This window comes from Streptomyces sp. NPDC087845, assembly GCF_044742755.1.
Classification (GTDB): Bacteria; Actinomycetota; Actinomycetes; order Streptomycetales; family Streptomycetaceae; genus Streptomyces.
Map to the genome: position 1 here is coordinate 57,672 of NZ_JBIUVC010000020.1, position 56,107 is coordinate 113,778.

The 56,107-nt window shown below is 68.5% G+C and carries 55 protein-coding genes and 2 pseudogenes (2 of these 57 only partly in view); 22 read left to right on the top strand and 35 right to left on the bottom strand.

From position 1 onward, the window contains the following. The 19 genes from ACIOMQ_RS34995 to ACIOMQ_RS35085 form a co-directional block, all read right to left on the bottom strand. A protein-coding gene (locus ACIOMQ_RS34995) for a type I-E CRISPR-associated protein Cse1/CasA (RefSeq protein WP_402191827.1) crosses the window boundary here: on the bottom strand, positions 1-1,886 show its 5' portion. The gene continues 73 nt to the left of window position 1, outside the view; only the first 1,886 of its 1,959 coding nucleotides appear in the window; its start codon is at positions 1,884-1,886; the stop codon falls past the left edge of the window. Further along, positions 1,883-3,481, bottom strand: a complete 1,599-nt coding sequence (locus tag ACIOMQ_RS35000; RefSeq protein WP_402191829.1) for a DEAD/DEAH box helicase family protein — start codon at positions 3,479-3,481, stop codon at positions 1,883-1,885. Before ACIOMQ_RS35000 ends, ACIOMQ_RS34995 begins: the two co-directional genes overlap by 4 nt. 303 nt (positions 3,482-3,784) lie before the next feature. Beyond that, positions 3,785-5,704: a glycoside hydrolase family 15 protein gene (locus ACIOMQ_RS35005; RefSeq protein ID WP_362207723.1), complete on the bottom strand. Its 1,920-nt coding sequence runs from the start codon at positions 5,702-5,704 to the stop codon at positions 3,785-3,787. A 179-nt stretch (positions 5,705-5,883) separates the two neighbouring features. Then, on the bottom strand, positions 5,884-7,152 hold the full coding sequence (locus ACIOMQ_RS35010) for a hypothetical protein (RefSeq protein ID WP_402191831.1): 1,269 nt from the start codon (positions 7,150-7,152) through the stop codon (positions 5,884-5,886). 138 nt (positions 7,153-7,290) lie between these two features. Further along, complete coding sequence (locus ACIOMQ_RS35015) at positions 7,291-8,088, bottom strand: hypothetical protein (protein WP_402191833.1); 798 nt, start codon at positions 8,086-8,088, stop codon at positions 7,291-7,293. A gap of 283 nt (positions 8,089-8,371) precedes the next feature. Then, entirely contained in the window at positions 8,372-9,472 is a 1,101-nt protein-coding gene (locus tag ACIOMQ_RS35020) for a hypothetical protein (protein ID WP_362207715.1), read from the bottom strand. A 214-nt stretch (positions 9,473-9,686) separates the two neighbouring features. Further along, on the bottom strand, positions 9,687-10,373 hold the full coding sequence (locus ACIOMQ_RS35025) for a hypothetical protein (RefSeq protein WP_351072909.1): 687 nt from the start codon (positions 10,371-10,373) through the stop codon (positions 9,687-9,689). 103 nt (positions 10,374-10,476) lie between these two features. Further along, complete coding sequence (locus ACIOMQ_RS35030; protein ID WP_362207711.1) at positions 10,477-11,319, bottom strand: Scr1 family TA system antitoxin-like transcriptional regulator; 843 nt, start codon at positions 11,317-11,319, stop codon at positions 10,477-10,479. Further along, positions 11,316-11,558 (bottom strand): DUF5999 family protein, encoded by a 243-nt coding sequence (locus tag ACIOMQ_RS35035; RefSeq protein WP_362207708.1) that lies wholly within the window; start codon positions 11,556-11,558, stop codon positions 11,316-11,318. The genes ACIOMQ_RS35030 and ACIOMQ_RS35035 overlap by 4 nt, the downstream gene beginning before the upstream one ends. A 23-nt stretch (positions 11,559-11,581) precedes the next feature. Then, on the bottom strand, positions 11,582-11,803 hold the full coding sequence (locus tag ACIOMQ_RS35040; protein ID WP_362207705.1) for a hypothetical protein: 222 nt from the start codon (positions 11,801-11,803) through the stop codon (positions 11,582-11,584). A 313-nt stretch (positions 11,804-12,116) separates the two neighbouring features. Further along, complete coding sequence (locus ACIOMQ_RS35045) at positions 12,117-13,091, bottom strand: SAM-dependent methyltransferase (protein WP_402191837.1); 975 nt, start codon at positions 13,089-13,091, stop codon at positions 12,117-12,119. Beyond that, positions 13,034-14,245, bottom strand: coding sequence for an acyl-CoA dehydrogenase family protein (locus ACIOMQ_RS35050; protein ID WP_402191839.1), 1,212 nt, complete (start codon positions 14,243-14,245; stop codon positions 13,034-13,036). Before ACIOMQ_RS35050 ends, ACIOMQ_RS35045 begins: the two co-directional genes overlap by 58 nt. A 55-nt stretch (positions 14,246-14,300) precedes the next feature. Beyond that, entirely contained in the window at positions 14,301-14,834 is a 534-nt protein-coding gene (locus ACIOMQ_RS35055) for a GAF domain-containing protein (protein WP_362207697.1), read from the bottom strand. Next, entirely contained in the window at positions 14,831-15,409 is a 579-nt protein-coding gene (locus tag ACIOMQ_RS35060; RefSeq protein ID WP_362207695.1) for an ATP/GTP-binding protein, read from the bottom strand. The genes ACIOMQ_RS35055 and ACIOMQ_RS35060 overlap by 4 nt, the downstream gene beginning before the upstream one ends. Before the next feature lie 28 nt (positions 15,410-15,437). Next, positions 15,438-15,806 (bottom strand): DUF742 domain-containing protein, encoded by a 369-nt coding sequence (locus ACIOMQ_RS35065; RefSeq protein WP_362207692.1) that lies wholly within the window; start codon positions 15,804-15,806, stop codon positions 15,438-15,440. 1 nt (position 15,807) lies between these two features. After that, a complete protein-coding gene (locus tag ACIOMQ_RS35070; RefSeq protein ID WP_362207688.1) occupies positions 15,808-16,236 on the bottom strand; it encodes a roadblock/LC7 domain-containing protein in 429 nt (142 codons plus the stop codon). A 47-nt stretch (positions 16,237-16,283) separates the two neighbouring features. Beyond that, positions 16,284-17,726, bottom strand: a complete 1,443-nt coding sequence (locus tag ACIOMQ_RS35075; RefSeq protein ID WP_362207685.1) for an ATP-binding protein — start codon at positions 17,724-17,726, stop codon at positions 16,284-16,286. A gap of 783 nt (positions 17,727-18,509) precedes the next feature. Then, a complete protein-coding gene (locus tag ACIOMQ_RS35080) occupies positions 18,510-19,022 on the bottom strand; it encodes a hypothetical protein (protein WP_402191843.1) in 513 nt (170 codons plus the stop codon). Beyond that, positions 19,019-19,915, bottom strand: a complete 897-nt coding sequence (locus tag ACIOMQ_RS35085; protein WP_362207681.1) for a TauD/TfdA family dioxygenase — start codon at positions 19,913-19,915, stop codon at positions 19,019-19,021. Before ACIOMQ_RS35085 ends, ACIOMQ_RS35080 begins: the two co-directional genes overlap by 4 nt. A gap of 170 nt (positions 19,916-20,085) precedes the next feature. Here ACIOMQ_RS35085 and ACIOMQ_RS35090 point away from each other — a divergent pair, with 170 nt between their 5' ends. The 5 genes from ACIOMQ_RS35090 (at position 20,086) to ACIOMQ_RS35110 (ending at position 25,164) form a co-directional block, all read left to right on the top strand. Beyond that, positions 20,086-20,526, top strand: a complete 441-nt coding sequence (locus ACIOMQ_RS35090) for an NUDIX hydrolase (RefSeq protein ID WP_351072889.1) — start codon at positions 20,086-20,088, stop codon at positions 20,524-20,526. Between the two features lie 6 nt (positions 20,527-20,532). Next, positions 20,533-21,714, top strand: coding sequence for a helix-turn-helix domain-containing protein (locus tag ACIOMQ_RS35095; RefSeq protein WP_351072887.1), 1,182 nt, complete (start codon positions 20,533-20,535; stop codon positions 21,712-21,714). A gap of 241 nt (positions 21,715-21,955) precedes the next feature. After that, positions 21,956-23,449: a helix-turn-helix transcriptional regulator gene (locus tag ACIOMQ_RS35100; protein ID WP_362207677.1), complete on the top strand. Its 1,494-nt coding sequence runs from the start codon at positions 21,956-21,958 to the stop codon at positions 23,447-23,449. Then, the gene (locus tag ACIOMQ_RS35105) at positions 23,446-24,153 is read left to right on the top strand and encodes an HAD hydrolase-like protein (protein ID WP_362207674.1); all 708 of its coding nucleotides are present in this window, start codon (positions 23,446-23,448) and stop codon (positions 24,151-24,153) included. The genes ACIOMQ_RS35100 and ACIOMQ_RS35105 overlap by 4 nt, the downstream gene beginning before the upstream one ends. A 135-nt stretch (positions 24,154-24,288) precedes the next feature. Beyond that, positions 24,289-25,164, top strand: a complete 876-nt coding sequence (locus ACIOMQ_RS35110) for an aminoglycoside phosphotransferase family protein (protein WP_402191847.1) — start codon at positions 24,289-24,291, stop codon at positions 25,162-25,164. Positions 25,165-25,330: 166 nt separating this feature from the next. Here the strand turns inward: ACIOMQ_RS35110 and ACIOMQ_RS35115 are convergent, their stop codons facing one another. The 3 genes and pseudogenes from ACIOMQ_RS35115 to cutA form a co-directional block, all read right to left on the bottom strand. Beyond that, positions 25,331-26,506, bottom strand: coding sequence for a damage-control phosphatase ARMT1 family protein (locus tag ACIOMQ_RS35115; RefSeq protein WP_362207668.1), 1,176 nt, complete (start codon positions 26,504-26,506; stop codon positions 25,331-25,333). Positions 26,507-26,531: 25 nt separating this feature from the next. After that, a complete protein-coding gene (locus ACIOMQ_RS35120) occupies positions 26,532-26,792 on the bottom strand; it encodes a hypothetical protein (RefSeq protein ID WP_093900460.1) in 261 nt (86 codons plus the stop codon). A 48-nt stretch (positions 26,793-26,840) separates the two neighbouring features. Next, a pseudogene (gene cutA, locus ACIOMQ_RS35125) lies at positions 26,841-27,161 on the bottom strand (divalent-cation tolerance protein CutA). 613 nt (positions 27,162-27,774) lie between these two features. Between cutA and ACIOMQ_RS35130 the strand changes: the two are divergent. The 10 genes from ACIOMQ_RS35130 to ACIOMQ_RS35175 all read left to right on the top strand — a co-directional run bounded on the left by ACIOMQ_RS35130 (position 27,775) and on the right by ACIOMQ_RS35175 (position 36,047). Further along, complete coding sequence (locus ACIOMQ_RS35130; RefSeq protein WP_362207664.1) at positions 27,775-28,017, top strand: MarR family transcriptional regulator; 243 nt, start codon at positions 27,775-27,777, stop codon at positions 28,015-28,017. Between the two features lie 212 nt (positions 28,018-28,229). Next, a complete protein-coding gene (locus ACIOMQ_RS35135; RefSeq protein ID WP_093900462.1) occupies positions 28,230-28,544 on the top strand; it encodes an AlpA family transcriptional regulator in 315 nt (104 codons plus the stop codon). Positions 28,545-28,589: 45 nt separating this feature from the next. Beyond that, on the top strand, positions 28,590-29,852 hold the full coding sequence (locus ACIOMQ_RS35140) for a site-specific integrase (RefSeq protein WP_176740515.1): 1,263 nt from the start codon (positions 28,590-28,592) through the stop codon (positions 29,850-29,852). Between the two features lie 79 nt (positions 29,853-29,931). After that, the gene (locus ACIOMQ_RS35145; RefSeq protein WP_362207653.1) at positions 29,932-30,789 is read left to right on the top strand and encodes a HipA family kinase; all 858 of its coding nucleotides are present in this window, start codon (positions 29,932-29,934) and stop codon (positions 30,787-30,789) included. Beyond that, positions 30,786-31,169: a DUF3037 domain-containing protein gene (locus tag ACIOMQ_RS35150; RefSeq protein ID WP_362207650.1), complete on the top strand. Its 384-nt coding sequence runs from the start codon at positions 30,786-30,788 to the stop codon at positions 31,167-31,169. The genes ACIOMQ_RS35145 and ACIOMQ_RS35150 overlap by 4 nt, the downstream gene beginning before the upstream one ends. 235 nt (positions 31,170-31,404) lie before the next feature. Further along, positions 31,405-32,166, top strand: a complete 762-nt coding sequence (gene fabG / locus ACIOMQ_RS35155) for a 3-oxoacyl-ACP reductase FabG (protein WP_362207647.1) — start codon at positions 31,405-31,407, stop codon at positions 32,164-32,166. Between the two features lie 20 nt (positions 32,167-32,186). Beyond that, positions 32,187-32,942, top strand: a complete 756-nt coding sequence (locus ACIOMQ_RS35160; protein ID WP_362207644.1) for an SDR family oxidoreductase — start codon at positions 32,187-32,189, stop codon at positions 32,940-32,942. 118 nt (positions 32,943-33,060) lie between these two features. Next, entirely contained in the window at positions 33,061-34,641 is a 1,581-nt protein-coding gene (locus ACIOMQ_RS35165; RefSeq protein WP_362207642.1) for an ABC transporter substrate-binding protein, read from the top strand. An 86-nt stretch (positions 34,642-34,727) separates the two neighbouring features. Beyond that, entirely contained in the window at positions 34,728-35,411 is a 684-nt protein-coding gene (locus ACIOMQ_RS35170) for a uracil-DNA glycosylase (protein ID WP_402191851.1), read from the top strand. Between the two features lie 150 nt (positions 35,412-35,561). Next, complete coding sequence (locus ACIOMQ_RS35175; protein WP_362207636.1) at positions 35,562-36,047, top strand: hypothetical protein; 486 nt, start codon at positions 35,562-35,564, stop codon at positions 36,045-36,047. Positions 36,048-36,171: 124 nt separating this feature from the next. Here the strand turns inward: ACIOMQ_RS35175 and ACIOMQ_RS35180 are convergent, their stop codons facing one another. Both ACIOMQ_RS35180 and ACIOMQ_RS35185 read right to left on the bottom strand, forming a co-directional pair. Continuing rightward, entirely contained in the window at positions 36,172-36,624 is a 453-nt protein-coding gene (locus ACIOMQ_RS35180; RefSeq protein ID WP_362207633.1) for a hypothetical protein, read from the bottom strand. A gap of 75 nt (positions 36,625-36,699) precedes the next feature. Further along, entirely contained in the window at positions 36,700-37,365 is a 666-nt protein-coding gene (locus tag ACIOMQ_RS35185) for a TetR family transcriptional regulator (RefSeq protein ID WP_362207630.1), read from the bottom strand. Between the two features lie 76 nt (positions 37,366-37,441). Here ACIOMQ_RS35185 and ACIOMQ_RS35190 point away from each other — a divergent pair, with 76 nt between their 5' ends. Further along, positions 37,442-38,653 (top strand): FAD-dependent monooxygenase, encoded by a 1,212-nt coding sequence (locus ACIOMQ_RS35190; protein WP_401266675.1) that lies wholly within the window; start codon positions 37,442-37,444, stop codon positions 38,651-38,653. A gap of 83 nt (positions 38,654-38,736) precedes the next feature. Further along, positions 38,737-39,636 (top strand): Gfo/Idh/MocA family oxidoreductase, encoded by a 900-nt coding sequence (locus ACIOMQ_RS35195; RefSeq protein ID WP_362207624.1) that lies wholly within the window; start codon positions 38,737-38,739, stop codon positions 39,634-39,636. Positions 39,637-40,029: 393 nt separating this feature from the next. On the opposite strand, the gene ACIOMQ_RS35200 is transcribed toward ACIOMQ_RS35195, so the two are convergent. The 7 genes and pseudogenes from ACIOMQ_RS35200 to ACIOMQ_RS35230 all read right to left on the bottom strand — a co-directional run bounded on the left by ACIOMQ_RS35200 (position 40,030) and on the right by ACIOMQ_RS35230 (position 47,178). Further along, complete coding sequence (locus ACIOMQ_RS35200) at positions 40,030-40,371, bottom strand: hypothetical protein (RefSeq protein WP_402191853.1); 342 nt, start codon at positions 40,369-40,371, stop codon at positions 40,030-40,032. A 397-nt stretch (positions 40,372-40,768) separates the two neighbouring features. Beyond that, positions 40,769-42,391, bottom strand: a complete 1,623-nt coding sequence (lnt, locus tag ACIOMQ_RS35205; RefSeq protein WP_401944747.1) for an apolipoprotein N-acyltransferase — start codon at positions 42,389-42,391, stop codon at positions 40,769-40,771. Positions 42,392-42,493: 102 nt separating this feature from the next. Then, positions 42,494-42,982, bottom strand: a complete 489-nt coding sequence (locus tag ACIOMQ_RS35210; RefSeq protein WP_401266681.1) for a nuclear transport factor 2 family protein — start codon at positions 42,980-42,982, stop codon at positions 42,494-42,496. Positions 42,983-43,052: 70 nt separating this feature from the next. After that, complete coding sequence (locus ACIOMQ_RS35215; RefSeq protein ID WP_362207614.1) at positions 43,053-43,913, bottom strand: universal stress protein; 861 nt, start codon at positions 43,911-43,913, stop codon at positions 43,053-43,055. A 310-nt stretch (positions 43,914-44,223) separates the two neighbouring features. After that, positions 44,224-44,658 (bottom strand): annotated as a pseudogene (locus tag ACIOMQ_RS35220) (TetR family transcriptional regulator); the annotation flags it as partial. A gap of 142 nt (positions 44,659-44,800) precedes the next feature. After that, positions 44,801-45,367, bottom strand: coding sequence for a GNAT family protein (locus ACIOMQ_RS35225; protein ID WP_362207611.1), 567 nt, complete (start codon positions 45,365-45,367; stop codon positions 44,801-44,803). A gap of 602 nt (positions 45,368-45,969) precedes the next feature. After that, positions 45,970-47,178, bottom strand: coding sequence for an MFS transporter (locus ACIOMQ_RS35230; protein WP_362207608.1), 1,209 nt, complete (start codon positions 47,176-47,178; stop codon positions 45,970-45,972). Positions 47,179-47,549: 371 nt separating this feature from the next. Here ACIOMQ_RS35230 and ACIOMQ_RS35235 point away from each other — a divergent pair, with 371 nt between their 5' ends. After that, entirely contained in the window at positions 47,550-47,867 is a 318-nt protein-coding gene (locus ACIOMQ_RS35235; protein WP_362207605.1) for a MazG-like family protein, read from the top strand. 203 nt (positions 47,868-48,070) lie between these two features. Here ACIOMQ_RS35235 and ACIOMQ_RS35240 read toward each other — a convergent pair whose 3' ends face one another. Both ACIOMQ_RS35240 and ACIOMQ_RS35245 read right to left on the bottom strand, forming a co-directional pair. Further along, positions 48,071-48,943 carry an undecaprenyl-diphosphate phosphatase gene (locus ACIOMQ_RS35240; RefSeq protein ID WP_362207602.1) on the bottom strand — a complete coding sequence of 291 codons (873 nt, stop codon included), beginning with the start codon at positions 48,941-48,943 and terminating at the stop codon, positions 48,071-48,073. Between the two features lie 214 nt (positions 48,944-49,157). Beyond that, the gene (locus ACIOMQ_RS35245; RefSeq protein ID WP_362207600.1) at positions 49,158-49,868 is read right to left on the bottom strand and encodes a TVP38/TMEM64 family protein; all 711 of its coding nucleotides are present in this window, start codon (positions 49,866-49,868) and stop codon (positions 49,158-49,160) included. Positions 49,869-50,309: 441 nt separating this feature from the next. Here ACIOMQ_RS35245 and tuf point away from each other — a divergent pair, with 441 nt between their 5' ends. The 3 genes from tuf to ACIOMQ_RS35260 all read left to right on the top strand — a co-directional run bounded on the left by tuf (position 50,310) and on the right by ACIOMQ_RS35260 (position 53,279). Beyond that, the gene (gene tuf / locus ACIOMQ_RS35250; protein WP_401266689.1) at positions 50,310-51,491 is read left to right on the top strand and encodes an elongation factor Tu; all 1,182 of its coding nucleotides are present in this window, start codon (positions 50,310-50,312) and stop codon (positions 51,489-51,491) included. 74 nt (positions 51,492-51,565) lie between these two features. After that, the gene (locus ACIOMQ_RS35255) at positions 51,566-52,411 is read left to right on the top strand and encodes a patatin-like phospholipase family protein (protein ID WP_401944753.1); all 846 of its coding nucleotides are present in this window, start codon (positions 51,566-51,568) and stop codon (positions 52,409-52,411) included. A gap of 22 nt (positions 52,412-52,433) precedes the next feature. Beyond that, entirely contained in the window at positions 52,434-53,279 is an 846-nt protein-coding gene (locus ACIOMQ_RS35260; RefSeq protein WP_401266692.1) for a spermidine synthase, read from the top strand. Here the strand turns inward: ACIOMQ_RS35260 and ACIOMQ_RS35265 are convergent. Then, the gene (locus tag ACIOMQ_RS35265; RefSeq protein WP_401758973.1) at positions 53,241-54,539 is read right to left on the bottom strand and encodes an MFS transporter; all 1,299 of its coding nucleotides are present in this window, start codon (positions 54,537-54,539) and stop codon (positions 53,241-53,243) included. The two genes, ACIOMQ_RS35260 and ACIOMQ_RS35265, sit on opposite strands and share 39 nt — an antisense overlap. Positions 54,540-54,602: 63 nt before the next feature. Next, on the bottom strand, positions 54,603-55,670 hold the full coding sequence (locus ACIOMQ_RS35270) for a hypothetical protein (RefSeq protein WP_362207588.1): 1,068 nt from the start codon (positions 55,668-55,670) through the stop codon (positions 54,603-54,605). A gap of 153 nt (positions 55,671-55,823) precedes the next feature. Between ACIOMQ_RS35270 and ACIOMQ_RS35275 the strand changes: the two genes are divergently transcribed. Then, a protein-coding gene (locus tag ACIOMQ_RS35275; RefSeq protein ID WP_362207792.1) for a DUF4442 domain-containing protein crosses the window boundary here: on the top strand, positions 55,824-56,107 show its 5' portion. 154 nt of this gene lie beyond the right edge of the window; the window shows 284 of its 438 coding nt (coding positions 1-284); its start codon is at positions 55,824-55,826; its stop codon lies beyond the right edge, outside the window.

The window sequence follows — 56,107 nt, forward strand, 5'->3', positions numbered from 1 at the left end:
TGCGTCTGCCAGCGTTCCTGGATGTCCGGGCCCCAGTTCGCGAGGTCGTGCATGAGGCTGGTCCAGTCCGGGGTCATCCGCCGGGCCGCAGCGAACTGGATCTGGTGCAGGAGCAGGGGTCTCAGGTCCTCGAGGCACGGGGCGTCGAGTATCAGCGTCATGGCGGCGCGTGTGGGCTGGTGCCGTGGCCCGCGGCGGTGCCCGGTACCGAAGGCGCGCATCAGCCGGGCCAGTGGCGCGTTCCCGTACGGGTTCTCGGCACGGGACGCCCGCCGGTGGACAGCGAACAGAGCCGCGGTCAGCATGCCCGCCTGGTGCATGTCGTCGGGAACGATCCGGGTCACGGATGAGTAGGCCGGGTTGGTCACCGACGGCTGAACGGCCCAGGCGGCGAGGTGCGCGATGAGACCACGGGTATGGCGGCTGCGGGCCCAGCTGCCCAGTTTCCGGGTCAGTACGTCGACAGGGTCGCAGGACTCGGATTCCTCAGGGCGGTACGGCGTGTCGGCGGTGGTGAAGAGACTGTCGTCGAGGTCGAGGTCGAGGTCGAGGTCGAGGTCGAGGTCGAGGTCGAGGTCGAGGTCGCCGTGCAGTGCACGCGCCCGTTCCTCGTCGGACGCGAGCATGAAGGTCTCCTTGAACAGGTGTGCGGAGCCGAAGCCGGGAGTGGTGTCTGTGGCCTGGTGGCGGGCTCTCATGACGCAGGCGGCGGCTTTCTTCCCTCTGGCATCGCCGAGCAACGAGCCGGGCAGAAAGACGTGGCGCGTGTTGACGATCTTCTTGTTGCGGATCACGGTCAGGCCGGTGACGCGGACGTCCGGAGGCTGACAGCTGGCGGCTTCGGCGGCCCGGCGTGCAGTCTGGGCCCAGCTGTCTTCGGGCGCTGTCCACCAGCTGTGCAGCAGGGGCGCCGCGTCTTCTTCGCTGGTCACCGCTTCTGCGGACAATCGGGCTCCGGCCGCGGTCGTCAGGAGGTCACGACAACCGGGGCGCGCGGTGAGCGGGTCCGTCTGTGTGCTGGCTGCCCACCCTTGGGCGAACATGGTGCGGGCCACAGTGCCGTCGGCACGTGGCAACAGCAGAATCCGGCGGGGATGCCAGGTCAACGCGTCCGCCTCCCCATCGGGAACCAGGCCGCCCTCGCCGGCCGTCCCCTGGGCGGCGGAGGCCTGGCGTGGGGTGTAGGTCCAGTGGGCTGTACCGAGCCCTGGGTCGGGCAGAGGCGTCAGCCGCCAGGCGAGCATTTGTGCCACGGTGCCGTCCGGCTGGATGACCAGTCCACCGCACGCGTCCGACCGGCGGCCGAAGTTGGACCCCTTCCCGTAGACAGCGTCACTCGCGGATATCCGTCCGCCCAGACACCACATCTGCTGGACCAGAAGCAGTCCGGCCGCACGGGCGGCAGACACCGGTGTGGAGGCGTACAGATGGCGGTGGTCGGACAGCAGCGGCCGCCGGATGGCCGCGGTCAGGTCGAGGTACAGCACCTCAATTCCGGCGTCGGGCCGGTCGTCGGCTGCCGCGTGCAGCGAGCCGTCCTGGAACAGCGGCCTGTTCGGATGGAACAGGTCCAGGTCTGCCGCATGGTCACCTACCCAGCACACCGCCGGCTCCAGGTCGATGCCGCAGCGGACCTGGTGCCGGTACTCCCGCTGCCCCGACGGGCCGCATCCTGCTGCATACGCGACTGCGGCGAGCAGTCGTGCTGTCGCCGCCCACAGCAGAGGATCAGTGGCAGCCAGACGAACCCGGCCCGCCTGCTCCAGTACCTGTGTGAGCGACAGCAGGGCACGCCGCCCGGACGGGTACATCGCCTCGATGAACGGCAGAACAGCCAGACTGGCCGACGGCGGGCCGGCTGGCCGGGGCGATGCCGCGCCCGTCACTGGTCCGGCTCCCCTTCGTCGGGGACAGCCAGCTGTTCCGCCAGATCCGTCAACGCGCGGGCATCCTCTGGGGACTGCGCCAGCGCTTGCGTTCCGGCCGTCGCTCGCAGCATCCGCGCCAGCCACTCCTCCTCCGTGGTGTGCGCCGCATACACGTACAGAGTCAGCGAGCGCTCACCATCGCGCTGAGTCCGGCCCTCCGCCTGCAGACCGCGCTTCCCACCGGTCAGAACATCAGCAATCACACAGGCCCGCGGGGCCCGCGTCGCGTCCTTCCCCTTGCCCGCACCACCGCGTTCACCCGCATGAAGATTGATGCCCTCCAGCGAGTTGACGACCGCGACCAGGGCCCGGCCCCCTTGGAACGCCTGCCGCTTCAGCTCCCGGATGCCACGCGAGGCGCCGGTGATCTCCACCACCCGGTCCGGCAGACCACGCGCCTTCAGCTCCACCGCGGTGAGACGCGCGATAGCGGAGACGTTGTCGAGGTACCAGGCAGGAACCACCACCTGATAGCCGTCCTCCACCAGCCCCGCCACGATCTCCGCCACCTTCGGCGCCTTGAGAAGCGACGCCTTCTGCACGCGGCGCAACGCCTGCGACGTACCGTCGACCGTGCTGTCCGTGATTTCGAGCCCGTGCAGGGCCCGGAACTCCGTCCAGGCAGATTCGTAGCGCTCCCGGTCGCTGGGGGAGAGCTCTACCGGGCGCAGTTCCCGCGTCATGGGCGGCAGGCCGAGTTCCTCGGCAGTTGCGGTCGCTCCGACACCCTGGGAGAACAAAAGGGACTCGACCATTTTCACGTCGCCTCCGCTCAGGTCATGAGCCCACCGCCCGCCCTGATCTGCGTTCAGCTCGAACCCGAGTTTGCTCAGCCATGCCGCGTAGTCGGCCTTGCTCAGCTTGCCCGGTGCGTCGACGCCGGCGGCATGCGCCAGAAGATCACTCACATACGCCGTCTCCTCCGGACTGGAGAAGGGCGAAGCCGAGGCACGCAGAAACCAAGGCCGCCGCCTGGTCCCGGGAGCGGGGAGGATCAGCCGGTTGATCATCCGAGAACGCAGAGAGGAGGGCGACGCCAGCATGTGCGACTCGTCCACGATCACCGCGTCGAACGCGACACGAGGAACGCCGCCCTCGGCCGCGAACTCGGCGGCCCTGTCAACCGGGAGAGAGTTGAGCTGCCACACAGGGTGATCGAACAACCGCCACAACTGCTCGGGGTTGATCACCACCCAGCGCTTGCCGCCACTGCCGAAATACCCGATCGCGCTGCGCCATGCCGGAACCACATCCAACCTGGTCACCACGAGCACCGTACGGACATCCGGCAGGTCGAGCGTCCCGCAGATGACCATCGCCGTCTTGCCCGAGCCCGTCGGATACGCCAACAGGAATCCAGGAGCCCCGGATGCGTATGCCGTCTTCATCATTCTCACCGGCTCGACCTGATGCGTCCGCAGGGCGGGGCGCTCCCGAGGTGCAGAGGGAGGCGGCAGACGCCCGTTCAGAATGTCCTGGACCATCCACTCCAACGAGAACACCGGCGCCGCATAGCCGACCAGAGCACGAGGAAGACGCCTTCCCCGGAACACGGGAAGTCTCCATCGGGCATCCCTGCGAACCCCGGGAAGGCTGGGTGCTCCTTGACGCAGAACGAACAGGTGCTTGTCCTGGGACGACACAGAACTGGGTACTGGCCGGATGGCCGGAGAAATCACGACGCCGTGCTCCTGGTGCTGAATCAATTGGGTGGTGATGAAACAAGGGGGGAGGCTGACAGACCGTGCGGACGACGTCACGCCCGCATCGGGATCACCGGCGCCAGGCGGTACTCAGCCAGTGGGTACCTGGCCGGGCAATGAGCCGCGCGCCGCTGTATGCCCTGAGCCGGTCCTTCAGCGTGACGCCTCTGCGGGACTGCTGGCCGCCGACGGGCCCTGTGGCGCAGACGGCACGCTCATCGCCCCGGCGGGTCGGAGCTGTTTCGGGAGAGTCACCTTCAAGTGGTGACCGCTGTCGTGTTCGGCTTGGGCCTTCTCGAATGCGAGGGCGCTGTCGATCAGCGTGAGCATGGAAAAGGCTTGGGGGAAGTTCCCCACCTGGCGCTGCAGCCGGGGGTCCCACTCCTCCGCGAGCAGGCCGAGATCGTTGCGCAGGGACAGCAGCCGCTCGAAGAGCTGGCGTGCCTCGTCGACCCGGCCGATCATCGCCAGGTCGTCCGCCAGCCAGAACGAGCAGGCCAGGAACGCGCCCTCGTCGCCCTCCAGGCCGTCGACGCCCGCGTCCTCGCCCTTGGTGGGGTAGCGCAGCACGAAGCCGTCCTCCGTGGACAGCTCGCGCTGGATCGCCTCGATCGTGCCGATCACGCGCTTGTCGTCCGGCGGCAGGAAGCCCATCTGGGGGATCAGGAGGAGGGAGGCGTCCAGCTCCTTCGACCCGTAGGACTGGGTGAAGGTATTGCGCTCCTTGTCGTAGCCCCGGTCGCAGACATCGCGGTGGATTTCGTCGCGCAGTTCCCGCAGCCGTTCCAGCGGCCCTTCCGCGTCCCCGGACTCGATCAGCTTGATGGTGCGGTCGACGGCGACCCAGGCCATCACCTTCGAGTGGACGAAGTGGCGGCGCGGGCCGCGCACCTCCCAGATGCCCTCGTCCGGCTCGCCCCAGTGCTTCTCCAGGTACTCGATCAGCTTGAGCTGGAGGCCCATCGCGTAGTCGTTGCGGGTCAGGCCCGTCATATGGGCGAGGTGCAGCGCCTCGATGACCTCGCCGTACACGTCCAGCTGGAGCTGGCCCGCCGCGCCGTTGCCGACCCGGACCGGGCCGGAGTTCTCGTAACCGGGCAGCCAGTCCAGCTTGGCCTCGCCCAGCTCGCGCTCGCCCGCGATGCCGTACATGATCTGCAGGTTCTCCGGGTCACCGGCGACCGCCCTCAGCAGCCACTCGCGCCAGGCGCGGGCCTCCTCGCGGTAGCCGGTGCGCAGCAGGGACGAGAGGGTGATCGCGGCGTCACGCAGCCAGGTGTAGCGATAGTCCCAGTTCCGGGAGCCGCCGATGTCCTCGGGCAGCGACGTGGTCGGCGCGGCGACGATGCCGCCGGTCGGCGCGTACGTCAGGGCCTTGAGGGTGATCAGGGAGCGGACCACGGCCTCGCGGTAGGGCCCGTGGTACGTGCACTGCTCGATCCATTCACGCCAGAAGTCCGCGGTCGCGTCCAGCGAGCTCTCCGGGTCCGGAAGACCGGGCGGCTCGTGGTGCGAAGGCTGCCAGCTGATCGTGAACGCGATCCGGTCCCCGGGCGCGACCGTGAAATCGGAGTACGTCGTCAGGTTCTCGCCGAAGGTGTCGGCGGGGGTGTCCAGCCAGACGGAGTCCGGGCCGGCGACGGCGACCGTACGGCCGTCGACCTTGTGCACCCACGGTGTGACCCGCCCGTAGCTGAACCGCATCCGCAGCTCGGAGCGCATCGGCACCCGGCCGCTGATCCCCTCCACGATCCGGATCACCTGCGGTGCACCGTCACGAGGCGGCATGAAATCGGTCACTCTGACCGTTCCGCGCGGTGTGTCCCATTCCGATTCCAGGATGAGGGAGTCCCCGCGGTAACGGCGGCGGTCCGCGGACGGCGGCTTTGCCCCGTCCTCCCGCGCCGGTCCCAGGCGCCAGAAGCCGTGCTCCTCGGTACCCAGCAGTCCCGCGAAAATAGCGTGCGAATCGAAGCGGGGAAGGCACAGCCAGTCCACTGTGCCGTCCCGGCAGACCAGGGCGGCGGTCTGCATGTCTCCGATGAGTGCGTAATCCTCTATAAGGCCGGCCATTGATAGTCCGTCTCCGAATCGTGGGTCCAGGCCGTGAAGGGCCAGGACCGAATGGGGGTGATGTACGAATGAGGGCATCGCGCACGCGGGCGGCCCGCCGCACCGGTAGTGGCCACGCGGAAGGCGTGGCCGAGGCGGACCAGATGCGCCCCGGGGCCCTTCCAGGTAGTGCGTGACGCTCAGCTGCTGAGGCCTGTGAGTCGGCTTCGGAGCCGCAGTACGTCGGAGTTGCTGCACAGCGACTCATACGCGGCCAGAGCCTGGCCGAACCAGTCGGCCGCTTCCTGCGGCAGCCCGGCCTCCTTGGCGTTGAGGCCGAGAAACTCAACGGTCCGGGCCGCCCACATGTAGGCACGGCAGGCCACGAACTCCTCGTGGGCGCCCTTGCCAAGGCGCAGAGATTCGCTGTGGTCCCCGCACTGGGCCACCGCTCGCGACCACCACGCTTTCGCACGGGCGGCGTCGCACGGGTCGCCGGCCTCAGTGAGTGCCTGGTGCGCCTTCGCGAGCCGGGAGGCTGCGGAGGCAGGGTCGTCGCATGCCAGATCGAGCCGGCCGAGTTCGGTATCCGCCAGCCCCACCCCACCCAAGTCCTTGGCCGTGACGCGCATTTGGCGCGCGGAGATCAGACGCCGGCGAGATTGGGTATACCGTCCGAGCTCTCGGTACTGCACACCTTGCTCATGTCGTGACCGGGCCGTCATCTGGGTGTCGCCGGCCTTCTCGGCCATCGATTCCACGTCCCGGAACGCCTGCAGCGCCCGTTGGTGCTCGCCGGTGTGGCCGTATCCGAGGCCGAGAGTGTTCAGCAGCACCCGCCCCGCCGCGTGCTCTCCGCATCGCTGTGCCGATCTCACCGCGGCCTCGTGGGCCTCGATCCACCACTGAGAGCGGTGGAAGTGTCGCCAGGCTGGCCACATCGCGTGAACCAGCTGCCAGACACAAGCGTGCAGGTCTGCCCGGGTCGCGGCCCGGACCGCGGTCATCAGATTGGGGAGCTGGCTCTCCAGCCAGGCCAGTGCCTCGGGTTCCGACGCGAAGGAGAGCGGTACAGGCTGCGAGGCGGCCGTGTAGGTCCGGCGGAACCCGGCGTGGCTGGGCGTGATGAGCTGCTCGGCTGCGGAGGTAGTGGCGATCAGCCATTCCAGGGCCAGGTGCACGACTTCCCGCTTGCTCTCCGGGTGCGCGGTGGCCCGGGCATGGGCAAGGACCTCATCGTGGTACACGAACACCCGTCCACGTCCGGGCTGCTCGTCCGCGCGTGTCAGGAGCTGGGCGTCGGCCAGTGCGGTCAACAGGTCCATGACGTCGGCATGGGTGCCGCCGCATACAGCAGCGGCGAGCGCGACATCCACGTCCTTCACGGGTAGGAGCGCGAGGCGCTGGCAGGCGGTTGCGGCCTGGGACGGGAGGGACGTGTAAGCGGCGTCGAGTGGCGGGTGGGGCATGGTGCTCCTGTGCGGGGCGGTTATGGGCAGGGAAGCCTGGGCACGGACAGATCCGGGGGTCAGCGGTTCAGCGGGGCAGTGACGCGGCGACAATTACGGACAGCGGCGCTGCGATCAGGACGGTGAGCCGCAATGCGATCAGAGCGGTTCGGGGCATCGGGCGGCTCCGGTGTGTACGTAGGCGCGACTGAGTTGCTCCTGCGCGGCATACACGAGCAGCTCGCGTGAGGCCGCAGGTGTGATGAGTTCCCACGTATCGGACATAAGGGCGGACAGGCGCATGTCCGCCAGCAGGTAGAGGACGCCGTCGTGCTCCGGCCGGGCGAAGACCGGCCCGGCCGGCATCCTGAGCTCGACCAGATGGCCTTGCGGCGCGGCGATCCGACCGGGCACCACACTCAACTCATCAACGTCCAGGCCGAGGAGGTACTGCAGCTGCGGTGCCATCACCTCGGGGGCGACGCGGTCAGTGAGGAGGATGCGCTCGTCCAGGACGTAGGCCGTATGCGGGGAAGGCAGCGGGGCGTCGGGAAGCGCGGGCGAGGGGCATCCGACCGCGCGAGCATACGCAGCGGTCTGCAGCGGCGGCGGAATCAGCGCGGTCGAGAGCCACCGCACCTCTCGCGCCTGCCGGGCGCATCCTGCCAGGCGCCGGTGATGTCCGGGGGCCTCGTCCGCGATGTTTTCCGACCGGTGCATGGCAGCGCTGGCCAGGTTCTTCAGCACGGGGATGTCGTCGGAGCAGTGGTAGAGCTGGCACAGCAGTTCGATGTGCCAGAGCGCGATCGGGGTATGTCCGGCCTCCATCGAGAGGACAGTCTCCTCGCTTACGCGGATCAGATCGGCAGGCTGCGCGGGCCAGATGAGGCGACGCTCGCGCGCGTCCCTCAGATATCCGCCCACGGCCCGTATGGCGGGGTGTGTAGCGACGGGCATCACATACCCCCCGTCTCAGCGCGGCCGGCGAAGGCGGCGCGGGCGGGCCAGGCGGTCGATCCGCCGCCCCACGCCGGGCACGGTGGGGCAGCCGGTGGCGTCGCAGTGCCGGACACCTGGGTGCGACGGCCGCTGCCTGCGGATGCCGCCGGGTGGCAGCCGGGGACAGCGGGGTGGGTCGGCTCCTCACTCGTCTTCGTCCCCAGAAGTGCTCCTATATCAACGCGCGGTACCTCGGCTGCTTCGTCGAGCAGGCAAGTGCTCACGCGCCCGCGTCCCCTGTTCACTGTGCGCCTCCGCGAGCTTCCACGGGGCCGGACAGGCTGGGAGGGAGGGCCAGTGCCTCAGCGCTGTCCCCGCCGATCAGCTGTATGACCTCGCGCGCGTCCCACCAGATGTCGGGTGGCAGCGCCCAGTACACGGGTCCGCTGGATGCCGCGTATGGGGGCAGGTGCAGGACGGTTCCGCTCCTCAGTGCACGGCTGCCCGCATAGCGCCACCGCTCGGCCATCGAGTTGGGTCGCATCAGAAAGACCGCGTAGCGGCCCTCACTGTTACCCAGCACGGGCCCCCACCGCTCGGGCGGAATCCCGCTGTCATGCATGCGTTGCAGTACGTCGCGGCAGACGTCAGGGCTCACACGTATTGCCTGTACGTGGGTTCCAACCACCGCAGTCATGTCCTGGAGATCGCTCAGGGGGGAGTGTCGGGAACTGTCCTCCCGGATGGGCAGGTTCCTGGGCAGCAGCTTCAGAGGGTCAGCGATCGAGGGCCGAGGTTTCGGGTCCTCCGGCCGCGGCTGCAGCGTCTGCCGATAGACCCGGCCGAACGGAAACGGCTGCTCCTTGCAGGACCTGCTGCCAGATGCGGGAGTCTCCAAGATTTGTGCCGGTTCAGTCCCGATATGCATCGGTGCGGAGGCAGACCACGGTGGCGTGACCCCCTCGTGGCCGGACAGGATGCCCGTCCTGAACGCGAGACCGAGAAGCCCGCAGTCGGTCAGCTTCGTGATGCCGCGGAGATCGGTCAGGGCCCTTTCGACGTCGTCTGGGGGCGTGCCATCGGCCCGAGCAATGGTCGCAATCAGCCTTTTGTCGGGGACGTCGTAGCGCAGACCGCACCACACGAGCCGGGTGAGTTCATCTACCGGATCGCACAGCGGCGTACGAAGCCTGGACAGATCGACGCCTCCACCGGCCAGCAGAAGGTACGCGAGCGGACGCTCGGCTGTCACTCCCACCCGAATTCGCGCATCCCGCAGATGGGACCGCACCCCACCGGCGGTTAGGCAGAGCTCGTCAGCGATCTCATATGGGGTGAGACCAACGGCGTTCAGCGCCGCGACCTCCCTGCGACGAGGTGAAAGGTCAAATGGTGCGTTCATCGGTCCTCATGAAGTTGCGGCAGCGGCCGGTAAGCGGCTGGGGGTGTCGTGGTGTCCAGGCCGGGTGGTCCAGCCCGCACGAGCTCTGTCAACCGGCTCAGGTCGAGCTTCCCGGCCGGTCCCGGGCGGCTGGCCGACTGGCGCGCGCCATCGATATGGCGGCTCATCGACGCTTCCTGGGCACGGGGCCTCAGAAGCCGGCTCTGTGCAGGCATTACGGCCTCCCCAGTTGTACAGCGAGATCGGCGACGAACTCAGGGTCGGCGAAGGTCACCTCGCGAAGGTCCCGGACGAGGCGGGTCGCTACCGCGGCCGACATGACCCGCTTGTTCCGCAACGGCACCAGCTGCTCCGGCACGATGACGCCGGGCGGCGGGTAGAGGTCGGCGAACACCCCGAAGACCTCGGCCCGGCGCACCCACAGCAGCTGCCGGCCGCGCTCAGCCAGGACAGGGCATCTGCGCAGAGCGCACCTGGCACAGGAGGGAGGCATGTCCGTCGGGCCTTTGATGGCGCTGGGTTCTCCGGTCTCCAGGAACTCGGTCAGCACCCACAGTGTCCCCTTCTTGGGTACGTGGGTGGCCGGTTTGCCACAGCCCTGGCACCACCGGCGGTCCATGCAATGAAATTGGCGCACGGCCGAGAGTCGACTCCCGTCCACCCTGCCGCCGGGGGTGCCCACCGTACGGGCGAGCAGGACATCGATGCCGGGGTAGCGGTCGTAGGGGCCCGGTGTGCGGTAGGCGATCCACCCGTTCGTGCCTTTCACCAGATCCGGCGCCGGCGACTCCTCGTCCGCGGTCATGGCGATGTAGGGCACATGCTGGGCCTTGAGGGGGCTCGGCGGCACGGCCGGGCCGGCCAGGACGTCACGTCCGGCAGGTTCGGGACCTCTGTGCATTTCTTTCCATTTCGGGTGAAACGTGAGACAGGGTTCAGGGATGGAGTGCGGGTTTTTGACGGAAGCGGTGCTGTACCCCTATCCGGGTTCGGGGTTTCATGCGTCAGAGATGCAAGAGCGGCTTCCCCTTGACCGCCGCATCACGGTTGTGCTCCAGCAGAGCGCGTGACTCGGCCTCCGGCAGTGACGCGGCGGCGGCCCGCTGAAGGAACTCGCCCGTGCGAACCTCCTCGTCCGCTCCGCCCCGGTACCTGGCACCCCAGCCCTCGGTGGCGTAGAGACGCACGCCGTCCGGCAGGACGAGTTCAGTGACATTGACGTCCGGCGCGTAGACCTGGGCGACCATCGGCATGACCCGTAGCCGGATCAGGCCCTGGTCCACAGCGTCGATGAGGTGCTGGATCTGGTCGGCGAAGGCAGCCGTGCCGCCGACCGGGCGGGCAAGGACGGACGCCTCCAGCACCATCGTGGCCCCGGGAGCACCGACACTCGCGGGGCGGGGCACGAGATTCCCGGCGTTGGGCAGGACATAGCAGGCCGCCGTGTACTCAGGCACCTGCAAGCACCGTGGGATGAGCACCATGTTGAAGAAGGAGGCCGCGACAGCGCGGTACTCAAGGGCCGCGAGACGGTCGGACCATCCCTCGTGGTCGTCGACTGCCTGGTACACGTCCGCCGCCGCCTGCCTTCCGGTCTGCGAGACGAGCCGGATGAATACCTCATGCTCAGTGACCCCGTACGCGGACAGGAGTGCCGTGGCCTCGGAGGCGGACACTGCCCGGCCTGCCGACTCGATGCGGCTCATCACCGAGTTCGACAAGCGGACCCGACCGCGGACCTCGGCGGCGGTCAGCTTGTTGTCCTCACGGAGGTAGCGCAGATAGTTACCTGTGACGACGCGTCCGGTCGGAGGATCGGCAATGCCCAGACTGCGACGGGTGCTCATGCCGCAGCCTCCGAACTGACGGCCTGACTACTAGGAAGAGGCCGGCGCGGTCCCACCGCTTTTCCATCCGGGAGCAGTTCACCAGTGTCGAGAAGGAGAACGCCGTTGCACAGCAGGCAGCCCTGTTCCGGAACGTAGCGCTTCAGCCGTGCGGCGTCGCAGTCGGGAGCCGGCGCTTCGGGGCAGGGAGGAATGTGGGAGCAGCCGGACGGAGTTGTGTTCGGGGTTGCAGTTGTCACGGGAGACGTTCCTGTCGTCGTTGTCAGGTCGCCGAGGGCATGATGGCAATGGCGGCGTAGGCGCCGGACCTGTCCGGGGCGTGCTGCGGCCAGCCACCGATGGCCTGGTGGGGCCGTGGCTGGTAGGTGATGCCTGCTTCTTCGCACGGTGGCGTGAGCTTGGGCATCACCTGGCCGCGGCCATCGGCGGCATGAATGATCGACAGACCGCTGGCCGGTGCCAGCAGTTCCCGCAGACAGTGCATGGAACCTGGCCACTTCCTCGGGAATTAAAGGCACTTTGATCCATTTCTGGACAACAGCCTGATTAGCGGGCATGGTGCTTCCTTCTGTGCAGTGGTTGGGCCGGCTGTCTCCCAGAAGGGAGGGGCGGGAGACAGTCGGGGCGCAGGGCTGCGGGCAGTACCGCGAGGGACGGTCGCCGACAGATGCTGCGCCACCTTCTCCGGTGCCGGTTTCGCGTACGGCCCTTGCGGTGGCCGCGCCGGTCGGAAAGGCCCCGTGGAGGCCGCGTCCGCAAGGACTCTCTCCTTTGCGGACCCGGCTGGCTCGGGGCGGTCAGCGACGTCCGGGGTCGGGATGGAGCGCGATGGCCGCGTACGCGCCCGAGGCATGGTCGGGGAGGTGAGCATGCGGATTGCCCTGGTGGTAGCGGGATATCGGCACGACGCCCGGCTCTCGCAGAGACCATGGAGCGAGCAGCTCCGCTATCTCGGTCCGGGTGCGTGGATGGAAGGGGAGCCCTGCATCCGACAGGTGCCGGGCTGCGGCTGCGGCTTCGTGCGTCCGGAAGTCGGCCGTGACGTGGGTCATGGAGATTGCGCTGCCTGGAGGGGCCCAGGCCCTCACCTGATTGAGTATGAACCGGGCTTCCGCCAGGCTCCTCCAGGCCAGGTCGCCGTGCGCCAGCACGCCTACCGGTCTCCCGGGGTCCAGGCTCTGCACAGCCGGAGCTCTGAGCACGCTGAAGATGTTGCGGAAGTCCGCGTGAACGAAGGGGTGGCTGCGAGAACCCGCTGCCAAGCACGTTCGGGTGTGACGGGCCATCATGGTGTCGGCGTCGACGTGGACGAATGTGGCTCCTGGCACGGAAGCGCAGACTGGTTCGTGCAGTTCGTCGCATGTGCCGGTGGGCAGCAGTCCGGAGCCCAGGTCCAGGAACTGCGTGATTCCGTATTCCTTCGCAAGCGCCGCGACCGTCAGGTGCCCATGGATACGGTTGATCAACACGGCCGCTTCAAACCACGGCGCTGCTGCAGCCACGCGTTTGGCGACCTGCCTGTCTGCAGGGTAGTTGTGGCGCCCGCCCAGAAAGTAGTGGGTGATACGGGCCGAGGACGGAGTACTGACCCAGCTGCGAGCATCCTCCGGGCCACGGTGAAGGTCTGAGGACCTCGCGCTGGTGACATGCTCAGCTGTACGGACGAGTTGGAACGGGCCCGGTACCTGGGACGCACGTGCATGCTCGGTGGCGGTCATGCGGCCGCCCCGGTCGGAGCCACGGACAGCGGTGTCGGGAATCGCAGCGACCATTGGCCGTGCTCGTTGCCCAGCGCCTCTTGTCCCAGTCGCAGGATCTGGATGTCACCCGTGCCAGCGGGCGCGCACGTGTGTTCTGCGTCGCGGAAAAGCCGCTCGACCGGATGGCTGGTCATGAGACCGGCCGCTCCGTGTACGTCCATGGCAGCGCGGGCCGAGTCACGCACCAACTCGACGTTGACGAGTTTGGCGTTGATGAGGTGCTCGTCGCACGGCCGTCCCTGATCCAGGAGGGCCACGGCCTCGTACGCGAGGCTCCGGGCGGTGGTGAGGCGTGACCTCATCAGTCCCAGCTTCTCTCTGATCGTCGGCAGTTCCGACAGAGGGCGTCCGTAGAGAACGCGCTTTTGTGCGTAGGCAACCGTTTCCTCCACGAGGGCCTGGTGGATACCGAGTGCCACAGCGGTCAGGTTGGGCCGGCCGTAGAGCACACTGGAGGAGTAGGCGACATCGAGACCGTCTCCTTGAGTACCGAGGAGGTTCGCCGCCGGTACCCGGCAGTTCTCCAGGATGAGCTCGCCGAAGGAGAACCCGCGCAGTCCCATGGAGGGTCTGTGCTCGCCGAGGGACAGGCCGGGGCGGTCGGACTCCACCAGGAACGCAGACAGGCTCCTTCGCCCGGGCTTCCTGGAGGTGCGGACGACAACGCCGTGCAGGTCTCCGATGTGGGAGTTGCCGATGTAGCACTTGCGGCCGTTGAGTATGTACTCGTCGCCCCGGCGCCGTGCCGTGGCCTGCATGCCCAGGACATGGCTGCCGGATTCCGGCTCGGTCACCGCGATGGTCGGAAGGACAGCCCCTGCGGCGATCTGCGGGAGCCACGTCTTCTTCTGCTGATCGCTTCCGAAGTGGTTGATCTTCGCCACGCCGAGCTGGGATGCCTGCACCGCCGCGCCCATCGCGGGGGATACCCGGGCGAGCTCTTCGACGATCACGGTCTTGGCGAGATGGCCGGCGCCCATCCCTCCGTACTCGGGGTCGATGGTGGCGCCGATCCACCCCTGCCGAGCCATCACGGACGCCAGATCCCGCTCGACGGCGCAGGTCCGTTCCATCTCCGCCACCCGCGGAGCGACTTCGCACTCGGCGAAGGCGCGCACCGCCTGGCGAAGCTGTTCGTGCTGCGGTGTCAGATACAAGCCGGACATCGTGTGCTCCCCTTCCTGTTCGGTGACGTTCGGTGTTCGGTAGCGCCGTGTGCCTCTACTGCGGCAGGTATCCGGCCCGTCTGTGGAGGAAGTTCATGACCGCGTCCCGGTGTGCCTTGATGAGCGCGAGCATCGCGTGACCTTCGCTGTCCGGTTGCTCCTGGAGCCCGACGAAGCACACCGTGCCCAGCACGATGCCCTCATGGATCAGCGGTGCGCCGGCGTATGTGCGGATGCCGATCAGGTCGACCACCGGGTTGGCCCCGAAGCGCGGGGCGACGTAGACGGAGGGCAGGACCAGCGCGAGCTTCTTGTCCACAACCGCGGGGCAGAACCCGTGGTCGAGCGGCATGCTGCGGCCCACAGTCGGCAACTCACCACCCATGGGGGTGGCCAGTCCGACGAACTGCTGCTCAGTGCCGAAGACGTTGACCATGGCGTAGGGGACACCAGCGGCATGGCTGAGGCGTATGGCGAAATCGTCGAGTTCTCGATCGGGGGCCGTGAGACCGAGGGCGTACAGCAGCTCAGCGCGTTGCTCAAGCTCCAGCGGTGATGTGGTGTACGGCTGGTTGGCGGGCATGGTCATGCGTGCGCTCCGAGTTTGGGAGTGGGGGCATGGGTGCGGGACCGGTGGGCGTTGAGACGCTGCTCGATCAGGCAGATCAGCACGTTCAGAGCGGATGCGCGGTCACGGGCGTCACAGGCCAGCACCGGCACGGACAGCGGGAGCCGCAGAGCGTCGCGAACCTCGTCCGGGCTGTAGAGCAAGGCGCCGTCGAACTGGTTGACGGCCACCACAAACGGAGTGTTACGCCGCTCGAAGTAGTCAATGGCGGCGAAGGAGTCCGTGAGACGCCGGGTATCTGCAAGGACCACGGCCCCGACAGCCCCGCGGCAGAGGTCGTCCCAGGTGAACCAGAACCGCTCCTGACCAGGGGTGCCGAACAAGAACACCTGCAGGTCGAGGTCACCGAGGATGATCTTGCCGAAGTCCATGGCGACCGTCGTTGTGGTCTTGTCCCCGATTCCGGTCAGATCATCAGTGCCCTCACCCGCGATGGTCAGCGACTCCTCGGTGACCAGCGGGTCGATCTCGCTCACAGCGCCCACCATCGTGGTCTTGCCGACTCCGAAGCCGCCCGCGATCACGATCTTCAACACCTTCGGTGTTGCATGACTGCGCGCGGAGTCAGGCCAAGCGTCGTAGGCCGGCAACGACTGCCTCCAGGAGGTGAGTGTCTTCGTACGGGGCAATGGAGGTGGGCACGGCCATGACCAGAACCCCCAGATCGAGAAGGTCGCAGATAAGGACCTTGGTGACCTGGACGAGCTGGCTGCGCATCCCCGCGAGCTCGGCAACGGACCGCGGCGCACCGGCGCACAACAGCCGCAACGCCTCGGCATCAGGACCGATGTCTGCAAGGCTGGAGGCGGCCCCCGTACTCAACAGAGAGGTCAGCTCCAGCTCGTACTTCGGGCGCGTGCGGCCACCGGTGATCGTGTACGGACGCACATCGTCCAGAGTGCTGTCGTGCCAGGCACTATGGCGGGGAGCCACGTCACCGCCCCTGCCCGGGGTGCATGCCGGTCCGGGCCTTGGTGCTCAGATGCTCGGCGAGACTCTTGGCCAGGCTCCGCATCTCCCAGCCGATCACACCCGGATCTGCCTCGCTATCGGCGACGACTCCCAGGAGCGTCCCGACAGTTGCGGGCTCGGCAGCGGATCCGGCGCTCATCACGAACAGAGACTCGGTGTCTCCCTCGACGATGAGCTGTCGCACACCGCCTCGTACGCTCCCGCGCGAGAGCGAGGACATCCCGCTGATGCTGGCGGCCAGCTGTTCAGATTTGTCGGTCTCGCCGGCGTGGGCGATTTTCAGGCCGTCAGGGGAGACGAGCACTACGCGCAATGTGAGGGGAGTCCGAGTCAGGAATCCGGCCAGCAACCCGTCGAGCGTTGTGCCGCTGGTGGGAACGGTGTCGGGCATGGGGGCCCTCCTGGTTCTCGTGAGTGGGGGACGAAGGGGGACAGGCATCAGTCGTCGGCCGGCTGTGTGCGGGTTCTGAATCGCGCCAGCAGGTCGGGGGTGGGGGAACCAGCCGGTTCCCGCGGTCTGTTCAGGTCCGGTGCCGGGGCGCTGCCAGCAGGAGCGTCGCCGCGGCGTGGAAGCGCGGGCCTGACCCCGGCATGGCCTCCGTCTGGGCGACCACCGGAACGCTGGGCGTCCGGCCCGCCGGATGCGTCCTGTGTCTGTGGGACTCGCCTGGGAAGCCGGGACACCGGACGCACTGAATCTCCGGACACGGTGGGAACGTCAGGCTGCGACAGAGCGGCCGACGGGGGCGGGGAAGGCGCAGCTGCGGGGCGTGCAGCCGGCTGCTCTGTCTGCGGCGCAACGAGCAGGCTCCTGGGAAGGACGACAACCGCGCGCATGCCACCCATCACATGGGGGTGCAGCTCGATGACGATGCCGTACCGCCTGGCCAGCAGTGCGGCGACGAGCAGACCGATCTGTCCTTCTCTGAGCCGACCGCGCGGGTCTGCCCCTTCCGGGTGCGCCAGCAGTTCGTTCAAAGCGGCACGCTTCAGGTCTGTCATGCCCGGGCCGCGGTCCACGACCTCGACGGCCATTCCGTCAGGCACGTGGCTGGTGCGTACCTCAACATCGGTCGAAGAGAACTTCGTGGCGTTCTCCATCAGTTCGGCCAGCAGGTGCACGACGCTCGGGCTCACATAGCCGGGCAGGGCGACAGGCTGCTCCGAATGAACTACTCGCACACGGCGGTAGTCCTCGATCTCAGCAACCGCCATGCGGAGCGCGGTGACGACCAGGACCGGTTTGACGGCACGAGTCGGAGTGTCCCCGCCGAGCACCGCCAGACTCTCCGCGCCTCGGCGCATCCGCGTCACCAAGTGGTCGATGCGGTACAGGTCACTCAGGCGATCGGGGTCCTCAACCTCACGTTCCGCCTCGGTAATGACGACCAGAGTCCGGTTGATGAGCGAGTGCAGGCGCGGGGCTATGGACCGGAAAATCTCGGCCAGCTCCGCCTCCTCGTTCAGCAGCCGGTGCTGGTGGGCGGCCGCGGCTATAACTGTCTGCCAGGCCTCCGTCTGGCCGTGTTCCAGAGCTGCGACGACGTCGGCGCAGAGGTCGCCAGTGCGCTGGGGCAGCGGGGGAGGTGTGTAACTGACGCGGACGCGTCCTTGCTCTACCTCTGCCACCGCCCACGCGATCTGCTGCCTTCCCCGATCGATCAAGCCAGTAACGCGGTCGAGGGCCTGCCCGGTTCGGGCGGACGCGGCCAGGGCCTCTTCCAGGCGCGTTTCGGCCTCGGCGCGCCGCAAGTCGATACGTGCGAAGGCACTTCGTGCACTTCGGGCACGACGGGACGTCCACCACGTAGCGGCGCCGGCCGCCGAGGCTCCAGCCGCGACAGCGGCCGGCGCCGGCATCAGGTTGAGGCAGTCGGCCATCCATCCGCAGCCCACCGCAGTCGCGGCCAGCGCAGTGGATGTGACGGCGGGAGGAAGACGCAAGCCCTCCCTGGACTCCATCGTCTTGTCGGCTGCGCTTGTAGTCCGGCGGCGACGTCCTGAGGCCGGCCGAGGACGGAGGGCACGCTCAACCACAGCTCACCTCAAAGAAGCGGCCCTCGACAGCGGGCCCGAGCACGGCCTTCAAAGAACGCGATCCGCTCAGACCGGCGTGAAGCGCCTTGCGTGCGGTCACTGACGAAAAGTCACGAGACGGGAAGAGCCAAAGGCGAGTGGCACACTCGACATGTGAAGAGGACTCCTGTGGATCGACGCACCGCCATTGCCTCCCCGGGAGGCACACCGAGTGCGCAGCGCCCCAGATACCGGCAGTGCCCTCCTCAACGGCGATCAGCAAGACGCTGTGCGGCTGGCAGTAGAGGATCGGGCCCACCTTCTCTCCCTCCTTCCGAAGCCTCTCGACGGCGCGCAGCCCGATTCCCGCACTTGTACGAACGATGTCGTGGCGGTACGGCAACGGTGCCGGACGGGGGTGCTCGGCAGCGGCGAAATGCCAGGGCAGGCTCGTGCCCGGAAAGGGGGTCATCAGGACTCCGGTCAAGGCCTTCACCATCGGGAGGTGCGGGCCGGGTTACGAGTGGAAACGGTTGGAGAGGCAGCAGGGATGAGTGAAGGGGCCACCGGGGCCGAAAGACTGGCCCGCAACCTACGGGGGCGGCGTACGGACCAGCCCGCATCGGCCCCGGTGGCCGGTCTCAGGGGCTATGTCGAGCAGACACCGAACAGCCGTAGAGCGTCGTGAATGCACGGAGCGAGCACAGGGCCAGCAAGCGGTGGACATGGGGCCTCAGCCTCGATGTCCCACGGAGGCGTATCCCACTGCCGGCTGGACGAGGGCGGCAGAATCAGACGTCCCCCCGACCCGGCTTCGACCGACACGTTCTCCAGCCCGGCAAACACTCCGCCGGTCCCGGCCTGGACCAGGAGAATGGCCTGGTCCCGGTGCACGGTCAGGCACGGCACAGGTCCCACATCGCGTCGTCCGAGCAGGACCATGGTCTCCATGCCGACCGCATGCGAAACCGTCACGGCGTCGAATGCGGAGCAGGGCGTGCTCAGCTGGACGTTGGGACGCTCCGCCAGTTCGGCGGCAGCGCGGTCCGGCGACACGAACGTCGTCCCGACGATCAGTGGCCATCCCAGGACCCGCTGATACGCCTCGACAATGGCCCTGGTGTCCCGGGCCTTCGGCGGCCAGCCTGCCGGAGCCCTCATGAGGTCCTCCCGCCGTCGGCGGCGCCGCCCCCGGACGGGACCACTGGCGCCCCCGATTCAGTGACATCCACGGTTGCGCGGGAGGGCTGCGCCGGCGAACCCGGGGTGACGGTCCGAGTCGCGGACACGCTGTCAGCAAAGCCTGCGGCGAACCCCGAAGGTAGAGGGAAGAGCGGTGTTCCCAGGGCGCGCACGCACATTCGTGGGCCGCTGAATGCCGAACGGGCGTGGAGGTAGCGGTGGTTGTCGATGAGGTAGCCCTGTCCTGGCGACAGGGTGATGGCGCACTGGTGAGCTGCGATGGCCGCTCTCAGATCCGGCAGAAAGCGTGCCACCACAGGACTGAACTGTGCGAGTTCGTCCTGCCGGTACCGGATCGAAGCCCGGCCGCCCGGGTGACGCGTGAAGATCTGAGCGGGGCGTCCGCCGCCATCGCCGTAGAAAGCAGTCCCGGGCAGGCCCATGAGCTCCACGGCTTCCGGGGCTTCGGCGTTCAGGCGTTCGTGAACGGCTTGCCCGTCGGTGAGGAGCACCTCGCCTCCACTCATCGGCGGCCGGAGGCAGACCAGCAGCATGAGCCGCGGCGGCTCAGGGACACTGGACCGCTCGGTATGGGCAAGCAACTCGCCGTTACCGAGCCCCGCCAGACCCGGCCGCCGTGCTCCCCGCCCGATGTCGTGGATCGTCGTGAGGTTGTCCGGGTCGCTGTCGCGGTGCGGCACCAGCGTCATGACGCGCTGGGCGAATGCGAGGACCGATTCCCGGGACTCCAGCCCGTCCACCGTGACCAGTCCGCGCTCGCGCAGCTGTCCGGCAATCAGTCCGCTGGCCTTTTCTCCCTGCTGCTGGACGTAATGGGCTTCGAATCCGGTAGTGCGCGCACACGTCAGCATTGATGTGCTCCTTCGCGAATGGGACACGGTTCGACCAGGGTCTGAAGAGCACGGGGCCTGGTAAAGCGACAGATTGTCGACTCGGACAATTCGGGTACGAGCTTCGGAGGTCTGTGGCCGCCTGCTACGTTCCGGGGACCCGGTCCACCCATCGCACCCTGGGAATCTGCATGTCGTATCAGCCGTCGCTTTGGCCGGTCTCGGTCAAGGCCGTTGCCCTGGACCACCGGTTGCGTGTTCTCCTGCTGCGCAACGAGCGCGAGGAGTGGGAACTGCCCGGCGGGCGCCTGGAGATCGGCCCGCCGGCCGGATCGGGCCCCGCCGACCACAGCCTCGAAGAAACCGTGGAACGAGAGCTGAGAGAGGAAACCGGCTGGGAAGTCAAGGCCGGAGACCTCCTCGACACCTGGATCTACGAGCCGCTCCCCGGCCGCCGGGTCCTGATCGTCACCTACGACTGCACAGTCCTCACACCGGACATGACCCCGGTCGTCAGTCACGAACACTCCCGCGTCGGCCTCTTCGCCGAACACGAGGTACCCGAGCTGACCATGCCTGACGGCTACAAACGGTCCATCGCCACCGTGTACGCCACCCGGAAGAAGAGGTAACCGGACATGGCCGGGCACAGCGCCGCCAACGGGCATGCCCAGCAACCGTCCTCCCGGCACGCCGCATGGCACTGGGCCACATCGGAAGCCCAAACCGTCCTCGCCACCCGAGACCTCGCGGCCATCCTCCGCTTCCACCGCCACGTGCACGGTCAGAGCCAATCGGAGACCGGCGCCCTCATCGGCTACGACAAGACCTACGTCTCCGCGATCGAACTCGGCAAGCGCCGACTCACCGACGTCGCTGCTCTGCGGCACATCGCAGACCGGCTCACCCTGCCGCCACATATCCTGGGCGTCACCGATCCCGCGGACACCGACTTCCGAGCCATGCTCCAGTTCGGCCAGTCCACCGTGCGTCTCGCCGAGATCGCCCGCCAGACCGGACACGCCTCGGAAGCCGTCGCCGAACTGTGGCCGCTCGTAGCCCGGCTGGAAGCCCGCGCACGAGACGGACACACAGAGCGCGAAGCGCTCCGCCTCCTGGCCGATGCCCGGCTCGGACTCGGCACCGCTCTGGGAAACGTCCTGCCCGAAGAACGCCTCGCCACCGCTGCGCACTGGACCGCCAAGAGCCTCAACGTCGTGGGCTTCCTCGACGACCCCGCACTGACAACCACCGCGCTGCGCATGCACGGAAACGAACTGCGCAAAGCGGGACTCGTCGGCGCCGCGGTCAACCGCCTTGTCTCCGCCGCGTCCCTTGCTCCCAACCGCATGAGCCGCGCAGCGGTCCTGCCCCTCCTCGCCCGAGCCGCCGGCGCCCTCGGCAACGCCCCGCTCTTCGATCGCGCCATCCAAGAAACAAGGGCTCTGCTCGACGAGGTCGACCACACCAGCCTCGTCAACCCCGTAGCCCTGTACGAGATCGAGATCCGGGGTCTGATTGGCACCGGCCGCGCTCGGGCGGCCATACATCGCGCTGAACAGCCTGCGCCCGCAACGACCACGGCCGTCGCACCTCAGTGGCGCGTCATCGAGCTCATCACCACCGGCAAGGTCCGTCTTCTCGGCGGAGATACCCGCGGCGCTGCAGAGCTGCTCACCCATGCCGTAAACGAGGCACGCGCCCAGCGGCTTCCGCATCAGCTGCAGCGCATCAACCGAACTGGTGGTCACGTTCTGGCCGAGATCAACGACGCAGCCACGGAAGCTCTGTCGCAGCTCCGGACTGAGATGGCCGCGTAATGCTTGCGTGGCCGACAGTGCGTGCTCTGTCACGGTCCCGAACACAACGCCCCCTCCGAATACGCGTCGGCGGACACCGCGCCGCTGCCTGCTGCCTGGTTGTACTGCGGCAGTGGCACGAGTCTGGGGTCGGCGTAGATCGACATGCATCGCCGTGGCGATATCGCTACCGCGATATCAATCTGCGCATAGCCTGTAACTAGCTGAAAGTTGAGCTCAACTCAGTACGACGGGTGCTGTCATGAAGATGCCGATCCGGGTGTGCGGCAAGTGCGGGAATGTGTTGAGTCAGTACAACCCCGACCCCATGTGCGCATCATGCTCACGTACCAGCGCCGCGCTCAGGGTTCCTGACCGGGCATGGCGTGACGAACGGGTGCAACGAGCCCTTGCTTCCTGGGAGTTCGGTGAATTGCTTCGGTTGTTACGTCGACGGTCGGGACTGTCCCAGATGGACGTACGCGCCTTGACCGGGCTTACCCAGTCGTACATCTCCGACCTCGAAAACGGTCGCAAGCAGCTGGGGGGCCGCGATGCCATCATCGACCTCCTCAACGGCCTCGGCCTTCCAACTGACCTGCGGCCACTGCTCCTGACACCCTTTACAGGCCGGGATCAGACAGCGGCCTCGGAGGCGCTGGACCCGGCGATGCCGTGGACGGCGGATCGTATGGTGACGTCACTTGAAGTGGCTGTCGGAGGTCCCATGAAGCGTCGAAGCGTGCTGACCGCCTTGAGCGGAGCCGGTCTCACTCAATATGTCCTGCAGTCGGCCATCGCCCCTATGGAGGTGCTGGCCGCAGACACCCGCGACGGAACGCGGGTGACCATGCCTCTGCTCACGTCACTGCAGACCACCACTGACGCACTGAGGCAGCTGGACGCGAGCAGCGGCAGTGGAACCCTGGCCAGCACCGCCAGGAAACACCTGAAGGTGCTGCTGGGTCTGATGAAGACCGGAACCTTCGACGAGCGGACAGGCCGCCGACTCGCAGCAGTGACCGCGGACACCGCCATTCAGACAGGGTGGTACTTGTTCGACGGCGGCGAGCACGACGAAGCACAAGGGCTCTTCCTGGGTGCACTGCGTGCGGCTCAAGCATCAGGGGACTCAAGACTCCGCGCCGGTGCACTGTCATTCCTGGCCATTCACGGCTACTCGGTCGGCGATCCCCGCGAGGCAGTCACTGCTGCCCGGACAGCACGCCAGAGCATCAGTGACCAGGACGTGCCGGCGTTGCACGCCATGCTCCTCACGCGGCAAGCGCGAGGTCACGCTCGACTGCGAGAAGAACGGCACGCTCTGGCGACCCTCGAAGAAGCAGATGCCCTGTGTGCCAAGGGGCGCGGTGAGGATGAGCCGCATTGGCTGTACTGGATCAATCCGGGTGAGATCCTCGGCCAGCGAGGCAGCTGCTTCCTCGAGCTGGGCCGTCCAGCCGAAGCCGCATCCGCCTTCGCTTCAGCTCGCGGCGTCCTGAGCCGTGAAGAAACCCGGACCAGAGCCCAGTTCCTCACCCGCGCAGCAACGGCTCAGATGCGCGCGGGCGACGCCGACGCCGGTGCCGCTACCGGACACGAAGTGCTCACCATGGTGGACGGCATCCGGTCCGCCCGGCTCGACGAGCATCTGCGCTCGATGCTGCTCGAAGCGCGCCAGTTCGGCAGCGCAGCCCCTGTCCGTATGTTCCTAGACCGGGGCGAGGAACTTCTGAAGGAGCGAGCGCTCACATGATTCTGGTGCTATGGGACGTCGACCGGACTCTGCTCTACGTCGGTGAGACCGACCGCTTGGTGTATCGCGAGGTGTTTCGCGAGATAGTTGGCCGCGACGCGCAGACGCTGCCCGCCAGAGGAACCGGTGTCACCATGCCGCTTGCCGTGCGAGAACTGCTCTCCGCCAATGCGGTCCCCGAATCGGAATTCGATCACCTCGCGCGCTTGATGGTTGACCGCCTCCCCGGCCGGCTGAATCGCCACCGTGAGGCACTGCGTCGCGAGGGACATCTGATGCCCGGCGCCGTTGGGGCTCTGGCGGCTGTACACCAGTCTCAACTGCTCGTCCCGACGATTGTGACCGGCAACCTCAAAGCGAGCGCAGAGATCAAACTGTCCGCCTTCCGCCTTGCGGACTACCTCGACATGAGTATCGGAGGCTACGCTTCCGACGACTCCCATCGGCCTGCCCTCGTGCGCATTGCACAGAAGAGAGCTGAGGCGGTGTACGACCACATCTTCGGCCGCGAGAACACCGTCATCATCGGTGACTCCCTGCAGGACGTCCGTACTGGACTGGAGGGAGGCGCGAGAGTCATCGGTGTTGCCTCGGGAACGACCTCGGCTGAGCAATTGGCCACCGAAGGAGCCGACCACGTCATACCGGATCTGACGAACGCAGAACGAGTTGTGGAACTGATCCACACGGTCGCAGGTAGATAGCAGGCAGGCAGTTCTGACCGGATCGCCCTTCGGTAGCCACTGGGCGGCCCACTCTTCCCTGGACGTCCTGCGCCACGCCAGGGAAGAGCGGCCGGACGCAGACGGGATGGACATACAACTGAAGGCACCACTCCAATGAATCATGGCATCGAGGAGCATGCGGCACACAGGGCCGCCCGCATGAGTGGGTTGCGCAGCAACCAGATGACCAAGCTGCACCAGCACGCGACCGCAGTCTTCCTCCTCCCTACCGAACGCATCGTCGCGCGCGTCAGCCCAGTCGGACATCTCCCCAGGCTCACCACCAGCGTGACGCTCACACGCTGGCTCACAAACAACGGTGTACCAGCGACGGAACCCGCGGACCTCGAACAGCCCGTACTCGCCGAAGGGCATGTCGTCACCTTCTGGCGTCACTACCCGCAGCCCACCGCGAAAAGCACCCCCAACGCTGAGCATCTCGGCCGTCTTCTTCGGCAACTACACCAGCTTCCCCAACCACCCATCACACTGCCGAAGTGGACGCCACTAACTTCCTTCACCCAGACACTGGCGCACGCGAACTCAGTGCCCGACACCCAGAAGGACTGGCTCGCCACACGCGCGCACGAGCTCATTGCTACCTTCGAGGAACTCGACTACGCCCTGACCCCCGGCCTCGTCCACGGTGACGCATACCCCGGCAACTGCCTCTGGGACGGCGACCATGCGCTCCTCGGCGACTGGGATGAGGCGGCCGTCGGGCCACGGGAGGTCGACCTTGCCAACACCTACCAAGGCCGGCGATTCGGACGAACTGCTACTGAACTCGAAACGTTCGGGAGAGTGTATGGGTACGACATCACAAGGTGGCCCGGTCTACCCATGCTCATCCGCATCCGCGACATGCACACACTCAGCTCGTACATCCGCCGCGCCGACATGGGGAACGCAGCAGCAGCCCACGAACTCGGTCGGAGAATAGCCACTCTTCAACGAGATGACACTGCGGCAATCTGGAAGGCAGCCTGAGCAGCTCCTGATTTGGCGTGTTTCCGGAGGGAGTCAAGCCGGTAGCGGAAGTGTAGGAAGAGCAGTTTCCGGCTTACGTTTCCCACGTCTTCAGGTGGCTTGGCGTCGGCGTGGAAGCCATGTGCTGACGAGGGATGTAACCCGGTTGTAAGGGCGAACCCGGGCGTCATGAAGTGACCTGGATCAGGGCGTGCGTGCCGCTCGTGCGCCACTGGGGCCCGGTAACTTCCAGCTCGTGGACGGTTTGCGGCGCCAGGCCGACGATGACGTCCGACTTCAGTGTGCGTAGAGCTGCGACCGGACCGGGGAAGTATGACGTGACGTCGGTGAACGGGGTGGTGGCCGACCAGTGTTGGTCGCCGACGAGGCGGCGGTAGTTCAGGTCGCCCTTCATGATCGTCAGGGTGGCGGTGGCGAAGTCCTCGTGGAGGTCGGCGGGCATGTCGGCGTAGGGGAACGGGGCGCAGGAGAAAGGGTGGGCGCGCAGGGTGAGGCGGCCGGTGGTGAGGGCCTGCTGCAGGCGCTTGCCGATCTCGGAGGCGTAGCCGGGGGCCGTGGTCAGGCGGTGGAGGCAGGCCAGAGTGTCGGTGGCCGTGGCGTCGGAGACGTAGTACGGGTACGGCTTGAGGTGCAGAACGACGCACGCGGCGCGGTCGGTGTGGAGCAGGTGGTCGGCGAGGACCAGGTCCGGGAGGAGCTCGGGGCCGGCGTTGTCGGCCACGAGGCAGACCTTGCCGGGCGGGCTGGCGGACAGGGTTTCCCAGAGGACGGCGGAGTTGTCGGCGACGAGGCCGGTGACACGGTCGCCAAGGCCGGCATTGCCCGCTGAGACGGCGAAGCCGAGGTCGGCGCGGTTGCCCCAGAGGGAGGCGTGGAGGAGGGTGCGGTGCTGTTCGACTGCCGGGATCTGGGGGAGTTGGTCGAGGGCGGCCAGTTCGGCCTCCACCGTTGGGCCCGCGAGTTCGGCGTTCTTGAACGGGGCGAAGGGGTCGATCCCCTGCCACGGGCCGGGGGCGAAGTAGCCGAGGGCGGCCAGGAGTTTGCGGTAGAAGTAGCTCTCCGCCCAGAGGAACGGGGCGTCTTCCCAGCGGCTGCCGATGTGCTCCTTGCCCCACCGCTGCCACTGGTCCGCTCCGGGCTCGGTGTCAGGCAGGGGGAGAATCACGCCGTCCTCGGTGATCTCCTGTAGGAGGGTGTCCAGGGCACGCTGCTGTTCGATGGGGTAGGGGGTGGCCTGGCGGACGCGCTCGATCAGGGTGGGGTGTCGGTCGTGCAGGACACCCCAGGCGAAGGAGCCTGCGACGTTGCTGACAACGACTGGGGCGGGGGCGGGCTGCGTCATGGTGTGCGGGCTTCCTTCGCGTGGTTCAGTGGAGGCGGATGGAGAACGCGACGGTGCCGGCCGCGCTGCCCACGACCACGTGTCCGGTGGTTCGGTCGCAGGCCGCGCAGTGCAGCGAGGCGTTGACGCGTACTTCGGCGAGCTGGCGCTGTTCGGTCGACGACCAGAGGCGTACGGTGCCGTCAGCCGCGGCCGACGCCAGGTGGTCTGGGCCATCGAGGAACGCGGCCATGAGAACCCGACCGGTGTGGCCCGGGAGGTGGGCGGTGAACCGGTCGTCCGACACGCTCCGGACGCGAACGCCGTCGTACGGCCGGCCCGTCGCTCCTCAGTCCTATGCGGTCTCCTCGACAACCCACGACAGGTACGCCTCCGGCCCGCCGGTCACTGGCAGCGTTATCCACTGGGGGACGTCGTACGGATGCTTCTCGTGCAACCACGCCTCCAGTGCCGGGAGATGGTCCGTCGAAGTCATGTACGAGATCCGCCACTCCTACGCCGTCTCGACATTCTACTTCCACCAGTAGAAGGCTGTGATCGGCGCATCGATGTGGACGCCCGCTGCCAGCTTGCTCTCGACCGCGCCTCAGGCCAGCGCCTTCGCCTGATCCTCGTCGTCGCTGGGCGTCTGCGCGATCACAAACTCGTTGGCCATGCAACTACCTCTCCTGCTCGGGTACCGCGACCCCACCCAGTTGGCCAGGGCGCACCGGATGCCGCACCGTCTGCTCGGGCCACGCTGCCCACACCGCCACCCGCAGGTACACATCGCCGCTGCCGTATTTGACCCGGCAGGTGGCAGGGCGGTTACGGCCGAGTGCATCCACCCGGTCGGGAATGACCAGGGCCTTACCGACGAGATTGTGCAACGACTTCGCGGTGTAGGCGCCGGCGCATTCCTTTCGTCTCAATAGGTCCGCGACGGGAGGACTCCACGCAGGGCCGTCGGCGGGCATTCGCCCACGGCAGACAGAAAAGAACTCCAAAAGACTGGAAACCTCCGCCGGGACCATGTCAACGTACAACGTCCAGGAAAACACCAGGTCAGACGATGCAGTTACTCCGGTGTGGTCAGGGCTGCGACTGATTCGCAACCCCGCACCACACCAGGCTGCCTTGCTGGCAAGATCTCTATTTAGGAGGCTCGTCTGTCGGATTCCGCTATTGGATCCGCCCGCTTCGCTTCACCCGCCCTCTTTGGGCTCGGCGCACTGAACGCTTGGTCCGGCCAGGCGGCGGGGGGACTACAGCGTCGTGTCCACCGGGCTGTGCGTCTGCCGGCCGGCCTGTTCGGCGAGGACCTGCTGCAACGCGGCTACCGCCGTGACAGGGCCGTCCTCGCGCACATTGCGGCGCACCCCGGAGCTGCAACTCGCCAGGTGGTCGCTGCCATTGAGGCCCCCGAGCGTGTCGTGGTGCGGAATCTTGACCGCCGCACTGAGGACGGTCTGCTGGTGCTCGTTACGGACGGCGCGACCCCAGCCCTGCGCTCATACCGGCTGGCTGCCTGAACGCGGCCAGCCCGAGAAGCTGTCGGATTCATCTGATGCGGCGCGCAACATAGGCCATGATCGCCGGTTAGCCAAACCGGCGATCGTCGCGACCATTGAGTTCGCACTGGGCTGCGCTTGGTGGCGGAGCCAGGTGGGCGAGTTCTCACCTATCCCGCAATGCGCGGAATCAATGTGTCCTTCAACCGTCTTCGCGATCCCGAGGTGCCAAGATGCCAACCTCCCTGCATGGGGCCAACTCCGATCCAGTGGCTGCCGCATCCGGAGCGAGTATCAGAGCTTTCCTGAATGTGCGGGAAGCGGCCGACTACCTCGGCATGTCCCCTCACACCCTGTACGTCTGGCGGCACCGTCGCCAGGGGCCGCCAAGCTTTCGGATGGGAGTCCGTGGCCGGGTCATGTACAGGCTGGTGACGCTTGACGCCTGGGTGCGCATGCAGGAGCAATCGGATTCCCGTTCCAACCCGGAATTGAGCCCAATCGAAGTAGGTGCGCAGCGACGCGTCCTCTCTGCAACTAGCCCTTGATGGTTCGCCGCTGATCTGTAATCGACCCAAATTGGAGAGTGCGGCTTGGCCGGCTACATAGAAGACCGTTGGATCAAGAAGAAGAAGGACCCAGTAACGGGCAAGAGAGAGCGTACTGCCCGGTACGGGAAAGGGACGCGATACAAGGTCGCTGGCATCCCAGGGATCCGTGACAGATCATTCGCTACAGTCGAGGACGCCAAGGCGTGGCTCCGCCGGTCTGCGACGGATGAAGAGCGCGGCGAGTTCGTGGACCCTCGTGACGGAACCATCACGCTAGCCGATTACATCGCGAAATACTGGGCACCTGGGAAGGCGGGCGCCCCGAAAACTCAGCAGGGGCACGAGCGTCGGGTGCGTCTCCACATCGTCCCGCATCTGGGACAGCTCCAGCTGAAGCAGATAACGCCGGCGGAACTGCGTGTATACATAGCGAAGCTTGGCAGCTCCGTGAGGTCGGTCGACTATGTGCGTGGCATCTTGGGTGAGCTGTCAGGGATCCTGGAGACAGCTGTTGATGACAAGCGGATCGCTCGAAATCCGATGCGCGCGAAGTCGGTGCAGTGGCCGAAGGCATCGAAGGAGCGCAGGGAGGCGTGGTCGTTGGAGACTGCGCTCCGAGTACGTGATGTCATCAATGAGCGGAACAGGATCGCCGTTGTCCTTGGCCTGGGGTGTGGTCTCCGGCAAGGGGAGGTCTTCGGGCTGAGTCCTGATGATATTGACTACGCACGTGGTGTCCTCCACGTTCGTCGGCAGACTCAGACGATCGACGGGAAGTTGTACTACGCGCTCCCGAAGTCTCGGAAGGCCCGCGTCGTCGACATGCCGCCGTCCGTGGCTGAAGAGCTGAAAAGGCATGTGAGGGATTTCCCGCCCGTAGCGGTTGAGCTTCCCTGGGGGCGGCCAGGGGAGGACAGGCCGACGGAAAAGTTCTCGCTGCTGCTCACCACGCGATTTGGCAACGCCATCGCGGTCAATACATGGAACACCTATACGTGGAAGCCTGCTCTGGCCAAGGCTGAGGTCATCCCCCAGCGGTCCGAGGGAGCCAAGCCCTGGCAGTGGGCTGCAGCTCCAAAGGACGGTTTCCACGTGCTGCGACATACCTACGCCTCGATCATGTTGGAGGCAGGCGAGTCTGTCGTCACCCTGGCCCAGCGGTTGGGGCACTCATCGCCGACGATTACGCTCGGTTACTACGCGCACTTCATGCCGGAGGCCGGGAACCGGGGCCGGGCTGTGATCGACGGTTTCCTCGGAAAGCGGGTCGCCGGCCAAAACTCCCCAGATTCTCCCCAGGGCTGATCGGGGTGATTCCCCAGGCTGTACGGCCCTGACCTCGGTCCGTGGATCTCCAGGGATCTGAGCCGTATAGCCTGGGGAAATGCTCACCGAAGTCATCGCGACCCGCTATGTCACACCCCTGCGGGAGGGCGGATCGCTGCCCGGGATCGTTGAGGCCGACGACCTCGGCACCTACGTCATGAAATTCACCGGTGCCGGACAGGGACGCAAGACGCTGGTCGCGGAGGTCATCTGCGGACAGCTCGGCCGCCGGCTCGGCCTTCGCGTCCCCGACCTCGTGCAGATCCAGCTCGACCCGGTCATCGGGCTCGCCGAGCCCGACCAGGAGGTGCAGGAGCTCCTGAAGGCCAGCGGCGGGCTCAATCTGGGGATGGACTTCCTGCCCGGGTCGATCGGCTTCGACTCGCTCGCCTACCAGGTGGACTCCCGGGAGGCCGGCCGGGTTGTCTGGTTCGACGCACTGATCAACAACGTCGACCGGTCCTGGCGCAATCCGAACATGCTGATCTGGCACGGCGACCTGTGGCTCATCGACCACGGCGCCACCATGATCTGGCACCACAACTGGCCCGGCGCCCGGACATCCGCCGCCAAGCCGTACAACGCCTCGGACCACGCGCTGGCCCCCTTCGCCCCCGACATCGCGGCGGCGGCGGCCGAGCTCGCCCCCCTGGTCACCGAGGAACTGCTCACCGAGGTCGCGGCCGACGTCCCCGACGAATGGCTGGTGGACGAGCCCGGCTTCGACTCCACGGACGAGCTGCGCCGCGCCTATGTGGAGGCGCTGTTGCCGCGCGCCGCGACCATTCATGAGCGGATCACGCTGGAGGGCCCCACCGAGCCCAAGCCGTCCCAGGCCCCCGGCTGGCTCACGGAGCACCTCACCCCGTGGCCCCACCCCACCAAGGAGAAGAACGACAAGGACGGCCGACGGTGAGCGAGCGCGATGTCTTCGAGTACGCGCTGCTGCGCGTGGTGCCGCGGGTGCAGCGCGGCGAGTTCTTCAACGCGGGCGTGGTCGTCTACTGCCGCGCGCGGGGCTTCGTCGCCGCCCGCACCCATCTCGACGAGGTCAAACTGAAGGCCCTTGACCCGGCCGCCGATGTGGTCGGTGTACGGGCCGCCCTGCGTGCCGTCGAGGGTGTCTGCCGCGGCGGTGCGGACGCGGGTCAGGCCGCCGGCGACGACGCAGGCCGCCGCTTCCGCTGGCTGATCGCGCCGCGCTCCACGGTCGTCCAGCCGAGCCCCGTGCACAGCGGCCTCACGAACGACCCGGAGGCCGAGGCCGAACGGCTGCTGGACCTGCTGGTGCGCTGACTCCCCACCCCGGCGGCGTCGCCCGTGACCACGGTGGCAGCGGCGCCGCCGGGTGTGACATGCGCCCCTGCGGCCGTGCGCCGTTGACACCGGGTGCCAGGGCTTCTAGCGTCTCGTCTGCTGAAGGTACTAAGCGGTTGCTCAGTTATCGGGAAGGTTCCGTGCACACGGACGATCCGTGCCGGGACGCCCCGACGTCCGCTGAGCCGCGATCCAAGGGCGAGGAGAACCAAGCATGTCCACCACCGAGCAGCGCGTCGCCGTCGTGACCGGAGCGGCACGGGGCATTGGCGCCGCCACCGCGGTGCGCCTGGCGGCCGAGGGCCGCGCAGTCGCCGTACTCGACCTCGACGAGGCGGCCTGCAAGGACACCGTCGAGAAGATCACCGCCGCCGGGGGCACCGCCCTCGCCGTCGGCTGCGATGTGTCGGACAGCGCCCAGGTGGAGGCCGCGGTCGCGCGGGTCGCCGCCGAGCTCGGCGCCCCGACGATCCTCGTCAACAACGCGGGTGTGCTCCGCGACAACCTCCTCTTCAAGATGACCGAGTCCGACTGGGACACCGTGATGAATGTGCACCTCAAGGGCGCGTTCCTGATGGCCAAGGCCGTGCAGAAGCACATGGTGGACGCCAAGTTCGGCCGGATCGTCTCGCTCTCCTCCTCCTCGGCGCTCGGCAACCGCGGGCAGGCCAACTACTCCGCCGTCAAGGCCGGTCTGCAGGGCTTCACCAAGACCCTCGCCAAGGAACTCGGCAAGTTCGGCATCACCGCCAACGCCGTCGCCCCCGGCTTCATCGTCACCGAGATGACCGCGCAGACCGCGGCACGGATCGGCATGGGCTTCGAGGAGTTCCAGGCCGCCGCCGCCACCCAGATCCCGGTGCAGCGTGTCGGCCACCCCGAGGACATCGCCAACGCCATCGCCTTCTTCACGGGCGACGAGGCCGGCTTCGTCTCCGGTCAGGTCATGTACGTGGCCGGCGGACCGCTCAACTGATCCGGAGGGTTACGGACATCATGGCTGTGCAGGACAGTGGGAAGGTCGCGCTGATCACGGGCGCGAGCCGGGGCATCGGCTACGGCGTCGCCGAGGCGCTCGTGGCCCGCGGTGACCGGGTCTGCATCACCGGGCGGGGCGAGGACGCTCTCAAGGAGGCCGTCGAGCGGCTCGGCTCCGACCGCGCGATCGGTGTGGCGGGCAAGGCGCACGACGAGGCGCACCAGGCGGCGGCGGTCGAGCGCACCATGGAGGCGTTCGGCCGGGTCGACTTCCTGGTCAACAACGCCGGCACGAACCCGGTCTTCGGCCCGATCGCGGACCTCGACCTCAATGTCGCCCGCAAGGTCTTCGAGACGAACGTGGTCTCGGCGCTCGGGTTCGCCCAGCAGACCTGGAAGGCCTGGCAGAAGGAGAACGGCGGCGCGATCGTCAATATCGCCTCGGTCGCCGGTATCTCCGCCTCGCCGTTCGTCGGTGCGTACGGCATGAGCAAGGCCGCCATGGTCAATCTGACCCTCCAGCTGGCGCACGAGTTCGCGCCGGTCGTCCGGGTCAACGCGATCGCCCCCGCAGTCGTGAAGACGAAATTCGCCCGGGCGCTGTACGAGGGCCGTGAGGCGGAGGCCGCCGCGGCCTATCCGCTCGGCCGACTGGGGGTCCCCGAGGACATCGGCGGTGCAGCCGCTTTCCTCACATCCAGCCAGTCCGACTGGATCACGGGACAGACTCTGGTGGTCGACGGCGGGATCTTCCTGAACGCGGGTGTGAGCTGAGAACGGCCTGAGCGGATTTGGGCCTGATTGACTCAAGTGCCCTGTCGGGCCTGGGGATTGACCCGACGGGGCGCTGCGGTATGGTCTGCCGACCCATGGCTGATCGAGGAGCGTTCACGTGTTCTACCGAGCCAGTCTGCAGGCCGCTGCAGTCCTTGCTTCCCTTTCTCTGCTGGCAGGTTGCGGATTTCTTGCCGACAGCGGCTCGAAAGTGGAGCAGAAGATAGTCGTCGGTACGACGAGTGAGCCCTCCGCCCTGGATCCGGCGGCCGCGTGGGACAACTCCTGGGAACTGATGCGGAATGTTTTCCAGACCTTGGTGAGTTTCCCGAGCGGCAGCACCAGCCCCGAGCCCGATGCCGCGGAGTCGTGCAGGTTCACCGACGCCACCAGCACGGCCTACCGGTGCAAACTCCGCAAGGGTCTGAAATTCTCCAATGGCGACAAACTCGACGCCGAGGCCGTGAAGTACTCCATCGACCGGATCTCGGAGCTCAAGGTCAAGGGCGGCCCCGTCGGCATGCTCGGCTCGCTCGACCGGGTGGAGACGAGGGGGGACGACGTCGTCGTCTTCCATCTCACCAAGCCGGACGCCACTTTCCCTTTCATCCTCGCCACGCCCGCGATGTCGCTGGTGGCGCCCAGTGACTATTCGAAGCACAAGATCCGCAGTGACGGAAAGGTCACCGGATCCGGCCCCTACCTCCTTGATGCGTACAAGCCGGGGAACCGGGCCGAACTGGTGAGGAATCCGGGCTACAACGGTTTCGCCAACCGCAAGAACGACGCTGTGACCATCCGGTACTTCAAGGAATCCGCCCCGGTGGTCGCCGCGCTGAGGAAGAACGAGATCGACGCGATCTACCGCGGCCTCACCGCCGAGGAGGTCGTCAGCCTGGAAGACAACAAGGACAAGAACAGCAATCTGCAGATTGTGGAGACCGTCGGCGCGGACATCCGGTTCCTGGTCTTCAACCCCGAGGATCCGGCCGCAGGGAACGTGGCCGTGCGGCGGGCCGTCGCCCAGCTCGTCGACCGTGACGCGCTGGTGGCCAAGGTCTACCAGGGCACGGCCGAGCCGCTGTACTCCATGGTCCCCAAGGGCATCGCCGGACACACCACCAGCTTCTTCGACGCCTATGGCGATCCCGACCGGGACAAGGCGAAGCGGATCCTCGTCAAAGCGGGCCTCACCAAGCCCGTCTCGATGACGTTCTGGTACACGACCGACCGGTACGGCTCCTCCACGGCGCTCGAGTTCGACGAACTGAAGCGTCAGCTGGAAGCCTCCGGACTGTTCAAGATCACGCTGAAGAGCAAGCCCTGGAAGGAGTTCCAGGAAGGCTTCACCAAGGGGGCGTACCCCGTCTTCGGCCGCGGCTGGTTCCCGGACTTCCCGGACCCGGACAACTTCATCGCCCCCTTCGTGGGCAAGGACAGCATCACCGGGATGCCGTACATGAAGAACGAGATCACCCGGCAGTTGCTGCCGCAGACCCGCAAGGAGAGCGACCGGGGCGCGGTCAGCAAGCAGTTCGAACGGGCCCAGCAGATCCTGGTCGACGATGTGCGGCTGCTGCCGCTGTGGCAGGGCAAGCTGTACGTCGCGTCGGGCGAGGACATCGGCGGCGGCGAGCGCGCCCTGGACCCGCAGACGGTCATGCAGATGTGGGAGCTGTACCGCAAGGCCAGCTGGTAGGCCCGGCGGGGCTCGCGGGGTCCGTTGTCAGTGGCCCCCGGTAGGTTCTCGGATGGAGAACGTATTACTTACCGGAGGTTGTTGACGTGACCGACACCGACCTGCTGCCCGAGTCCTGGCGCGGCGTCCTCGGCGAAGAGCTGCAGAAACCGTACTTCAAGGAGCTCGCCGAGTTCGTCGAGGAGGAGCGGGCCAAGGGGCCGGTCTATCCGCCGCGCGACCAGGTGTTCGCCGCTCTGGACGCCACTCCCTACGACAAGGTGAAGGTCCTCGTCCTCGGCCAGGACCCGTACCACGGGGAGGGGCAGGGGCACGGCCTGTGCTTCTCCGTGCGGCCGGGGGTGAAGACGCCGCCCTCCCTGCGGAACATCTACAAGGAGATGAAGGAGGAGCTCGGCCTGCCCGTCCCGGACAACGGGTATCTGATGCCGTGGGCCCAGCAGGGCGTCCTGCTGCTCAACGCGGTGCTGACGGTGCGTGCGGGCGAGGCCAACTCGCACAAGGGCAAGGGCTGGGAGAAGTTCACCGACGCGGTGATCCGCGCGGTCGCCTCGCGGCCCGATCCGGCGGTCTTCGTGCTCTGGGGCAACTACGCCCAGAAGAAGCTCCCGCTGATCGACGAGGAGCGCCATGCGGTGGTGAAGGGCGCGCACCCGTCACCGCTCTCCGCCAAGAAGTTCTTCGGCTCCAGCCCGTTCCGGCAGATCAACGCGGCGGTGGCGGCGCAGGGGCACGAGGCCATCGACTGGCGCATCCCCGATCTGGGCTGACACCGCGGTCCCGGCCCCGGCCGGTGGCGGGCGCCCGGTGGACAGGCCCGGACGCCCGCCCGAGCCTCAGCGGGATTGGCCGCGGCTGCGGCTAGCGTCGATCGGGAACGGTCGGCCGGGAACGGGTGGACAAAGGACAGGGAGGCCGCAGTGGCGGAGCAGCGGGAGGCGTCGAAGGACGCCGTCATGACCAGGATCGGCCAGGCCATCATGCTCCTGCACGGTGGTGACCGGGAGGAGGCCCGCAATCGCTTCGGCGACCTCTGGTCGGAGATCGGCGAGGACGGTGACGCCCTGCACCGGTGCACCCTCGCCCACTACATGGCCGACACCCAGGACGATCCCGGTGATGAACTGGCCTGGGACCTGAGGGCGTTGACCGCGGCCGACAGCCTGACCGACGAGCGGGCGGCGCAGCACTCCGACGCGCTGGCGGTGCGGGCGTTCTACCCCTCGCTCCATCTCAACCTCGCGGCGGACTACGTGAAGCTCCAGCGGCCGGAGGCGGCCCGGACCCATCTCGACCGGGCCCATGCCGCCTCCGGTGTGCTTGCCGAGGACGGGTCGGACGACGGCTACGGGGGAGGGGTCCGCGCGGCGATCGCACGGCTGGAGCTGAGACTGCGGGAGATGTGAGAGGTGGCCCGTCCACGGCGGACGGGCCACCCGTTCGTTCTTCCCGTACCGGGCTCGGCTTCCGTACCGGGCTCGGCGGGATCCTTTCCGTACCGGGCTCGGCAGGGTCTTTTCCGTACCGGTCTCAGCGGCCGTAGGTGTTCTCGCAGATCCGGGACTGGGGGCTGCCGGCCGGCCAGTGCCCGTACCCCCGTCCCAGTGCGCAGACGTCCGTCCCGGCGACAGGGGCCGGCAGGGCCGGGACGGGCACGGTCACGGCGGGCGGGGCATGACGCCGGCGGGGCTGCGCCGCCCCGGGACGGTTCCGTTGCAGCGGCGCGGGAGCGGCGGCGCGGCCGGTGCCCGCAGGCGCTCCGGCCGTCGGGGCGGAGGCGGAGGCGGACGGCCCGGGGGCCGGTACCACCTCCAGGCTGTCGTGGACCGGGGGTCGCGCGATCTGCGGTGCCAGGTCCTGGGCGGGGCTGCTGATCCCGGGCCGGGGCGGAACGTCCGGATGCGGAGTCACGGACACACAGCCGGACAGCGTCGTGACCGCCACGCCGACCAGGAGCTTCACGGTGATTCTGGTTCGTTGCACCTGATCAACTCTGCTGGGCGGATCGGCTTTCCGGTGAGCCGGGAAGCCCGGATTGGCCCGCACGAGTGACTCCGGTCAGCGCAATGCCCCGTCGGATCCCAGCATCCCGCGCAGGAGTTCGGCGAAGCCGGTACGCAACTCCTCCTCGGTCGGCACGGACTGGTGGTACGAACCCGCGGCGCACGAGAACATCAGCCCCTCGCACCAGGCCACCAGAGACAGGGCGTGCCGCTCGGGCTCGGCCGATCCGGCCGCCGTCATCAGGGCCGTCAGCGGCTCACGGAACTGCCGGCCCGTCGCGTCGAAGAACTCCCGCAGTTCGGGGCGGCGGGTGGCCTCGAGGGCGAGCTCGTAGCGGCAGACGAGCAGTTCGGGATGGCGGGTGAGATACCGGTGCAGGGCGAGCGCGAGACCGGCGATCAACGCCTCCGGACCGGTGTGCGGGCCGTTCTGTGTGTCGCGTCCCCGGCCGGTGCGCGGGCCGGGCGCCTGTCCGGCGCCAGGAACGGGGAGTTCACCCGGTGCGAGCACCCGCGCCTCGCGCTCCGCCAGCCGTCGCACCGTCGCCTCCAGCAGGGACTGCCGGGTGCGTGCGTAGTTGGACGTCGAACCCTGGGGGAGTCCGGCGCGCTCGTCCACGGCTCGGTGGGTCAGTCCGCGCATCCCCCGTTCGGCGAGGAGTGCGAGGGCGGCATCGGTGATGAGGTCGGCCCGGGAGGTGCCGGTGGTGCGTGTGGCCATGGGGTCAACCTACCCGTGGAACTACATCTGTAGTACGGTGCAATCGCCACTACAGGTGTAGTTTCGAGGAGGAGTGATGGACCAACCCCACGCCGTCGTCGTCGGCGGCGGAATCGGCGGCCTCACCACGGCGGTGGCCCTGCACGAGTGCGGTTGGCGGGTCACCGTTCTGGAGCGCGCCGCCTCCCTGGAACCCGTCGGTGCAGGCATCGCCCTCGCTCCCAATGCCCAGCGCGCCCTGGACGTCATCGGCCTCGGCGACGAGATCAGGTCCCTCGCCGCCTGGCAGGGCGCGGGCGGCATGCGCACCCCGAGCGGGCGCTGGCTCTCCCGTACGAACAGCGCCGCCGCGACCGAGAGGTTCGGCGGCCCCATCGTCCTGCTGCACCGGGCCACCTTCGTCGGCCGTCTGGTGAGCCGCCTGCCCGCCGCCGCCGTCCGTACCGACGCTGCGGCAGAACTGCTCGACCCCGGAGCGGCAGGCGGTGCGCGTGCGGTCGTCCGGACGGCGTCCGGGACCATCGAGGCCGACCTCGTGATCGGTGCCGACGGCATCAGGTCGGGTGTACGCGGCGTACTCTTCCCGGCCCACCCCGGGCCCTCGTACGCCGGATTCACCACCTGGCGCTTCGTCGTCCCCGCGGCCGGGCGGCCCTTCGCGCCGCACGAGACGTGGGGGCGCGGCGCCCTCTGGGGCACCCAGCCGCTCAAGGACGGCAGGATCTACGCCTACGGGGCCGCGGTCGCCCCCGCCGGAGCCCATGCCGTCGACGACGAGAAGGCGGAGCTGATGCGCCGCTTCGGTGGCTGGCACGACCCGATCCCCTCGACCATCGCCGCCGCCGAGCCCGGTCAGGTGCTCCGCAACGACGTGCACCACCTGATCGACCCCTTGCCGTCCTGTCACCGGGGCCGCACCGTCCTCGTCGGAGACGCCGCCCATGCCATGGCGCCCAGCCTCGGCCAGGGGGGCAACCAGGCGGTCGAGGACGCGATCGTGCTCGCCCACCACATGACGCCGGACGGGGATCTCGGTGCGGGCCTGGCCGCCTACACCGCAGACCGGCTGCCGCGCACAACGGCCGTCGTCCGCAAGGCCGCAAAGGCGTCCTGGCTGATGCGCCTGACCGGGGTGCCTTCCGTAATGCTGCGCGATGCCCTGATGTCCACCGTCTCGCGGCTCGGACCGACTCTCGTCCTGCGCACCTTCGACGGCATCGCCGACTGGCAGCCGCCGCAGCACACGTATGCTGCCCGGACGAAGGACGCGCACAGGCCATCGCGGTAGGCATCGGCTCGAAGAGCCCGACGGGGCTCCCTCGCCCGATGACACCGCGCCGGCCGGTGCCGAACAGTGAGAAGGAGACCTCTGTGAAGGTCGGCTGCATCGGGCTCGGCGACATCGCGCAGAAGGCGTACCTGCCGGTTCTGACCACCCTGCCCGGGGTCGAACTGCATCTGCAGACCCGCACCCCCGCCACCCTGACCGCGGTCTCCGAGGCCCACCGGATCCCGTCCGGGCAGCGCCACACCGACCTCGATTCGCTGCTCGCCGAGGGGTTGGACGCCGCGTTCGTCCACGCTCCCACCCCCGTGCACCCCCAGATCGTGGGCCGGTTGCTGGACGCCGGCGTCGCCACGTACGTCGACAAGCCGCTGGCCTACGAACTCGCCGATTCGGCAAGGCTGGTGAACCTTGCCGAGGAGCGTGGGACGAGCCTCGCCGTCGGTTTCAACCGCAGGGTCGCGCCCGGCTACGCGCAGTGCGCCGAGCACCCGCGTGAACTGATCCTCATGCAGAAGAACCGGGTCGGCCTGCCCGAGGAGCCGCGCACCATGGTGCTCGACGACTTCATCCATGTCGTCGACACCCTGCGCTTCCTCGTCCCGGGGCCGGTCGAGCACACCGTCGTACAGGCCAGGATCCGCGACGGTCTGATGCACCACGTCGTCCTGCAGCTGTCCGGTGACGGATTCACCGCGATCGGCATGATGAACCGGCTCAGCGGCTCGACCGAGGAACGGCTGGAGGTCTCCGGCCAGGACTCCAAGCGCGAGGTCGTCAACCTTGCCGAGGTGATCGACCACAAGGGCCAGCCGAGCGTACGCCGGCGCGGCGACTGGGTGCCGGTGGCCCGTCAGCGCGGCATCGAGCAGAGCGTGCTGTCGTTCCTGGACGCCGTGCGGGCCGGAAAGGTGCTGAGCGCCAGGGATGCGTTGCAGACGCATGAGCTGTGCGAGCGTGTCCTGCGCGACCTGGACTGCGCCTAAGGGCTGTCCTGCAGCGTTTCGCTGTTCCTGCTGGTCAAGGGCGTGATTCCGCGTTCAGGGGATCGATGGTCCGTCAGGACCGCTCGCTGAGCCCGTCAACGGCGGGCGGCATCGGCGCTGATGCGCCGACAGGCACGGTCTTCACTCGGGTCATGGGGCGTCAAGAACCCCGTGATCCTGGAAGCCCGTGCCTGTCCCGCTCCTGGAACCCCGCCGGCCGGCAGCTCTTCACGGACCGGACGTCGAACGACCACGCCGACGCCCAGGGCCGGTGGAGGCATGGGGGAATCCCGTTCTCCCGGCTCGGCGGGCACCTTTCCGTGCCAGGCCCTCGCGCGCAGCCCGTCATCGAGCGGTGGATCCAGGGCGAGTGAGCCGCACTGCGGTGGGGAATCAGCTCAGGTAGCCACGGAATACCCAGCGTCCCTTGACGCCGTTGTCGTCGACTTTGCAGAGGCCGATGCAGACGTAGATGTTGCCACTATTGACGCAGTGGAAATAGCCGCGCACCTTGTTTCCGGGGTAGACGACGTCGATCTGCGTCGCTTTGTTGGACGGGCCGGAGAGTACCGGCGCGGGCTTCGATTTCACGGTATATGTCTTGCTCTCCGGGGCGCACTGGATCGTCCCCTGAGCGTGAACGGAACCGTTGACGGTGGGGGTGACGGCCTGGACGGGGGCAGCAAGCCCCCATACGGCCAGGGCGGTTCCGACAGTCACGGTCGCTGCACGCATTCGGAATTTCATCAATACCCTTTTCTTGCGCCGAACTCCACATATATTTTCCGCCATCGTTCAGCCCGGTCTCGAAAGGCTATGGGCGACCCCTCGCGGGAGGGGGTGGAGGTGGTCAAGTCTTAACTTCTCGGCGAGGTGGCAGCAACCGGGGCCTTCGTATCGTGATCACATCTTGATCAAGGTTGATTTTGCGCGGAACTTCACTGCCATTAAATGGAATTCGATATTCAGTAAAAGTGGTCGCGGCAGCCGCAGTCCGTGATGGGCAGGGCGTCAATGCTGGTCAGGGGTGCGACGGGGGTGTATCCGCGTCACGGGGACAGCCACCGTGATCACGGCTTTCTGTGACGACGTATCAGGACTCGGTGGCCGCGGGATCCCGGCGCTCCCAGGCTCAGCCCCGGTGCTCACCGGGCGAGGCGATCACCGGCGCCCCGGCGCCCCTCGCACCGGCCGGCCCGGCCCCGTCACGCCTCCTGAGCGACCGCACCCCCTCGTACGCGCAGAACACGGCCAGCACCGCAGCCGCCCCGTGCACCGGCCAATCGCCCAGCCGCACATAGAGGGTGGTACCGGACGCCAGCGGTACGTCGAAGACCTCGGCTGCACTCGTATCCGTACCGAGCGGGGTGCCGATCCGCGCACCCTGCGGGCCGTACACGGCACTGACGCCGGTGAGCGTGGCATGCACCATCGGGCGGCCGTTCTCGGCGGCTCGCAGCGCTCCGAGCGAGGCGTGCTGTTCGGGAGCCCAGCTGTGCTGGAACGTCGCGGTCGACGACTGGTCGATCAGCAGTTGCGCGCCGTCCAGGGTCAGCCGCCGGCTCATGTCGGGGAACGCGGACTCGAAGCAGATCAGCGGCCCGATGCGCAGTCCCTTCCCCCCGTCGGCTCCGGGGAGCTCCATCGTGACCGGATGGGTGCCGCGGAGCCGGTCCTTGCCCGCCGCCTTGCCCACGGCCGTGACCCATCCGAGCACGGAACGGGCCGGAATGTACTCGCCGAACGGCACCAGCCGCATCTTGTCGTACCGATCTCCGGTCAATCCGTCCGGCCCCACCAGCACCGCGGACTTGAAGATCCCCGTCCGACCCGACGCGTCGGTCTGCAGGGCATCCATGTTGACCAGCACATCGGCGCCCACCCGGCGCGACAGGGCAGCGATCCGGGCGGTGATGTCCGGGTGCCGGGAGAGATCCACACCGACACTGCTCTCGCCCCACACCACCAGATCGAGACCGCGTCCCGCCAGCGAGCCGGTCAACCGCTCACTGACGGCGAGCCGGCGCTCGACGCTGCGGGGTCCCGGGAGCACGCCCGGCTGCACGACGGCGACCCTGGCCACGCCCGACGGCTCGGGCCGCGGTGCCCACCGGGCCATCGCCGACACCGCCACGGCGCACGCCACGACGGCGACGACGGCGACCGTCCGGGCGGCCGCGGTCACGAACAGCAGGGTTACGGCGGTGTTCACCGCGACCACCAGCAGGCTCACCAGCCATACCCCGCCGACCGATGCCACGCGGAGCGCCGGAGCTACCTCCCACTGACTCGCGCCGAGCAGCCCCCAGGGACCGCCGAGCCCCTCCCAGGAGCGGACCAGCTCGATCATCAGCCACCCGCACGGCACCACCACGACCGCGGCCGCGGCGGAACCCGCGCGTGCCGGCCCGCGCAGCGTCCGGAAGACCAGCAGCCCCCACGGCGCCCACAGCAGACCGAGCAGGGCCGCCAGGATCACGAGGAACACATGGAGACTCGGCAGCAGCCAGTGATGCACGGCGAGCAGATAGCCCATCCCGCCGAGCCAGCCGTCGAGAGCCGCGCGGCGCGCCGTACCGGCGGACCGGATCAGCAGCAGCCACGGCACCAGACCGACGTAGGCGAGCCACCACAAGGAAGGGGCGGGGAAGGCGAGCGCGGGAAGCGCACCGGCGAACAGCGCGAGGCAGGCGTGCCATCGGCCGGACCGCCGAATCCGCTGCCACTGCTCGCGCCGACCGGCCGGAATCCGCATACCGCGCCTCCTCGTCCCCGCCTGATCAGCAGTGTGACCCCTGGGCTCCCGTTCCGCAGTTCTTCCCCGGCACCGGAAGACGGAAGCACCCGGAGGGCGGGCTCAGCCGGCGGTGCGCGAGCCCGCCGTGCCGCGCCACTTCTCGTCGACGGTCACAGTACGGATTTGCCAGCCGCTCTCCGTACGCGACAACGTGAACGTGTACCGCCCGCCGGAGACGAAGTCCGGCGCGCTCGTCCCCGCCCCGGTGCCGCCCCCGCCGCCCGCCAGCCGCATCGGATTCACGTAGTCCGCCAGCACCTCGGCGCGGTCGCCCGGGTAGCCCCCCAGATCCTGGATGGCGAGCCGGCGGTTGACGATCAGATGCTGGCGTACGGAGAAGAGCCGCATGGTCTCCGCAAGCCACTGGGCGACCTCGTCGGCGGGCCCTTCGATACCGCCCGCACTGCGGTAGTCGGCGCGTCCGTCCGCGGTGAACAGGGCCCGGTAGTCCGCCCATGCGCCGTCGTCCACCGCCCGCGCATAGCCGGTGATCACTGCATCGATGGACAGCTGGTCCATCACGGTCGAGAGATCCGCACGCTGCGTCATCGGGTCAGTGTCTGCCCGCCGGCGTGCGGGGCCAAGGGGCGTGCACGCACGGGGCGGGCCGGCACCGCTGTCAGCAGGGCACCACAGCCACCGGGCCGAGCGCGTGCGTGAGCGTGGTCTGAGCGACGGGGGAGAGCCCGAGTCCGAGGGACTCGCCGCCCTTGCGCCGTCCGATCACGGTCAGCGCCGCGGTCGCCGAGGCCGTGACCAGGGTGCGTGAGGCGGAGCCGCCGACCGGCTCCCTGACGACCTCGACCTGCGGGTACTTCTCCTGCCGTCCGGCGGTGAGTTCGGCGAGGGTCCGCTCGGCCGCCCCCGCCGCCGCGTCCCGGTCGAAGACGGGGCCGCCGGACAGCATCGAGGAGAACATCGTCCAGCCGTGCACGATCCGCAGGCGCGCACCCGGACGGGTGGCGGCCGTCGCGAAGGCGAAGTCCAGTACCGCTTCACTGCTCTCGTCGGCGGCCACGCCCGCGACGATGTCGGGGTAGGCCTCCGCCACCCCGCCGTCCTCCTCCGACGGCCCGCCGTGGATGACGACGACGGGGCACTTGGCCATCGAGGCGGTCGCCAGGCTGTTGGAGCCGAGCATCAGCGACCGGAAACCGCCCAGACCGCGCGAGCCGACGACCACCAGCGACGCGTCGCGGCTGAGCGAGGTGAGCGCCGCCGCGGGGAAGTCCAGCGGTGCGAGCGTCGTCGGGTGCAGATCCGGAGCGATCTCGCAGACCCTCCGTACCGACTGGGTGAGCAGCTCCTCCGCGCCGCGCAGCTGCGTCTCCTGGACGGTGCGCCTGGTCGGCGTCCGGGCGTGCACGATCACCAGCGCGAGCCCTCGGCGGACCGCTTCGCGCGCGGCCCAGTCGAGTGCCTCGCGGCTGTGCGACGAGCCGTCGACGGCTGCGATCACGGGAAGCTCGGCGGTGGTCATGGTTCCCTCCAGGTTCCGGTGGTACGTGTCCCAGACTGGTACGCGCCCACGTCGTACGGCAGGGACTTTCGGCCCCATCTGCCTGAACCCCGTCAAACCCGGACGATACGTGCAGATGTCACCCGTGGTGTCGGGCCGGGGCACGCCACGTACGCTACGGCCGGTTCGTGGTCCGCCGACGGCACCGCCCGCACTCCGCGCGGCGGAGGCGGCCGGTATGCGGGGGCTGCTGTTCGAGTCCGGCGCGGGGGCGATCAAGGGCATCGGGCGGCACCCGGCCCCGGTCCGGCCCTGATCCGCCGGGCCGGCCCTACGGTCGCGTGATGCCGTCCAACGCCGGGGCGATCACGGTGAAGGCCCGGTCGATCAGCTCGGCGGGGTCCTCGGCGCCGTCGCTCCCGCTCCACCGCTGCAGCACGGCGTGGAAGGCGACCAGCGCCGTCCCGGCGGCCAGTTGCGGAGAGAGGTCCGCGGCGGGATCGCGCCCCAGTCGGTGCGCCGGCTCGGCCGTCGGGTCGTCATGCCACTGCGCCTGGCGCTCCAGGAAGCGTGCGAGCAGGGCGGGGGTACGCAGAATCAGCTGGACGATGCGCAGTGCCCGGTCGGATTCGCCGGAGTGCTCGGCGCAGGCGGCGAGGGGGACCGGGACGCCGTGCCGAAGGGCCACGGAGGGCGGCTCCTCGACGGGGCGGCCCGCCAGCTCCGCGCGGATGCCGGTGCCCATGTCGGCCAGGAACTGGACGACGAACCCGAGTGACATGGCCCCCTCCCGTTTCGGCGAGAGAGAGCACGTTGCGCTTGCTCAGCGTCCCATGCTCCCGGGCCCGACGACATCCTGACCCCGTGCTGCTGATTTGCCCCGTACGTGGGGAATGGTGAAGCGAAGGTCACCGTACTGATGGACGCTGGTGCGTGGCCCAGTGTTCGGCGGCGGTGATGCCAAGAAGCACGACATCGTGGTGGCTGCCGGCGAAGAATTCATGTTGGCGAAGTCGTCCCTCCTCGGCGAAGCCCAGCCTGCGGTAAAGGGCGAGGGAGGCGTCGTTGAAGGCGTAAACCTCCACCTCGCACTTGTTGTAGCGCTGTTCGGCGAACATGTAGGTGAGGACGAGTTCGGTTGCCTCGGCCGCGTATCCCATGCGGCGGTGATCGCGGATGATCTCGACACCCGTCTTGAACCGTCCTGCACGGATGTCGGTCTCTCCGACTGTGACGGACCCTGCGAACGCGTGGTCGGCGAGCACCTCGACCACCAGGCGGAATGCTTCACCCCCCGGCGGACGCGCAGCCCGCTCAGCAGTCCAGGAACGGAAACTCTCAGCAGAGCGCGGAGGGTCGACCAGGTCGGCGTTGCGGACATCGAGGGTGTTCTTGGTCAGGTCACGAAAGCCCTCCCAGTCTTCGGGCTCGACACCTCGCAGGCGTACCTTCTCGCCGGTCCACATGTCACTCATGGGCCAAGCCTGGCACAGGACTTCAGCAACACCAGCAGCGTGAGGAACGACTCGGGACGGTCATGGGCCCGTTTCGCACGTATCTCCTCCGGGCCCCCTTCGGCTCGGCGGGGCTGAGAGCTGACTCCAGCCCTCCCCAACCTGCACTTGCCGACAGCCAGGAGCGTCCGAAATCGATCGCCTGTGAGGCGGTCGGTCCCCAACTGCCCTGACCTGCACCTTCTTTGTGGCGTAACCCGTGTACGCGCCCATGAAACGCACTACCCCGTTTTCGATACAGCGAGGCATGAGGATCGGTGTGGCGCGAGTCTCCACTCGCGATCGGAACCCCGAAGCCCAGGGAGACGTACACCGTGCAGCACATTGCGGAAGAGTTCGGCGTCGGCCGACCCACCTGCCGACGCGCGCCGCACGCAACACCGCCATGATGGAGGCGTTGGCGGACCTGCCCCATCGTGATCGCCGACCTCATCGGCATCCACCCCGGCACCGCCACCCGATGGGCCCGCTTCGCCGGCGACAGCTGGGCCGACTGCCTAAGGGCTGTCGGACGAAGTCGGGCGGGCCGCAGAGGAACGCGTTCGCCAGAACTCAGGGTGCGGCTATGCGTGCGCCTCGTCCGGTTCTCCGCTGGGTCCCGCAACTGCGGCTCCCTGTCGAGATCGGGTTCGCGTGCCCCAGCGTGCAAGCGATGGGCCGACGGCGCCCACAGCGGCGAAGAACATGCCGAGGAGCAGCCAGCCGGCCGTGCCCAGTCCGAGCACGACGGTGGTGAGGATGGCGGGGGCGAGCGCCTGGCCTGCGCTGAAGCCAAGCCCGAGAAGCCCTTGGTACTGGCCTTGGGCATGGTCTGGTGCCAGGCCGAAGCCAAGGGCGAAGCCGGACGAGGACTCCCATATCTCCCCGAGGCTGTGGACGAAGATCGCTGCGACCACGAGGCCGGCGGCCGCCCACACGGGAGCGTGCGCGGTCAGGGCCATCATCGGACAGCTGAGGAGGAAGAGCAGTCCTGCCGTGCGGAACGCTTTGCCGCCATCGCGAGGGGTTTCGATGCGGGATCCGATTCTGGTCTGTAAGAGGACGCAGACTCCAGCATTGATCGCGGATACCGCGGCCACGGTCCAGCGCGGTGCGTCTGTGTGCTCTGAGATCCATATCGGCAGAAGCAGGGACACCGCCGGGTATTGCAGCCCCATCGCACCATAGAGGGCTGTGAAGGTCACGAACGGACGGTCGGTGAGAGCGATCCAGCGGCGCTGCTGCGGCGGTGGCGCCAATGCCCTGTAGTTGGGGAGCAAGAACAGGAGGAGGGCGCACAGTGCAAAGCTGGCCGCGTTGCTGAGAATCAGCACGAAGTAGGCAGTACGAGTATGCGCTGCAACCGCAAATCCGGCACCCACGGTTCCCAGGACGACGCCCAAATTGACGTAAGTACGGAGCTTTGCCCTGAACAGCGCTGGGCGGTCAGTACCGACCCGGACCACGAGGGCTCCCCAGGCGGCGCCGCCGGCGGCTGCGGCAAGCTGGTCAACGGCAGCGACGACCGTGAGGGCAGCCCAGCTCTCGACAAGCACGAGAGCGGACATCGCCACTGCTTGAACCGTCAAAGCGAGCATCATGATCGTGCGCGGTCCACGTCGATCGGCCAGGTGACCTCCCGGTATCCCCGCGAGCAGGCCGATCAAGCCGGCGGCGGTGAGGGCGGCACCCACCTGCACTGCCGGTAGATCCACGACCAACGTGAAGTACAGCGCCGACGCCGTGTTGAAGAGCCCATTGCCGACTCGGTTCACGAAGCTGGCCAGGATCAATACACGCTCTGACCTGTCGCCCCCTGCTATGTGAGCTATTCGGCCGGGCGATCTTCCCTTGACCATGGGCGCAGGCTAACAGCGGTCGCACACACCGTCAGTGGTGCGAAGTTGCCGGCCGTCCACGACACCAGCCTCCGCCCGCGCAGTATGTATGGCTCAGCATCAGCGCCTTCGGGGTCCGTGTCCAGGCCGACGGCGACACTGGATGCGCCGCGTGGCGGCGCGTCCGGCGCTCGCACCCGATGCTCGCCCGGGCGGCAGCGGCGCAGGTCGCGGTCCTGACCGCTCGTGTGGTCGCGCTCTGCCTGGCCATGTGGCGGTAGGAGCTCGACCCGATCACGACCCCCTGTAGAACGACGAGGAGAAGCATGGACGGGATGATGTGGGACGGCGTGCAGAAGCTGCGTGGCTGGCTCGACGCCGAGAACCAGGCTGCGGTCGGTGACGTGAGGCTGCTGCGAGTCCTCAAGATCTCGGAGGAGGCCGGAGAGGTCGCCGAGGCCGTCACCGGCGCCCTCGGCGCCAACCCGCGCAAGGGCGACAGCCACTCGTGGCAGGACGTCGAGAAGGAGTTGAGCGACGTCATCGTGACCGCTGCCGTGGCCCTGGCCACGATCAGCTCGGACCCGGAGAAGGCGCTCGCCGACCGCGTCCGGGGCCTGCTGGACCGCCTCGGCCTGGACTGACTCGGACCCGGCCGCCGTACAGAAGGACCCGCACGGCCAAGGCTGTGCGGGCCCTTCTTCAGGTCCCCAACTTTGCGCTCGCACACCGTCTGGCTGCTCCGTCTCCCAGTCCCCCGAGTGGGAGACGAGTGGGAGATGATCATGACGCGTAGATGTGCGAAAGCGTCAGAATGCGCTGGACAGTGCCAGGTGTGGCAACTTGGTCAGCCGGCGGACTCGCCCGCGTGCGGGCTCAGCACACCCGCCGCGACCAGTGCGAACAGGGCCAGCCCGAGAAGCACGCGGTAGATGACGAACGGCATGAAGCTCTTGGTCGTGATGAACTTCATGAACCAGGCGATGACGGCGTATCCCACGCCGAAGGCGATGAACGTCGCGAAGATCGTCGGCCCCCACGACACATGTCCCTCGCCGGCGTCCTTCAGCTCGAAGACGCCCGAGGCCAGCACCGCCGGGATCGCCAGCAGGAAGGAGTAGCGGGCCGCCGCCTCGCGGGTGTAGCCCATCAGCAGACCGCCGCTGATGGTGGCGCCGGAACGGGAGACTCCCGGGATCAGGGCCATGGCCTGGCAGAAGCCGAAGATGAGGCCGTCCCTGACACCGAGTTCCTTGAGCGTCTTGCGCTCCTTGCTGGCCCGGTGCCTGCCCCCCGCCTCGTCGCGGGCCGCGAGGCGGTCGGCGACACCGAGGACGACACCCATGACGATCAGCGTGGTGGCGATCAGCCGCAGATCGCGGAAGGGCCCCTCGATCTGGTCCTTGAACGTCACCCCGAGCACGCCGATGGGGATGGAGCCGACGATGACCAGCCAGCCCATCTGGGCGTCGTGGTCGCTGCGCATCGACCGGTCGACCAGCGAACGGAACCAGGCCGAGACGATCCGGACGATGTCCTTGCGGAAGTAGATGAGGACGGCCGCTTCCGTGCCGATCTGGGTGATGGCGGTGAACGCCGCACCCGGGTCGTGCCAGCCGGCGAACGCTGCGGTGAGCCGCAGATGCGCGCTGGAGGAGATCGGCAGGAACTCGGTCAGTCCCTGAACGAGGCCCAGGACGAACGATTCGAACCAGCTCATGGGGCTTTGGCCATCCCGGAGGTGATCGTGCATCGGCCGACGGTCGTGAATGCCGTCGACAATGTGCGGATTTGCGGTCGAATGAGGGCAGGGTCGTGCCGTGCCCGGAGATCTTCGGTCGGTCGCGGGCAGGGTATCGCCCTCAGATGAACAGCTTTGCGCGTACCCCTGCGCCCGCCCGCTGCCCCGGCCGTCCGCTCCGCCGCGTACCGGATCACTCGGCGGACAGGCGGTGGCGCTTGCGCCAGGCGACGACGGCCGCCCCGACCCCGGTCAGCACGATGAAGCCCATTGCGGCCAGGAACGCGGGCGACGTCGGTGACGAGGCCTCGCTGCCCGCGACGACGTACGCGGCGGTGTTCGGGATCGAGCCGAGCCCGGTGGCGGCCAGGAACGGCGGATACCCCATGCGCGAGACCGCCGCGCAATAGTTGGCCGCGGCGAACGGCACACCGGGAAAGAGCCGCAGCGCCAGCATCGAGCGGAACCCGTGGCGGCTCAGCTGACCGTCCGCCGCCCTGAGCCAGCGACCGCGCAGCAGCGTACGGAGCGCGTCCTGCCCGAGCACCCGGCCCAGCCCGAACGAGATGCCCGCGCCGAGGACCGTGCCCGCCAGCGCCGCGGCCAGCCCCGCCTGGGAACCGAACAGCGCTCCCGCGGCGACATTGAGCAGTGGCCGCGGCACGAAGGCCACAGTGCACACGCCGTACGCGACACCGAACAGCACGACCGCGGCGCCCCCGCTCAGCCGGGCGGGCCAGTCGGCGGCGAGCAGCCGCTGGGGTTCCAGGAGCAGCATCGCCGCCGCGGCGGCCAGCAGCACCACCACGAGCAGCGAGAACCGGGACCAGGGCGAGAGCAGCGCCCTCGTGCAGCGCGCGGCGAGGCCGGTGGCGGGCCGGGCGCCGGGGACGGGGTCGAGCATGCGGGGAGAGTAACCGACGCCCGTGGGTGATCGCCGCAACGCCGGCGGTACGGCACGGGCGCCCCGTACCGCCGGCGCGCCCGTTCCCGGCCCCGCGCCGGACGAAGCGCCGCCGCCGGCGGGCGGACGCCGAACTCGCTTTTCCTGCCTGCGATGCCCGCCGGAAAACCATTCGACGCCACCCCGTTCCTCGGCCATGATCGGACCCATGTTCCGGTACGCCTTTCTCGCAGCGAGGTCCGCAGTCGCGGACGCGCCGAAGGCTGCCGTGAACCCCGCCACCGCAGCGGCAGTTGCCGCCGCAGCGTTCACCGCTGCCTCGGCGCCCATCGGCGGCGCCCGAAGCTGACCCTCCCCCGACAGTCCGGCGGACCCCGCAAGGGGAGGGTCGGCGGGGCCCTGGGGTCTTCTCTCTCAGCTTCGAATTCCAAGGAATGAGCCATGCCCAAGACGGCATACGTGCGCACCAAGCCGCACCTCAACATCGGCACCATGGGCCACGTCGACCACGGCAAGACCACCCTGACCGCCGCCATCACCAAGGTCCTCAGCGACCGCGGAACCGGCACGTTCGTCCCGTTCGACCGGATCGACCGGGCGCCGGAGGAGACACAGCGCGGCATCACCATCAACATCGCGCACGTCGAGTACGAGACCGACACCCGTCACTACGCCCATGTCGACATGCCGGGCCACGCCGACTACATCAAGAACATGGTCACCGGCGCCGCCCAGCTCGACGGGGCGATCCTCGTCGTCTCCGCGCTCGACGGCATCATGCCGCAGACCGCCGAGCACGTCCTGCTCGCCCGCCAAGTGGGCGTCGACCACATCGTCGTCGCCCTCAACAAGGCCGACGCCGTCGACGACGGCGAGGACAGGGTGCTGACCGACCTGGTCGAGCTGGAGGTCCGCGAGCTGCTCTCCGCGCACGGCTACGGCGGTGACTCCGTCCCCGTCGTACGCGTGTCGGGCCTCAGGGCCCTGGAGGGCGACCCGCGCTGGACCGCGGCCGTCGAGGCGCTGCTGGACGCCGTCGACACCTACGTACCCATGCCGGTCCGCTACACCGACGCGCCGTTCCTGCTGTCGGTGGAGAACGTCCTGACCATCACCGGCCGGGGCACCGTCGTCACCGGAGCCGTCGAGCGCGGCACCGTCCGGAGCGGCGACCGGGTGTCGGTGCTGGGCCCGGACATCGAGACGGTCGTCATCGGCCTGGAGACCTTCGGGAAGCCGATGGAGTCCGCGGAGGCCGGGGACAACGTGGCGCTGCTGCTGCGCGGGGTGGAGCGCGACCGGGTCCGCCGCGGCCATGTGGTCGCGGCGCCCGGCAGTGTGACGCCGAGCCGCCGCTTCACCGCGCAGGTGTACGTCCTGTCGGCACGGGAGGGCGGCCGGACCACCCCGGTCACCACCGGCTACCGGCCGCAGTTCTACATCCGCACCGCGGACGTCGTCGGCGACGTCGACCTCGGCGCGGTGGCGGTGGCGCGCCCCGGCGACACGGTCGACCTGACCGTCGAGCTGGGCCGCGACGTCCCGTTGGAGACCGGACTCGGCTTCGCGATCCGTGAGGGCGGCCGCACCGTCGGCGCGGGCACCGTCACCGGACTGCTCTGAGCCGTGTCGTGCCGAGGGCCCGCCTCCCGTACCCCGCGGGAGGCGGGCCCTGTGCCGTACGCAAGACTGACGGCATGGCAGAAACAGCTCTGGTGCTCGGTGCCGGCGGTATCACGGGCGGCGCCTGGGAAACGGGAATTCTGCACGGCCTCGCACAGGCGGGCGTGGACCTCGCCGGCGCCGACCTGATCATCGGCAGCTCGGCGGGCGCGGTGGTCGGCGCGCAGCTGGCCTCAGGACTGATGGGCCTTCCGGAACTGTACGGACTCCAGCTCACCGATCCGCGGGACATGACCGGCGGCAAGCTCGGCGTGCTCACCGTACTGCGCTACGCGGGAGCCGTGCTGTCCGCCCGCACTCCCGAGGCGTACGGCCGGAAGCTGGCCCGCATCGCGCGGGACGCCCGCCTCGGCATCACGGCGGACGAACGGCGTGCGGCGATCGCCGAGCGTCTCCCGACGGCCGACTGGCCCGAGCGCCCCCTGCGCATCACCGCGGTCGACGCGACCACCGGTGAACTCCGCACGTTCGACAGGGACAGCGCGGTGCCCCTCGCCGACGCCGTCACCGCGAGCTGCGCCGTACCGGCCGTCTGGCCGGTCGCCACCGTCGGGGGACGGTCCTGGATCGACGGCGGGGTGCACTCCCCGGCCAACGCCCATCTCGCCGCGGGTTACGGGCGCGTCGTCGTCATCGCTCCGACGGCCCGTGGCAACAAGGCCATCGCCTCGCCGCGTTCACAGGCGGCCGAGCTGGCCGCGCAGGGCGCGCGCGTGGAGGTCATCACCCCGGACGCGGCGGCGAAGAAGGCGTTCGGCCGCAACCCCCTCGACCCGGGCCACCGGGCCGCGGCGGCCCGTGCCGGGCTCGCCCAGGCGGCATCGCACACCGAGGCCGTCGCCGCGGTCGTGAGCAGCTGATCCGGCACCCCACAATGGGGGTGTGAACGACTCGATACCCGTCATCCGGGACGTGGACCATGGCACCGCCAGACTCCTGCCCGACGTGGACCGGGACAGGGCCTGGCTGCTCACCGTCGACGGGGCGCCCCAGTCGTACGTCGACCTCGACGCGCCGGACCACCTCGAATTCGAGTACGCGCGACGGCTCGGCCACGTCGTGGACTGCGCGGCGGCACCGGGCGCACCGCTGGACGTGCTCCATCTCGGCGGCGGCGCGCTCACCCTGCCCCGCTATGTCGCCGCGACCAGGCCCGGCTCCCGCCAGGACGTCGCCGAGGCCGACCTCGGGCTCCTGGCCCTGGTCGCCGAGCATCTGCCGGTCCCCGACGGCAGCGGGATCACCGTGCACGGCACGGACGCCCGAGGCCGGCTGGAAGAGACCCGGCCCGGCTCCGTCGACCTCCTGATCGCGGATGTCTTCGGCGGCTCGCGGGTGCCCGCCCACCTCACCACCGTCGAGTACGCACGGGCCGCCCGCCGGGCGCTGCGCGACGGCGGGATCTACGCCGCCAACCTCGCCGACGGCGCGCCCTTCGGCTTTCTCCGTTCCCAACTGGCCACCTTCGCCGCTGTCTTCGAGGAGATCGCCCTGATCGCCGAACCGGCGGTGCTGCGCGGCCGGCGCTTCGGCAACGTCGTCCTCGTCGCCTCCCGGAACGCCGTCGACACCGCGGCACTGACCCGTCGCTGCTCGGCCGACGCCTTCCCCGCCAGGGTCGAACACGGTCCCGCGCTGGACCGGCTCGCCGGAACCGCCGGGCCGGTCAGGGACGGCGAGGCGGTCGCCTCACCCGAGCCGCCCGACGGAGCCTTCGGCATCGGCTGAGGCCGGCTTCGGTACCTCGGCCGCCACCACCTCGGTGGTGGCGGTGGCGCGGGTCAGATTGCGGACCTCGGGGACGAACAGCACGGCGCCGGTGACCAGTACGATCAGCGCCGCGCAGCCCCACAGGGCCGCACCGCGCCCGACCAGGGCCTCCACCGGACCGGCGAGCGCGGTGGCGACCGGCATCATCGCCACCGAGCCGAACCAGTCGTACGCCGAGACGCGCGACAGCTTCTCCTCCGGGATCTCCTGATGCATGGCCGTCATCCACGAGACCCCGAACACCTCGATGGCGACGCCGCTGGCGAACATCACCCCGCAGAGCCATGCCACCGGCAACGGCACCGCGAGCCCCGCCGACGGCAGGGCCAGCGGGAAGACGCAGAGGGTTCCGGCCAGCAGCATCCGCCGGGGCTTCCAGCGCGTCATCAGGAACGCCCCGCCCAGCGTGCCGGCCCCGAACGCGGCGAGCGCGAAGCCCCAGGGGCGGGCGCCGCCGAGTTCGTCCCGGGCGACCAGCGGCCCGTACACCGACTCGGCGGCCCCCACCGCGGCGACCACCACCGAGAACTGCGCCACGATGCTCCACAGCCAGGGGCGGCCGACGAACTCCTGCCAGCCGTCGCGTAGATCGGCGAACAGACCGCCGCCCGGCGCGCGCGAGGGGATGTGGCTGACGTCCAGGAAAGCGCGCAGCGCACCCGCCAACGCGAAGGACGCCGCATCGACGGCCAGCACCCAGCCCGGGTCCATCGCGGCGATCATGGCGCCGCCGAGCGCCGCACCGCCGATCGTCGCGCCCTGCATGGCCATGCGGAAGAGCGCGAAGGCGCGGCTCGCCTGCTCGCGGCTGACGCTCGACATCAGCATGCCCTCGGCCGCCGGGTTGAAGAACGCCTGTCCGGTGCCGCACAGCGCGGTGAGCAGCATCATCTGCCACAGCTTCGGATCGCCGGCCAGGACGAGCCAGGCGAAGGCGGCCTGCGAGACGCAGTTGAGGGCGTTCGCCGCGACCATCACCCGGTGCCGCGGCAGCCGGTCCGCGACCGCCCCGCCGATCAGCAGGAAGAGCACCAGCGGCGCGGCCCTGGCGGCGGCGACCAGACCGACGTCGCCGCCGTCACCACCTGCGTCCAGAACTGCGAACGCCGCTGCGATCAGCGCGCCATGGGTACCCAGGCCCGTGATGATCGCGGCGGCGGTCAGCAGACGATAGTTGCGGCCGGGGCGGCGCAGGGGGTGAGCGGAAGCGGCAGTCACCAAGGGACTATCGCCGCCGTGGCCCCGCCCTGCCAACTGCTTTCCCGGAGGCGGCGCAGGGGGTCAGTCGGACGGGGCGACGTCCACCAGCCGCACGGTGCTCAGGATCTTCTGGATCGTCGTGTCGGGGAGTTCGTCCTTGACGTTGTCGGCTCCGTACAGGACCCAGGACGCGAACTCGCCCTTCTTGTTCTTGAAGGTGAAGGCGATCGTCTTGCCGTCGCTGTCGCACTTCTTCTGCTTCGTCACATGGGGAGCGGTGGCCGTGACGACCTGGCCGGTCAGACCCGACTGGGTGGTGTACTGCTCGGCCGGGGTGAACTTGATGATGCTCTGCGGCATGTGCTGCGCATACGCGGCCCACGCCCAGGTGCCTGCCTCGCTGTGGGCGTTCTTGGCGGCGTCGGTGGCGCCCTCGGCTCCCCTGGTGCCGGCGCTGGCGAGGCTGATGTCCTCCGTCACGCCGTCCTTGTCGGGGTCCGCCACGCACCACTTCTTCTGGTAGAACGACGGCGCGGAGAAGCCGATGAGGGGCGAGTGGTCCCCCTTCTTCTTGTCCTCGAAGTACGAGGGCGAGCCGGGGCTGCCGACCTCCCAGTCGCCGGGCACGTCGAACTGCGTGCCCCACTTGGGATTGGTGACGACCTTCCATCCCGCGATCAGCGGCTTGGCGTCCCCGCCGGTGCCGCGCGGGTTCGCCTCGGAGGAGGACGCGGATGCGGACGGCTCGGCGGGTGCCGAGGAGTTCTTGTCGTCGGCGACGTCCTTGTTCTTGTCGTCGTCCTTGTTCATCACGACGACACCGGTCACCACGGCGGCCACGACGACAGCGGTGGCCGCGACGACGGCGACGGCGGTGGTCTTCTTCCTGCTGCCGCCGGGCTGCGGACCCCCGGCCGGACCGGGTACCGCGTACTGCGACACGGTCGGCTGCTGGTACGGGTTCGGCTGCGGGTAGCCGGGCTGCTGGTCCTGCTGCGGGTAACCCGGCTGCTGCCCGGACTGTCCCTGCTGCTGATATCCCGGCTGCTGATAGGGATTCGGCTGCTGGTACCCCGGCTGCTGATACGGGTTCTGATTCTGGTCCTGCGGGTTTTGCTCGCCCCCGGGCGGCTGCTGTCCTGGCCACATGGCGAGTAACGATAGAGGGGCGGTGCCCGGTCGGCTACGCCCGCCCCCGTGAGCGGACGGTGAAGGAAGCGGCAGGAGAACCGGGCGCACGGGAGCCGGGGATGGCCAAAGAGTTCTACTCGCAAGTAACATCTGGTCATGAGCGCTGAACAGATGACCGTCGGCGAGATGCTCGCCGCGACGGTCCCGATGGCCCGGACCCTCAACCTCGAGTTCCTGGAGACGACCGCCGAGCGCGCGGTGGTCCGTCTGCCGGACCAGGCCGACTACCACAACCACATCGGCGGACCGCACGCCGGCGCGATGTTCACGCTCGCGGAGTCCGCGAGCGGCGCCATCGTCATCGCCGCCTTCGGCGACCAGATGTCGCGCGCCGTTCCGCTGGCGGTGAAGGCGGAGATCGGCTACAAGAAGCTGGCCAAGGGGGTCGTCACGGC

Excerpts from the sequence above, each read along its gene's own strand:
- ACIOMQ_RS35030 (WP_362207711.1), bottom strand. The coding sequence starts at position 11,319 with ATGAGCACCCGTCGCAGTCTGGGCATTGCCGATCCTCCGACCGGACGC.
- ACIOMQ_RS35015 (WP_402191833.1), bottom strand. The coding sequence starts at position 8,088 with ATGCCCGTCGCTACACACCCCGCCATACGGGCCGTGGGCGGATATCTG.
- ACIOMQ_RS35245 (WP_362207600.1), bottom strand. The coding sequence starts at position 49,868 with ATGCTCGACCCCGTCCCCGGCGCCCGGCCCGCCACCGGCCTCGCCGCG.
- ACIOMQ_RS35135 (WP_093900462.1), top strand. The coding sequence starts at position 28,230 with ATGCCAACCTCCCTGCATGGGGCCAACTCCGATCCAGTGGCTGCCGCA.
- ACIOMQ_RS35080 (WP_402191843.1), bottom strand. The coding sequence starts at position 19,022 with ATGAGGGCTCCGGCAGGCTGGCCGCCGAAGGCCCGGGACACCAGGGCC.
- ACIOMQ_RS35145 (WP_362207653.1), top strand. The coding sequence starts at position 29,932 with ATGCTCACCGAAGTCATCGCGACCCGCTATGTCACACCCCTGCGGGAG.
- ACIOMQ_RS35240 (WP_362207602.1), bottom strand. The coding sequence starts at position 48,943 with ATGAGCTGGTTCGAATCGTTCGTCCTGGGCCTCGTTCAGGGACTGACC.
- ACIOMQ_RS35025 (WP_351072909.1), bottom strand. The coding sequence starts at position 10,373 with ATGCACAGAGGTCCCGAACCTGCCGGACGTGACGTCCTGGCCGGCCCG.
- fabG (WP_362207647.1), top strand. The coding sequence starts at position 31,405 with ATGTCCACCACCGAGCAGCGCGTCGCCGTCGTGACCGGAGCGGCACGG.
- ACIOMQ_RS35185 (WP_362207630.1), bottom strand. The coding sequence starts at position 37,365 with ATGGCCACACGCACCACCGGCACCTCCCGGGCCGACCTCATCACCGAT.
- ACIOMQ_RS35225 (WP_362207611.1), bottom strand. The coding sequence starts at position 45,367 with ATGAGTGACATGTGGACCGGCGAGAAGGTACGCCTGCGAGGTGTCGAG.
- ACIOMQ_RS35190 (WP_401266675.1), top strand. The coding sequence starts at position 37,442 with ATGGACCAACCCCACGCCGTCGTCGTCGGCGGCGGAATCGGCGGCCTC.
- ACIOMQ_RS35010 (WP_402191831.1), bottom strand. The coding sequence starts at position 7,152 with ATGCCCCACCCGCCACTCGACGCCGCTTACACGTCCCTCCCGTCCCAG.
- ACIOMQ_RS35075 (WP_362207685.1), bottom strand. The coding sequence starts at position 17,726 with ATGGCCGACTGCCTCAACCTGATGCCGGCGCCGGCCGCTGTCGCGGCT.
- ACIOMQ_RS35005 (WP_362207723.1), bottom strand. The coding sequence starts at position 5,704 with ATGGCCGGCCTTATAGAGGATTACGCACTCATCGGAGACATGCAGACC.
- ACIOMQ_RS35055 (WP_362207697.1), bottom strand. The coding sequence starts at position 14,834 with ATGACCATGCCCGCCAACCAGCCGTACACCACATCACCGCTGGAGCTT.
- ACIOMQ_RS35095 (WP_351072887.1), top strand. The coding sequence starts at position 20,533 with ATGGCCGGGCACAGCGCCGCCAACGGGCATGCCCAGCAACCGTCCTCC.
- ACIOMQ_RS35070 (WP_362207688.1), bottom strand. The coding sequence starts at position 16,236 with ATGCCCGACACCGTTCCCACCAGCGGCACAACGCTCGACGGGTTGCTG.
- ACIOMQ_RS35235 (WP_362207605.1), top strand. The coding sequence starts at position 47,550 with ATGGACGGGATGATGTGGGACGGCGTGCAGAAGCTGCGTGGCTGGCTC.
- lnt (WP_401944747.1), bottom strand. The coding sequence starts at position 42,391 with ATGCGGATTCCGGCCGGTCGGCGCGAGCAGTGGCAGCGGATTCGGCGG.
- ACIOMQ_RS35100 (WP_362207677.1), top strand. The coding sequence starts at position 21,956 with ATGAAGATGCCGATCCGGGTGTGCGGCAAGTGCGGGAATGTGTTGAGT.
- ACIOMQ_RS35210 (WP_401266681.1), bottom strand. The coding sequence starts at position 42,982 with ATGACGCAGCGTGCGGATCTCTCGACCGTGATGGACCAGCTGTCCATC.
- ACIOMQ_RS35160 (WP_362207644.1), top strand. The coding sequence starts at position 32,187 with ATGGCTGTGCAGGACAGTGGGAAGGTCGCGCTGATCACGGGCGCGAGC.
- ACIOMQ_RS35110 (WP_402191847.1), top strand. The coding sequence starts at position 24,289 with ATGAATCATGGCATCGAGGAGCATGCGGCACACAGGGCCGCCCGCATG.
- tuf (WP_401266689.1), top strand. The coding sequence starts at position 50,310 with ATGCCCAAGACGGCATACGTGCGCACCAAGCCGCACCTCAACATCGGC.
- ACIOMQ_RS35085 (WP_362207681.1), bottom strand. The coding sequence starts at position 19,915 with ATGCTGACGTGTGCGCGCACTACCGGATTCGAAGCCCATTACGTCCAG.
- ACIOMQ_RS35045 (WP_402191837.1), bottom strand. The coding sequence starts at position 13,091 with ATGGTCGCTGCGATTCCCGACACCGCTGTCCGTGGCTCCGACCGGGGC.
- ACIOMQ_RS35255 (WP_401944753.1), top strand. The coding sequence starts at position 51,566 with ATGGCAGAAACAGCTCTGGTGCTCGGTGCCGGCGGTATCACGGGCGGC.
- ACIOMQ_RS35090 (WP_351072889.1), top strand. The coding sequence starts at position 20,086 with ATGTCGTATCAGCCGTCGCTTTGGCCGGTCTCGGTCAAGGCCGTTGCC.
- ACIOMQ_RS35215 (WP_362207614.1), bottom strand. The coding sequence starts at position 43,913 with ATGACCACCGCCGAGCTTCCCGTGATCGCAGCCGTCGACGGCTCGTCG.
- ACIOMQ_RS35050 (WP_402191839.1), bottom strand. The coding sequence starts at position 14,245 with ATGTCCGGCTTGTATCTGACACCGCAGCACGAACAGCTTCGCCAGGCG.
- ACIOMQ_RS35115 (WP_362207668.1), bottom strand. The coding sequence starts at position 26,506 with ATGACGCAGCCCGCCCCCGCCCCAGTCGTTGTCAGCAACGTCGCAGGC.
- ACIOMQ_RS35020 (WP_362207715.1), bottom strand. The coding sequence starts at position 9,472 with ATGAACGCACCATTTGACCTTTCACCTCGTCGCAGGGAGGTCGCGGCG.
- ACIOMQ_RS35105 (WP_362207674.1), top strand. The coding sequence starts at position 23,446 with ATGATTCTGGTGCTATGGGACGTCGACCGGACTCTGCTCTACGTCGGT.
- ACIOMQ_RS35270 (WP_362207588.1), bottom strand. The coding sequence starts at position 55,670 with ATGTGGCCAGGACAGCAGCCGCCCGGGGGCGAGCAAAACCCGCAGGAC.
- ACIOMQ_RS35200 (WP_402191853.1), bottom strand. The coding sequence starts at position 40,371 with ATGCGTGCAGCGACCGTGACTGTCGGAACCGCCCTGGCCGTATGGGGG.
- ACIOMQ_RS35040 (WP_362207705.1), bottom strand. The coding sequence starts at position 11,803 with ATGCACTGTCTGCGGGAACTGCTGGCACCGGCCAGCGGTCTGTCGATC.